This is a genomic window from Anaeroplasma sp. (genome assembly GCF_034179385.1).
Lineage (GTDB): Bacteria > Bacillota_I > Bacilli_A > Acholeplasmatales > Anaeroplasmataceae > Anaeroplasma.
In genome coordinates this window covers 1-42128 of the sequence record NZ_JAXFPY010000019.1, presented here as the reverse complement: position 1 = coordinate 42128, position 42128 = coordinate 1, and the positions used below count along the sequence as shown (strand labels likewise).

Here is a 42128-nt window from a genome sequence, read left to right as displayed (position 1 = left end):
TCTTGGTGCTACTATTCTTGCATTGCTTATGATTAACCCTGATACAAACCAATTACTAGAACAGGCTAATGGTTGGATTGCTGTTATTATTCAGTACATCGTTCGTGTAGGAATGATTATTTCTAACTTTGTAATGGGTATTTATAATGCAAAGACTATCTTTAATGATAACTACTTAAGACCTATTAACAATAGAATACGAATGCTTGATGAGTACAAAATTTATAAGACCGAGAACAAGTGGCAAAGTAAAGCTGACATTGAAAAAGAAATTAATGACCGAGTAAGAGAACGAGTTGAGCCTATTGTTCAAGAATTAGAGAAAATTGAACAAAGACAAAATATACAATGATGGGGTGGATTTATTTCCACCTCTTTTTTTTATTGTTAAAATATTTTAAAATACGAAAAATCGTGCATTTGCATATTGACATATACGAAAAATCGTATATAATATAGATGAAGATAGGGAAAGGAAGTAATAAATTATGAAAGTATTAGCAGTTAAAGAATGGTTTGTTAGAAAAAATGGTTTATGTAATATATATGTTGACTCTGTATTAGAGGTTAGAGAAAAAGCAGTTAAAATCGCTATGGTTGATGGTCAATTCACAAGAACATATTGGTGTCCAAAGTCTTGTTTAGAAATCGTTGCTGATGAATATGCAAACGAGAATGTATATTTAAATGTTGAAGAAGCTACATTAGAAGAAGCAATAGAAATGAATAAGTGTGCTGTTTCTTATGATGAATTAGTAAAGATGAATAGAGAAGAATATAATTTCTATGCAAGATAATATTAGGAGGAAATAAAGATGAAATTAAGAGAGATCCGTACAGCAAAAGGGATGACCTTAACACAGGTTGCTGAATTAACAAACATTCCTTACAGAACATTACAAGACATTGAAAGTGGTAAAATAGAAAAAACCAAGTACGAAAACTTATACTTGGTTGCTGATGCACTAGGTTGTTCAGTTGATGAACTTGTAGCATTACCTGAATATAGAATCGAATCACACATTACCAATAAGGGTAATTCAATATTGTTCATTACAACATCAAGAAGAGAAGCAATAACGACTTATGTTAAGTATTATTTAGAAACAACTCTTGAGAATGAGCAATTTAAGAGAATTACATTATATAAAGAAGATGTAGAGATATGTAGATTCCAATTGGAACAGATAGACAATAAGGTTGTTGAAAAGCATTCATGCAATAAAGAATACATTTCTTATGACCCTATTTATAACTATAAGAACAAGAAGCCATTCTAATATGGCTTTTTCTTTTCCTTTGGGTAAAGAGTTGGGTATTTTTTGCGGTACGTTGTAAAAGGTTTTAAAAGATTTTAAAAGATTTTTATATTTTGGTTTACTAAAAGTTTCCAAAAGTTTCCTAATTTTTACTTATTTTATTCTAAAAATAAAACTTTATAAAAGAATTTAAAAAAATTCGTGTTCGAATCCCTCCGTCGACGCCACGTTGGATTGATGCGACTTTTATATAGTCGCTTTTTCTTTTCTTCGTAAATTTTAAACTTTATTTATTTTTACTATTAGTATATACTTGTATTAAGTAGAAATTATAATGAAGCACTAAAAAAAGCCTAAGTTCCTTAAGGGGAAATTTATTTACCGTTTTGTTCTTTTGCTATAAGAAATAAAAAGGATGTGATATGATGAAAACACTAAAAAGAATTATGCAAGTTCTTGGCTTTTTATTACTTTCCATAGCTTTGCTATATGTAACAATGAGAATCACAGGACATATCGTATTAAAGGATTTTTACGATCATGCTACTAAAGAATTACCGATTCCTGGTTTATTCGATGGATTTACTCCGCAGGGATTAGAACTTGATGAAAAGACAAATACATTTATAATTTCCGGATATACGGAAAAAGAAGGCAGAATCTATTTTGTAGACAAGGATAAAAATGTAAAATGGATTTACGCAAAATCTACTACTGGCGATGTTTGCAAAGATCACTTTGGTGGCGTAACTATTTATAAGGATTATTTATTGCTATCTGGTGGTAATGGTGCGTCAACAGGAAGACAATTCATTTATACATTCAATCTTTTAGAAGCATATAATGCTAAGAATGGAGAATGTATAACTGCAAAGGCAGAATCTGATGTTTATGTTGGTACTGCTTTTATAAATGTAGAAGATGATATATTATACGTTGGTGAATTTAATCATGATGGTCATAAAACATATGATGTTAAAGCAACAACCAATAGAGCTTGGATGCCAGAGGATGCAAAGGCAATTATGTTAAGCTATAATTTAAATAGTGATGGTACAATTGGAAGTGTTCCAACCAAGGCATATTCTATTCCAGATGATGTACAGGGGATGGCATTTACTCCTGATGGTATTGCATTTTCAGAGTCTTATGCGATAAATCCAGCTCAAATTGCTATTTATCAAATTCCTACATCATCTACATCAACCATTAAAATAGATGGGCATGATATTCCATATTATGTATACAACGATGAAGTATTAGTTAAATCCATCAAAGTTTCTCCTATGATTGAAGGAATTGTGTATTCTAATAATTTACTATATACACTAAATGAATCTTCTTCTCATAAATATTTATTTGGCTTATTGTTTAGAGGAAGTTATATTTATAGTTATGATTATATGCATGAATAAACGCCAGTTTTGGCGTTTTTTCATTTTATTTTTTTTACAAAGCACAAAACATAGTTATATTATGGAGAATAAGTGATATAATTATCCATAAGGAGGAAAATCAAAATGAATTTATTAAAAAGAGCATTTGCTGAAGCCTTTGGTACTTGTGTATTAACACTTGTTGCTTGCGGTGTTGCTGTTTTTTCAAACGGTAATTTAGTTGCAACATCCTTAGGTTTTGGTCTAGTTATTGTTGTTATGGCTTATTCCATTGGTAATATTTCAGGATGCCATATCAATCCAGCTGTATCTTTAGCTATGGCTATTCGTAAAGAGATTACATGGAAGGAGTTTGGCGTATATTGCGCTTCTCAATTTATTGGTGCATTTGTTGGTACAATGCTTCTTGCTGCATTCACAAGACAATTTGACGCTTTAGGTGGCAATGAGATTAGTGTAGTATTATATAACCATGAAACATTAGAATTAGATGCATGGAGCTATATGGGAGCATTCTTAATTGAAGTTTTATTAACTTGTATCTTTGTATTTGCAATTATAGGTGTTACAGATAAGAAGTTTGGAAATGGCAAGCTAGGTGGAATTGTTATTGGTTTAGCATTAACACTAGTTCATCTAATTGGTATTGGCTTTACTGGTACATCTGTTAATCCAGCAAGAGGCTTCTCGGCAGCGATTTGTCAGCTATTTGCAGGTGATAATACAACTAGTGCAAGTCAAGTGTGGATTTGGGTATTAGCTCCATTTGCTGGTGGTGCATTAGCTGCAGTTGTATACAGTTTATTCTTTGAAAAGAAGGCTTGTGATGATCAAGCTGAAACTCTAAAGACAGTAGAAACAAAAGAATAAAAGAATGATAAAAATCCGATTTAGGTCGGATTTTTTATCATTTTTACGATATTTTTATTAAAATTTATGTAACTACGTTATAAAAACAACGTGTTCATGTTGACATAAATTGTAAAAATAGGTATAATAAACTCCATAACAATACTTATTAATAGAATGAGCTGATTAAAAGAAGATGCATTTTAAGTTCTTTTTAAAAAAGCATTATTTTTTTTGCACTAATTTTATATGAAAGCGCTATTATATAGTATTAAAACAAAAACGAGGAAGGTGTATTAAAATATGGACAAGACAGTATTGTTTGTTCTACTTGCAGTAATCATTGCAACTCTAATCACAATACTTTATGTATTTGTATTATTTCATAAGGTATCTAGAGTTAAGATTACAAATGCAAAGGTGGATGAAATCCACAAATATATTCATAAAGGAGCAATGACATTCTTAGTAAGAGAATATAAGATTATCATACCATTTATTATTGGTGTAGCAATTTTATTAACTTGCTTAGGCTTCATTCCTGCGCTTCAAGATGCAGAAGCAGTAGGCTGGAAGGCTGCAATTTGCTTCGCTATTGGTGCGGTGTTCTCAGCTACAGCTGGTTGGATTGGTATGTTTGTTGCTACAAAGGCTAATGCGAGAACTGCTGTTCGTGCAAATGATGAAGGATTATCTAGTGCACTTAAGGTTGCATTCTCAGGTGGTGCAGTATTAGGTTTATCCGTTGTAGGATTTGGTCTATTAGGTTTAGCAACTATATTCTTAGCTTCATTTGGTATTGAATATGCTATAAATCCAGGAGCAGAATTAAAAGATTTAGTAAATGCTCCAGTTAGCATTTTAGCTGGTTATTCCTTAGGATGTTCATTAATTGCATTATTCAGCCGTGTTGGTGGTGGTATTTATACAAAGGCTGCTGACGTTGGTGCTGACTTAGTTGGTAAGGTTGAAGAGAATATGCCAGAGGATGACCCAAGAAACCCAGCTACAATCGCTGATAATGTCGGTGATAACGTTGGTGATATCGCAGGTATGGGCTCTGACTTAACAGAATCCTATGTTGGTTCTATTATTTCATGCTTAACTATGGCATTATTAACATTTAATTTTACAGACGCTGTATCTTTAAAGTACGTTTTATTCCCTGTTTTAATTTGCGGAGTTGGTGTACTTTCTGCAGTATTATCTGTATTAATTTTCCGTGCTAGAAAGTGGAATAATCCACATAAGGCATTAAATATTGCAACATATATTGCAACAGGTATTGTATTGCTTGCTACAGTATTCTTAGCAATTTTCTTCGTTGGACTTAATCCTGTGGAAACTCAAGCAGGAAAGTCAATTTCTGGTTGGCAGCTAATTATCGCTGTTGTAGCTGGTTTAGCATCTGGTATTGGTGTTGGCTTCATTGCAGAAATTTATACTTCTTCAGATTATAAGGAAGTTAAGAGAATTGCTGCTGAGTCTCAAACTGGTCATGCAACAAACATCATTGCTGGTTTAGGTTCTGGTATGAAATCTACTGGCTTAACTATTGCTGTTTTAGCAATTGCTATTGCAGTTTCTTATTTCTTTGCTGGATCTTATGGTATCGCACTTGCTGCTGTAGGTATGCTATCTACTGCAGGTATTACAGTTTCTGTTGATGGATATGGTCCAATTTCTGATAATGCAGGTGGTATTGCTCAAATGGCTGAATTACCTGAGGATGTAAGACATATTACGGATCATCTAGATTCTGTTGGTAATACAACTGCTGCCATTGGTAAGGGCTTCTGTATTGGTTCTGCAACGTTAACATCTTTAGCATTTATCGTTTCATTTATTGAGGCTGCGCAGGTTGATATTTCTTTAGCTAACCCTGCAGTACTTGTAGGTATGCTTGTTGGTGCAATGCTTCCATACTTATTCTCAGCACTTACGATTTCATCTGTAGGTAAGGCTGCAAATAAGATGGTAGAAGAGATTCGTGATCAGTTCTCAACACATCCTGGTATTTTAACAGGTGAAGTAGTGCCTGATTATAATCGTTGTATTGATATTTCAACTAAGGCTTCCTTAAGAGAAATGATTCTACCAGGTGTAATTGCTGTAATATCTCCAATTGTTGGTGGTTTAGTATTAGGTGCTGCAGGCTTAGGTGGTATTCTAATTGGTGCATTAGTTTCTGCAATTATGCTTGCTGTATTCATGGCAAACTCTGGTGGTGCTTGGGATAATGCAAAGAAGTTTGTCGAAGAGGGTAACTTTGGTGGTAAGGGCTCTGAAACTCATCATGCTGCAGTAACTGGTGATACTGTTGGTGATCCGTTAAAGGATACTGCAGGCCCAGCTATGGATATTTTAATTAAGCTTATGTCTGTTATTTCCTTAATTTTAATTCCAGTATTAACTGCTCCAGGTATGAAGTCCTTATGGGAATTAATCGTTAGCTGGATTCAAAAGTAATTGAATGAATTAGGATGCGCAAGCATCCTTTTCTTTTTCCTCTGTTGTTTTGAATACTTTAAAATGTTATGATACAAATAGATGATTGAGGAGGATTTTATGAATCAAAAATATGAATTCGTTACTGTGGAAACTTTAAAATTTGTAAAGATTGATAAGGATTTATTCTTAATTGATACTGGCTCTCCTTATAGTTTTTTTAAAAAGAATGAAATAGAAATCGATGGTGTTATTTATAAAAGCTCTGGCTTTAATGAAATTATAAAGGATAGAATGGAAAAGCTATCTCAAATTGCTAAAGATAAGCTTAATGATGATATTTCTGGATTAATCGGCTTAGATGTCATTTTAAAGAATGGCTTAACGATTCGTATCAAGGAAGGTTATGTTTCTTTTTCTTTTGAAGCGATAGAAACAAATTCTTGCTTTGATTACACTGTAAAAACGATCAAAGAGCAAAACTATATTATCTTTAATGATATTGATGTGCTTGGTATGATTAAGGAAGGTTCTCATCCTTTTATATTAGATACGGGCGCGTGCGTGAGCATATTTAGACAAAACATTTGCACTCATGCTCAATATGCTTATAGAAGAGAATATTATTATCCTTCCTTAGGAAGAACGTTATCTGGTGATTTTATGTTCTTTACATTAACCCAAAAGAGTCAATTAAAAGTCGTTGCAGGAGCAAATATGGATAATGACTTAAAGAATCAATTCGATTTCTTGGGTGTAGATGGAGAATTATGCTTCAATGATTTTGAATATGATATATTATCTATAGATATAAAGAATAAACAAATATTATGGAAATAGCTAGCTTAGGCTGGCTTTTTGTTTTTGTAATAATTCATAGAGCTTAATGAAATGAGTGTATTTTTGAAAATGTTATCATTTTGCAGTGCAGGAATCTATCTATTATAATTACCATTAAAGGAGTGGTATTATGCTTGATACATTTATTACCTGCGTCATTCGAGTTGCTGTATCCTTATGCTTTGCAATACCTGGATTTCTTTTATGCAAGACTAAAAGAGTATCTGAAAAGCATTTATCTACGATGTCAACAATTCTAGTATATATTTGCGGACCTTGTATGATTATTTATTCATTTTATAATGCTGCGGTATCTGCAAGCATAAATGATTTAAATAAAGGACAAATGGCATTAGATATGCTATATTTTGCTATCACAACATTTTTATTACAGGCCATATTTATGCTTATCCTATATTTTATATTAAGAAGGAAATATGAGGATGCAAAATATAGATTATTGACCTGCGGGTCTGTTTTAGGTAATGTAGGCTTCTTTGGACTTCCTTTAGTAGTATCCTTAGTGCCTGGAAATCCTTTAATGGCTTGTTATTCTTCTATATACGTTATAACAATGAATTTATTAGTATTTACTGTTGGGGTATTCTGTCTTACAAATGACACAAAATATATGAGCATTAAATCCGCGTTAATGAATCCAACAACCTTTGGATTATTGCTTGCAATTCCTGCATTCATTTTTGGGGATAAAATTGAAAGCTTTACTATAGTTGATGCATTTGCTTCTGGTATTAATTTATTAGGGCAAATGACGACTCCACTTTGTATGCTCATTTTAGGTATTCGTCTTGCGACAGTTTCCTTTAAAGCCTTATGGATTAGACCGTTCATTTATTTAATTTGCTTCTTAAAAATGATAATTTTTCCGGTTGCCTGCTTTTTTGCAGTATACTTCCTACCTTTTCTTACCCCTGACTTTAAAAAGGCAATATTAATCATTTCTGCAGTGCCATGTGCATCGGTAATCTTGAATATGGCAGAGATTCATCATGCCGAAGAAGAACTTGCTGCAAATTGCGTTTTGGTTTCGACAATATTATGCATGGTAACTATTCCAATGGTTACTTTACTTGTAAACATACTTTAAAAATATGCCGATTTCATGGTACAATGGAATCGGCTTATTTTTTGAGGTGCAATATGAACGAAGAAATAAAAAGGTTAGAAGATATGATGCAACAGATGCAATCCTTTATGGATGCACTTGTTAAATATTATAAGAATACATTGACAAGAGAAGTAGTTTTTGCAGGAATGATCATAAAGAAATCCTTAGATATATTAGATTCCTTAGAATATGCTTTGAGGAAATATAATATAACTGTTCAAATATCCTTATTAAGATTATTATGTGATAATTGTCTTGCAATACAATCGGTCATAGAGCTTGGACTTAAGCAGGTTATGGATATGATTCAAAATAACGAGCGTGTAAATAACTATATGGTAAGCGAAGAACAAAACATGAGTGATGGCTATTTGAAAAGATTAGTCGATGAAACTTATCCTGGCTTTGGCAGGGTGTATAAATTTGCATGTGATTCCGTTCATTTTTCAAAGCATGCTATGGCAACTACCTTTTTAAAGGATAAGGATGGCACCATCACACCTCATGTCGATGTAGGAAATAAAGAACTTAAGGATGCCCTAATTGCAAATAATGGTTCTATTATTACTGTTTCAAAGATAATTTTAGATATGCTAAAGAAGGTATGTATACCGAATTGGTAAAATGAGAGGTTGACTCTCATTTTTTCTTTTTACAAGCAGTACATTTTATGAAAATATATGAAAATGCTATGTAAAAATAATGTAAGAAAAGTGAAAAACGATAAAAAACGGTTAAAAATCATAAAAATAGGCCAAAAATCACGCTTTTCGTTATGAAAATGATATGAAAAAGTTTTCATATTTTTGTGAAAATGGTTACATGTTTTCATTCTTGCATAAGGGTATATAATACAGGCTGTAGGAGGGATAAAGATATGAATACACTACTTATGGTTGTATTAGTAGCTTTAGTAATAGCAGTCATTACTTATCTTTCCAACGTATTACCTGACATGGGTGGTAACGAGAAAGGTAAATGTAGTTCTGCTGATTATGAGCTTGCCGATAAGATCGCGCAAAGAAAGAATAACTAATACGAAAAAAAGAATTAAAAAAATTATAAATATAGAAGAACCTAAAAGGAGGGATTAAGATGAACACATTCATTATGTTAGCATTAATTGTATTTGCGACTATTGTTTTAGTATATCTCTTCACTGTCTTATCCGATTATAGAGGATTTGGAGCAGGAAAATGTGATGAAGAGGATTACAACATCGCAGATAAAATTGCAGCAAAGTTAAATAAGTAATTTAAATTAATAATTTATAGCGAAATGAGGAGGAATTCATTATGCAAACAATTTTAACATTCGCATTATTAATTTTAGCAGTACCTGTTATCGTATATTTATATCACGCTTTATCTGACATGAATGGTCTTGGTAAAGGTAAGTGCAACTCTAAGGATTACGAGATTGCAGATAAAATTGCAGAAAAGAAAAATATTTAAAGTGTTTTGAGTGTTTTGTTTTGGAAAAGGGCTAGCAATGTTTTGCTAGTTCTTTTTTTCTGGTAAAATGGAGTAGAGGTTATTGTTATGGTAAATAAGATAATAGAAAGTGATGTTGCCCTTAAGTGGCTAGAAGAAGGAAATAGGGATTATATGGATTCCATTCATAATCATGGGGATATTTCAAAAGAAAAAAGAATATATACCCATCATCATGGTCAAAATCCCTTCGCAGTGATTGTTGCCTGTAGTGATTCAAGGGTAATTCCTGAGGCAATATTTATGAAGGGTATTGGAGATTTATTTGTCATTCGTCAAGCAGGGAATGTATTAGATGATTTTGGACTTGGATCCATTGAATATACAATAGATCACTTAGGCTGTAAGCTCGTTTTGGTTTTAGGACACACAAAGTGTGGGGCAATTCAATCAAGCTTAGAGGGGACATCTGATTCCTTCATAGGTAAAATCATAAATGAAATTAAAAATTCGATTGGAAATGAAAATAATCCAAATATTGCATGTAAGAAAAATGTACTCTCTACGGTACATAAAATTGAGAATCTCATAATAAAGAAGGATGAGAGATATAAGGATGTTTTAATTAAAGGTGGAATTTATCATACAAGCACAGGACATGTTGAAATTTTATAAAAATTCATTTTTTTCTTTGAAATATGAAACAAAAATATAAAAATACGTACTTTATTCATTTTTTGCTTTAATTTCATTAATGACTATGCTATAATAATTCTTATGAAAAAGGGGATAGAAATATCTATTTCTTTATTATTTTTGGAGGAAGAATATGGCTAACGAAGTTAAAAAGGGAAGCGTTGAAGAAAAATGCTTAGAGCGTTTATATCCAAGAAAACTTGCGCTAGATTGGTGGCCTGAGGTTTTCATGGATAAGGGCTGTGTAAAGTTATTTGAGGATTATGCATATAAGCCTGCAAAATATGCAGATAAGATTAGTAAAATGGATGCAGCTAGATTATTGATTGCAGAGTATAATACCGTAGAGGTTGCTAAGAAATATTTAAGGGATCATCCAAAGGCTATTTTTGTTAATTTAGCTTGTGGATTTTCTACTGTATTCCAGCAAATTGATAATGGTCAGTGCCGTGCATATAATGTAGATACACGTGATGTTTTAATCGCAAGAAAGGAAGCCGTTGGTAAGGGAGACCGTGAGCAAGGTATTATTGCGGATATCCTAGAGGATGATTTTTCTTGGTTTGAAAAGATCGAATGGACAAGAGATGATGGTATTTTCTTCTATGCATTAGATTTATTCCATTATATGAAGCGTGAGGATGTTAAGAGAATTGTTGCAAATATTGCAGTAAACTTCCCAGATGGTATGATGGTATTTGATGCTGCATCAAGAGATGGCTTACCTAAAATTTTAAAGACAAGATACGATGAGGATGAGGTTAAGAATAATGCTGGCTTCTATTTCTCAGTAGATGATGATGCACAAATTTCAAAGTGGAGTGTAAGAATTGCAGATATTTGGAGACATCCATTATACACTTATTACACAAAAAAGAAGGCAAACAAGCTTGGCTTAATCAATTTAATGGCAGTTAAGGCATTAGATTCTAAGAATGAAGTACAGTTTGTTGAGTTGACATTTAAACGTCATTAATTTATCATTAAAGGGAGATTTACTCCCTTTTATTTTTCGAGGAGGTATCTATGGATAAAAGAATTATAAAGGATGAGGAAGTATCCTTCATTGAAATTAAAAATGATAAAAATTTAGAGGTGACTCTATGTACTTTTGGTGCTTCATTTTATCGTATTGTATATAAAGGTAAAAACCGTATAATGACACCAATAAATCATAAGGAATTCTATTATAATGAGCAGTATTATGGAAAGCTTGTTGGTAGATTTTCTGGTAGAATCAAGGATGCTACATGTGAAATTGACGGAAGAACTTATGATCTACCAAAGAATTGGAATGGCATGAACTCCTTACATGGTGGACCTAAGGGAATTTCATTTTCCAATTTTGATTATGAAATAAAGGAAGAGGATGAATCTATAGATGTTATCTTCACATTCCTTGAAAAGGAATCCTACCTACCAGGAGATGTTTCCTATAGGATTACATACCATGTCTATAAAAATATAGATAAAATATTACTCGATATGGAAGCATATACTTCCAAAACAACAATAGTAAATTTAACAAATCATGCTTATTTTACATTATCTAGTGGTAAAGAAGTAATTTTAGATGAAATCTTGACCTTAGGCTGTAAATATTATGGAGATTTAGATATGAACCTTATTGCTAAATCCATTTGTGAGGTAAATCCTATAATGGATTTTACAAAGGGACATGAAATTGGTAAATATATAGAGGATCCATATTTACAAAATCACACCTCCTTTGGTTATGATCATTTCTTTGTAAAAACAAAGGAAGAGGATTCATTTGCAGCAAAGCTAAAGAATAAGAAAGAAGGTATAAGCCTTACCATTCATACTTCCTATCCAGCTATCGTAGTTTATACGGATAATTATCCTACCAAGATGGAATATGAGAATTGTAAGCATGAGAAGAAATATCAAGCCATTGCCTTAGAATGCCAATATATCCCTAATGGAATAAATATGGAAAATGTAGATAAGGCATTATTAAAGCCAAAGGAGCAATATAAGGAATATATTTCCTATACATTTGAAGAAATTTAAACAGAAGTCAGGCTTATGCTCTGACTTTTTCTATGCAATAAAAAAGTTAAGTATTTTTTACATTTTTTTGTAATAAATAAATCATTTTGTGCTACAATTATTTATAAATAGAGAAGGAAAAGGTGAGTTTTATGAATTATGTACTATATAATCCTCTTGCAAGTGCAGGTAAGGGAAAGGAAAATTTTGAGCAAGCAAAGTCTCTTATCGATAAGGAATTTCAAGAATATACCTCCGTTAATCTTGAAGAATATAAGCCTGAGGAATTCTTTCCAAGCTTAAAGAGTGAGGATAAGGTTTTAGTTTTAGGTGGAGATGGTACCCTAAATGTTTTCGTGAATAATATTAAAAATTATAATGTAGATTGTGATTTATATTATTATAAAGGTGGGAATGGCAATGACTTTTTGGAGGATGTAAAGGAAACACCTGACCAAAAGCTTGTTTATTTAAACCCTTATTTTAAAAGATTACCTAAAATTACGGTTAATGGTATGACAAGATATTACGTTAATGGAATTGGCTATGGTATTGATGGAATGGTTTGCGAGGTGGCAGATAAAATGAAGGCAGAGGGCAAAACGGATATCAATTATGCAAGCCTATCCATTAAGCTATTGCTTCACGGATATAAGTGCCCTATGGCTACTGCAGTAGTTGATGGAAAGGAATATCAATTTAAAAAGGTATGGCTATGCTCTGCCATGAATGGAAGATATTATGGTGGTGGAATGAAGATTGCACCAGGCCAAGATAGACTTGGGGATACACTATCCTTAAGCGTTATTCATAACGCAGGTAAATTACGTACCTTATTGATTTTCCCTAAGATTTTTAAGGGCGAGCATGTGAAGAATAAGAAAATGTCTACCATTCTTACAGGAAAGAAGATTACAGTAACCTTCACACATCCAATGGCACTCCAAATTGACGGTGAAACTGTAACCAATGTAACTACATATACCGTAGAAGCATAAGGAGCTAGATAGCTCCTTTTTTTTTATGCATTTTAAAAGTTACAACCTTTATCAGCGGAAATTACTTTTGTAATTAACAATGCATTTTCAAAATGTCAACTAAATTTGACATATTTAGACATTAGTAATATAATTACTACGATGGGTTAATGCTTTAGGAGTTAGTATTATGAAAAAAAAGATAATTATTACAATAATTATATTATTAACAACAGTTCTCTTAGGCGTAGGAGGTTATTTTATTTTTGCCTTAAATCAAGGCCCTGCGACCATTGAGGATTCCGAAGCAGATTTTGAATCGACACTACTTGAGGCACCAAAGGATGGCACAAACCCAAGTGAGCATTCCGTTGAGGAAAATGTTGCATATGCTCTTTGGACTATTGCCCATACGAATGAATTTTATTCATTAACTACAGGTACTGCTCAAGCATCCATTGCAAACCAGCAGATTTATAATAAAAGAGTTGTTCATGATGGTAAGGCTATGGTTACAATGATTTCATCAGGCCTTATATCTACAGCAAAACAAAAATATTATATGAAGGATAAGGTTTTATTAAGAGATGCTACAAGCATCAGTGGTGATACAGCAACATGGATTACCTCTGAGCCTGAATGTGTTTCCTACAAAACACTTATCCAACGTTATGGATGGCTTCCCTTCCAAGCCACAGGCTATATCATTTGTAGTGATACCTATATCCATAAGGAAGAAATGAAAATGGTGGATAACCAAGATGGTACCTATACTCTATATTTTGATTTGGATCCTGATGGAAATAAGGCACCCTTCTGGTATAGAAGAGAAGTATTAACCAATGCGAATTCTTCCATTGTACCAGAATTTTCATATATTCATTATGAGATGAAAATCAATTCCAATTGGCAAATTGTTTCTGCAGATGTTCAAGAAACCTATAAGGTAAAATCTATGGGTGTTGAGGCAATTACTAAGACGAATTGTCATGAGGAATATTTCTATGAAAATGTAGCCTTTGATGAAGAACCATATAATTATTTTGAATCCTATGCATATTTATCTGTATTAGATGACGAAGAAAATCCAATGGAAAATACAGCGGATCCGATGAGTATAATCGTTGAATCCTTACAAAATAGTGACAAATCCAATAAGACCTTGGAATTGGATATAGCAGGGGATGGTTTTAAGAAAAATGGTCTTGTCGCATTAAATATATCGGATTTGACTAAGGTCAAGTTATATGCTGATTTTGGTGATTTATACGTAGAATATACAGATAGTATTTATATATCGATAGGCGGAATAAAGGTAAAGACGAATGTTAAAGAATTAATGAATATTATCTCTCAAATTACAGATGAGCTCCCAAAGTCTGATTCAGATGGTTCATCCTTAGATGTCAATAAGATTTTGGCGGATTTATCAAAATCCACTTTAGTTCTCGATGGAGAAAATGTATCTATCGATACTAATTTAGATATCCTTGGAATAAAGCTTTCTATTCATTTTGATATTAAGCGTGTAGAGGATACCTATGCTTTAAAGAGTGCATATGCTAATGTAGATTTATTTGGTACAAAAGTAGAGCTTTCTATTAAAGAATCGAATAAAAAGATTTCTCCTAAGTCACATAATGATTTTATGGATTTAGCAAATCTAGAATTTATCGCTTGTGATATTGCATCTATTATTAAGAATAAGAATGTAGATTTCAATTTCATGTTAGAATACCAGGATATTAAAGGTACAGCATTAGGAAATATATCCTTTGAAGATGGCATCCATGTAGATATGAATGTAGAGGTTTCCTATAAAAACAAATCTATTTCAATGGATCTATATTATTTTAATGACGTCATTTATCTATCTATGATGAATGCTAAGGTAAAGATTACAACCAAGGATTTATTGAGATTCGTTCAAAAATATACAAACCAAACCATAGATTTTTCTAATGATTTTGATATGGCGAGTCTATTAAAGACAATCTTTACAATCGATTATGATTCCTTACTTAAAGAATTAGTTATTGAAGAGGATTCTTTAGATATCGCTATATCGTTAAAGCAATTTATAGATAGCATAAATGAAATAAAGCTTTCTGTTCAGGATTCCAATAAAGGATTTGATGGAAGTATATCTATAAATGATATAAAGGCATCCTTTAGCTTAGGTGATTTAGGCTATAATGTAAGAGAAATACAGGATAGTGAATATAATTATTTAGTTTATATAGAAGGCTTCATAGATGATATCTTAGTTATTTGTAAGAATAAAAAGCTAAAGGTTTCCTTAGATATGGTATACCAGAATTTATCTATTCATGCAGATGGTAATTTAGATTTTAACGAAAAGCTAAAGGCCAATATGGCTATAGATTTCGATTATAAGAATAAGAATATTCATATAGATTTATATTATCTAGAGGATATTCTATACTTCGATTTAGAAGATATTCATTTAAAGATATCTAAGGATGATTTATCTAAGATGATAGGATTGTTTATGGATTCTGATATGTCCTTAGATAGCTTCCTTCAAATGGATTTTGAAAGTATAATCGATAGCTTAAGAATTACAGAAGAACAATTTGAGCTTGATTTGAATTTGAATGGAATTCTTGATAGCCTATCTAAGGTTCAAATCATTTTGAAGGATTCCTTAGATGGCTTAGATTTAGGCATATCCATTAAGGATTTATTTGATATTTCCCTTTTGGTAAATGATTCCTATAAGGATTTTGAATTGAAAGAGGAGGAATATCAGGATTTAGGTATGCTTTATGATTTTGCAAGATACCTTAAGGATATAATGAATAATGAAAGTATTTTACTTCATTTAGAATTTAATCATGAGATTTTAAATGTTCAAGGTGATCTTCAATTCTCCTTCAAGGAGGAAATCGCATTAACATCCACGATTTCTGCAAGTTTTAAAGATTTAAACATTTCATTTAATGTATCCTATTTTGATCATGAAAAGGCCTTATTCATTGATTTATATAACAATCATATTTCAATTCCTGTATCCTTATTCATAAAAGATGCTACAAACATTACTATAAAGGATATTTTAGATATTCTATTTGATTATGATTTCATTTCTATGATTCAAGCGATGGTAATACATTCGAATTCATTTGAAATGAATATGAATTTATCCAATATAGATATATTAAATTCATTCTTTAATGATTTATCTCAGGTGGATTTAAGTATTTCACTAGAAAATGGTAAGATAAATCTTACATCGAATACCTTTGGTATCTCTTCAAGTATTACATATTCCATGGATAAGGTGATAAAGAGAGAAGAATCCTATATCGATTTAAGCGATATGGTATCTAGCGTATCTGAACTTATTTCATGGATTAGTAAGGAATCCTTCAGGATTTCTTTAGATGGAAGTGTTCATATTTCATCTATAAAGATGGATTTAAATGGTTATATAGATTTATTATTGAGTGACAATCAATATGACCTATCGGGTTATTTCCATATTGAGGTTTCTTCTACACTTCATGATATCTATTTCAAATATCATATGGGTATACTTTATCTATATTATGGAGATGTTATCTTTGGTATAGATATGAATCAACCTGTAGAATTCCTAAAGGATGTATTGAATGCCTTAGAAATAGAAATGCCAAAGCTAACCCAAGATAAGCTCGATTCTATCTTAAATCATTTAAATATTAAGTCTAATGGATTTGATCTTGATTTATCTAGCTTAATGGATGTGATTACTAAGATTACATTCATCTTTACCTACAATAAGGATTTCGATAGTTTTAATCTAAATGTTGATTCTACAGAATTGGATATTGATGGAACTATAGAAAAAATTGATTCCTATTCGATTACATTACCAGAATCTTATTTGAATAATGAAGATATTATATCTTTAGCAAAGATGGTAAGAAGAATTCTTAATTTAATCAAGAATAAAGCATTCAACGTCCATTTCGATTTAGATACAATCGATAATGGTAGTAAGCATTTAAATGTTTTAGGTGACCTATCGATATTCTTAGATATTCCTGAAGGTGAAAAGCTAAGCTTAGATTACATTTCCTTAGGTCTAAATTTAGCCATCACAGAATATGATCCTAATGGTGGTATTAAGGTTATCCATAGAGTAGAATTAACATTCATTGATGATATGCTTTATATCATTTATGGAAATAATGAATCCAATCTTGAAAGTAAGATTAAATTCAATTTAGATAAGAATTCCTTATTATCTACTTTAGCATCCATTACAAGTGTATTCGGTATTCCACTGGATTTCTTAAAGGATTATGTAGATGCCAGCTTAGAAAATGTTGATTTCTCTCAATTGACAGATTTATTTAAGAAGGATAATAAAATTATAGACGTATCTAAGGCTCTTAAGGCTTTAGAGATTTATGAGGATTCGATTCATTTCGCTTTAAGCTCAAATATAATAAGTGAAAATATTCCAGAGTCCAATTGGATAGAATTCGATTTAATCTCGAATGATACAACTCCATTAAGTTTATCGATTCATGGCTTATATACAGATTATGTATCTAATCAGGAATATACGAAAATGGATGTAAATGAGGTTATGGTATCCTTAGATCCAGATCAAATTTTAGCACCTTCATCCTTAAAGGGATATTATGACATCTCAGATTTAGATGAGCTAGTGAATGGCTTATTGATTACAGGTGCGAATAAGGATTATGCGATTGCATCTACCATTACCTTAGGGCTTCCTGTTATTGCAGATATCAATGTTCCAATCGATGCAAGAATAAGAGTGCTTGAGGATGGAAGCCCACTCGTTTATCTTCATATCGATTTAACGAATATAACCGCTGCAGCAAAGCTTATTGGTTTATCAAAGAAGAATGTATATTTCTATTATCAGGATGGATATGTATATATCTATAGATTAGAGAATGATGGTACAAGCTATAAGCTTAAGATTACAAAGGAAGAATTCTTTGATGATATTATCTATTATCTATTAGATTTCTCCTTAGGTATGCCAAAGAGTATTTTAGACAAAATTAATTCATCCTCTTCAAACGAAGATTATGTTGTTGATGCAGGTACAGTAATGAATAGCTATTCCTATTCGAATCATAGATTTGATATATCCTTAAATATGAAATCCCTAACAGGCAATTCCAATTTAGGTAATTTATCCTTAGGATTATTATTAAAGAATATTGCAGTATATAAGAAGGATGATTTAACCGTTCAAACAGCTTATGCACTAACAGAAATCGTTGATTTTAACTTCGATTTGGTTTCTGTAATAAATCTATCCACAAGCTCCCTAAAGCTTACAAATTTAGAGGATATTGATGGTTATACATGGTTTAAGAATATTGAAATGGAGGATGTAGTAAGCTTTATTTCCTCCTATAGCTATGGTACGGATTTAATTTATAAGAATGATTCCTATTATGGTAAGAGAAGCCATACGATTACCTTCATCTTAAATCATGGAGAAAACCAATATTTTACAGGTCAGTATGGTACTGCCATTCTATTCCCCGAGCTTGAGGTAGTAGAGGATTCTTCAAAATATTATCTATTTAAGGGCTGGTATAAGGATAAATACCTACATGAACCTTATTTAGAAACTAGTGTTGGAGATTCTAATATTACTCTTTACGCAAAGTGGGAAGAGGTAAGCTATTATAATTTGAATGTTCATTCCATTAGTGGAGATAAGAATTATTCTTTATATAATGGAGAGGATTTATCCAAATATTTAAATGAAAAGGTTTATACAGATGCCTTAGGCAATTCTTATATATTCAAGGGCTATAGCCTAAGCTTAGATGGAGATTTCATCGATATATCCTCTATGCCAAATCACGATTTAGATTTATATGCAAAATGGGAAATCATTTCCTATAAGGTATATATTGATGATTCTTATTATATGGATTTATCGAGTAGTACAAGCTTAAGCTTAACTCAGGATTATTACTTGAAGGCGAATGACATTTATTTCTGTTTTGAATCTACATATTTAACTTATGATGTATTAGCTATCTTATACAATGAATATGTAACCTTCTTGGATGGTGTTGGCTATATTTATTTATATAGCGATCTATCTAGCCTAGAGGATTATTATAAGGTTACCTTAGATTATGATTATCATAAATTTAAGGATAAGCTTTATAAGGCTATAGTATTACCAAAGCATATGGATTTTTCTTCTAGCTTATTACCAAATAGTATTTATAATCATATGAAAATTAATTATTGGTATAACGAGGAAGTAGAATATCATTATGGTAATATTCATGAAATTCTTCACGAGGATATTACCTTATCTGCATATTATGCAACCTATGATTATCTATCGTTTGGATATGATCAATCGAGTGGTGAGGAATTGTTAAGCGTAACAGGCTTCAGCTATCAAGAATCTACAAGTATAAGGGTAATATTACCTAAATATGTATATATTCATAATTCCTATCAGATTTTAAGATCATTATTAATTAATGTCGATGGTGATAATAATAAATATTCTTGTTTCACAGGTAAGGAAAATATTTCATCGATTATATTTAATGAAGGCTTTAGAATTATTGGAGATAATGCATTTAAGAATTGTAAAAATCTTACAAGTGTATATTTTAGTAGTACAGTAGAAGCGGTTGCATCCGATGCCTTCTATATGAATTCTAAGAATGAGGCAAAGAATATAAGGTTCTATTTCGATACTTCATCTAAAGTAAATAAAGACAAGTGGCTAGCCTATAAGGGTACGTTTGGTACGAAGTATTATTATGGTGAGTCGAATGGCTTAGGTGAAAATCTAACGACCGCATTTAATACCTATAGTGGTAGAATCTCTGATATTGTAAGAACTATGATTTAAGGAACTGGATATCCATTTGGATATCCGTTCCTTTTTTAAAAATTTGTGGTATACTACCTAATAAGTTTTGAGGTGATGATATGAAGCATAATCCATTAGATATCATTTCAGGTATCGTATCCGTATTTATTGGAATTTTAATTGCCTTTACATTTATTATGATTTATTGTTTTTCCGATTTTTCAAATCATGGGGATGTCGTCCTTTGGATTTTTCGTATTCTTTATTTAGGAATATTCCCAGGATTTGGTCTATTCTTCATTGTAAGAGGGGTAATTTATTTCTTTAAGAAGGATAAAATAGAAGAAAATGAAGAAAATGAGTGAAATAAATAAGAATTTAATGGTATAATTAACTATTAAAGAGGTGAAGCACATGAATTATGATTTAATGCTTGAATTTGTTAAAGAAAAATTAGAAGTGACAGATGGTATTGCCTCTAAGAATCCGCTTCATAATTTTAGAAATAGATATTACCATTCGAAAAGGGTATATGAATGGTGCAAAAGAATTCATACAGATTTGGAATGTGATTTAGAAGTATTATATACTGCAGCGATTTTTCATGATGTAGGAAGGGGTAGTCTAAAAGAAAATCATGCCCATGTTGGTGCTTTAATCTTTAAGGAATATGCAAAAAATCATAATTTCAGCGAGGAATTTACGAATAGGGTTTATGATTTAATTGAACATCATTCCGATAAAAATCAAATTAAGGATAAGAATTCCTCAAACGAGCTTGTCCTACTTTTAGAGGCGGACCTATTAGATGAGGAAGGTGCCTTAGGTATTGTTTGGGATTTAATGGCCTTAGGGAAAATGGAAAATAAGGATTATTATGATGCCATGGAGGCCTTAAAGCATGCGAAGCATATTTTAAAGCAGGATTATATGGTAACACCCCTTGCTAAGGAAATATGGGAGCATAAAAAGGAATTAGTAAGAGTATTTATCGATGATTTAGCAAAGGATTTATTTTTGGAGGAATAGCATGGATTATTTTGAATGTATTCAAAAAAGATTCTCTTGTAGAAGCTTTAAGGAAGAGAAGGTTTCAAAGGAGATATTAGAGGGTGTGCTACAGGCAGGTCTTTTAGCCCCAACGGCATGTAATTATCAGCCCGAGAGGATTGTTGTTGTAGAGGATCCATCTATAATAGAAAGATTAAAGGAGGCTACAAGATATACCTTTAATGCAAAGACGATATTGATTGTTTGTCATGATAAAAATGAATCCTGGCATAGGGGAAATGATGGAGTAGACCATGGTATAGTAGATAGTACGATTGTGGCAACACAAATGGTTTTAGCTCTTACAAGCTTAGGGCTTGCCTCTTGTTATGTATGCTCATTTAAGGAGAAGCTAGCAAGAGAAATTTTAGGGCTTAGTGATCATTTACATATCGATATTATGCTTCCGATTGGATATCCAAAAGAGGTTTTACCTCATAATAAGAGAAAAGATTTAGACAGTATTGTAATTTATAAATAGAGGTTTTTATGAATATAAATATTATAGGTGCAGGCTTAGCTGGTGTTGAGGCTACATGGTATTTAGCAAAAAAAGGGTATGATATTACCCTTTTTGAAATGAGACCAAAGAAGATGACTCCTGCACATAAAACAGAAAAATTTGCAGAGCTTGTATGCTCAAATTCCTTAAAAAGTGATTCCTTAGAGAATGCTTGTGGAATCTTAAAGAAAGAAATGGAAATGCTAGATTCTATTGTGATGAAATGTGCAAGATTGCATCCTGTAGATGCGGGAGGTGCACTAGCCGTAGATAGAGAAGGATACTCAGAAGAGGTAACATGCCGAATTAAGGCATTACCTAATGTAAAAATTGTCCATGAGGAGGTAGCTAAAATAGATACATCCATTCCTACTATTATCGCAACAGGCCCACTCACTAGTGGAGCGTTATGTGATGAAATTAAGAAATTGTTTGGACTAGATGATTTTTATTTTTATGATGCCCAAGCTCCAATTATTTATGCAGATTCTATCAATTATGATAAAGCATATTTAAAAAGTAGATATGATAAGGGTGTTGCATCCTATTATAATTGTCCTATGACAAAGGAAGAATTTGATAAGTTTTATCATGCCTTAATTACTGCGGAATGCGTAGAGGAGAAGGATTTTGAAATTAAAGTATTTGAAGGATGTATGCCAGTAGAAATTATGGCCAAAAGAGGACCTCAAACCCTAACCTTTGGTCCAATGAAGCCTGTAGGATTAAGAACTCCAGATGGGGTAAGCCCTTATGCGGTAGTACAGCTTAGACAAGATGATGCGGCCAAGACCATGTATAACATCGTAGGATTCCAAACGCATTTAAAATTTGGCGAACAAAAAAGAGTATTCCAAATGATTCCAGGGCTTGAAAATTGTAGGTTTGCAAAATATGGTAGAATGCATAGGAATACATATATTAATGCACCTAAGATATTAAATCCTACCTTCCAAACGAAGAAATACCCAAATATATTCTTTGCAGGACAGGTTTCAGGAGTTGAGGGGTATGTAGAATCCGCAGCATCCGGCATATATGCAGCAATTAATATGGACCGCTATTTGAAAGGAAAGGAATTACATATATTCCCAAATACTACAGCACTAGGGTCCTTATCCTTATATATAACAAATGCGAGCGAGAAGGATTTTCAGCCGATGAGTGCGAATTTTGGAATTATGGCGGATTTAGATTTTCCTCATAAGAAAAATGAAAGAAAGGCATTATATGGCAAAAGAGCCATAGAAGTAATGGAAAAGGAGATTAAAAGTTTAAATGACTGATGAAGAGGCTATAGCTGAATTTTTAAATTACATAGCTCATGTTAAGAATTATAGCGAAAATACAGTTTTGGGGTACCAAAAGGACATTTTAGAGTTTAAGGATTTCCTAAAGAGTGAAAAAATGGCTCCAAACCTTTTTCGTCTTCGCCCAATTATACCTAAAAATTATGTAACCTATCTTTCGAATTCGAATCTCGCATCTACATCCATTCATAGAAAGATATCCTCCTTAAATAGCTTCTATACTTATTTTTATAAGCAGGAATTAATTAAAGATAATTATTTTAAGGAAGTAGAAACACCTAAGATTGGTAAAAGATTATTAAAGAAAATTACCGATGAAGAGGTTATTATGCTGTTTGAAGCCTGCGATTTAGAGAATAAGCTAGGATTCAGAAATTATTGCATATTGGGCTGTCTATATGGCTGTGGACTTCGTGTATCTGAATTATGCAATATGGAAATAAAGGATATCGATTATGCAAAAAGGACGATAAGAATTCATGGTAAGGGCTCTAAGGATAGAGATGTCATTATGTATGAGGGCTTAGATGAGGCCTTAAGGCATTATATTTCAACATTCCGTGTGGAATTATTATATAATACGAAGGATTTAGAAAATCGTTATGTATTCTTAAATAAAAATGGAACTAAGCTTTCTAGAGTTGGTGTAAGAAAGATTTTAGAGGGGCTTGTAGAAAAAGCGGGAGAGCATTTTCATATATCTCCCCATATGCTAAGGCATTCCTTCGCAACAGCGCTTTTAAAGAATGGAGCGGATTTAAGAAGCGTTCAGGAGCTTTTGGGTCATGAGTCCTTATCGACAACATCGATTTATGCTCATGTCGATTACAACATGATGATGAAGGAGTATCAATTGTCTCATCCAAGAGCAAAAAGAATCGATGTTGAAGAGAAGAAAAAGTGATATGTTGGATTTTTCTTGTAATTCAAACCCAACTTTGATATAATGCTAATGTTCGAAAAGAAAAGGAGCAATGATTATGAAGACTAAGTTCATTTCTTTAGGTGTAGCTTGCTTATCCTTCTTAGCTTTAACATCTTGTATGACGAGAACTAATGTGGATTATTCAACAGTACGCCAAATTACAAAAATTGATACAGAAGTATCTACTGCATTAAATTTATTTTATGATGAAAAACAAGAGGATGAAACTGCATCAAAGTTAGATGAAGATACAAAAAATAATACGTATTATGATTTGTTTGTAGCAAAGGATGCTAACGCAAGCCTTTTTGCTTATGAATATGATCTTACAACCTATTTCAATTCTTTTAATGGCGAAAGAAACAATACGGTAACAATAAATACATTATCCTTTGGGATCCAGAATTCTGATGCGATTTATGATGAGGAAAAGACTCAAATTTTAACGCAAGCATATGACCAAGAAAAGGGTATTGGAAAAAAGCTTAATGTAGAATTTACAATCACAACATCCAAGGATTATTCTAGAACGATTTCTACTAAGCCAGCATATAAAGTATTTAAGGATGGTGAGGATGTATCCTTATCTATCGTTTATATGCCTGTTTATGTAATTCATTATGTATCGAATCAGCCTGTTTTAAAAAATTATGTATTCTTACCAATTTATGCAACCTTCGTTACAGAAACTGGTAAAGAGGTAAAAGAGGATGGTACACTAGCTTTAAATACATTAGGTACAATAAAAGTTGTAGATTTAGATAAGTACTTTGGAGAAGCAGCAAATACACTAGAAGCATCGAAAGAACCAACAGTTCCAAGTACACCAGTTGAACCAGAAGAAGAAAATAATTCTGGATTATCTGCAGGAGCTATTGTTGGTATTGTATTAGGATCTGTCTTTGGCGCATTACTTATTTTATATTTCCTAGTTGGATTTACTTTATATAAGAATGGCACATTAAATGGCAAGTTCTTCAAGGCAATTTATGCTTGGATTAAGCGTCCAAAAGATAATAGAAAAAGATAATTATATATTTATATATAAGGGCATGGTTTGAAATTTATTCCATGCCTTTTTATATTTTTAAAAAAATGGTTGAAATTGTACTTTATCTATGGTAATATGTTAAAGGCACAAAATACACATGCTTTATGAGAAGGCCATCGTGTGCATGTAAAACTGTTGGGGGCTTTCGTTGATTAAAGCAGAGGACAAAAACAAAAATAAAATGGAGGAATTAAAAAATGTCTGAATCAGTAGTTTCAATGAAACAGTTATTAGAGTCTGGCGTACATTTCGGTCACGCTACTCGCCGTTGGAATCCAAAGATGAAGAAGTATATCTTCACTGCAAGAAATGGAATCTATATTATCGATTTGCAGAAGACTGCAGATCAAATTGAAAAGGCTTATGCCGCTTTATTAGAGATTGCCAAGAATGAAGGTAAGGTTTTATTCGTAGGTACTAAGAAGCAGGCTCAAGAGGCTGTAAAGGAAGAGTCCGCAAGATGCGGTATGTACTATGTTAACCAAAGATGGTTAGGTGGTACTTTAACAAACTTCAAGACAATTAAGAAGAGAATTACTAAGCTTGAAAGCTTAACTAAGTTATTAGAGGATACTGAGGCTACAGCTAAGCTTCCTAAGAAGGAAGTTATTAAGCTCGTTGCTGAAAAGGATAAGCTTGAGAAGTTCTTAGGTGGTATTAAGGAAATGAAGAAGCTTCCTGATGCTTTATTCATTGTTGATCCTCGCAAGGAGCACAATGCAATTTTAGAAGCTCGTAAGCTAAACATTCCAGTATTTGGTATCGTTGATACAAACTGCGATCCTGATGATGTTGATTATGTAATCCCAGCAAACGATGATGCTATTCGTGCTGTTAAGTTAGTTGCATGGGTTATGGCTAATGCTGTAATCGAAGGTAACGGTGGTACAGTTGAAAAGTTCGATGATGCTGCAGAGGAAATCAACCAGGCTGAGGAAATTTCTAAGGAAGCTCCTAAGGCTGAAAAGGCTCCAAAGGAAGCTAAGGCTCCTGCTAAGAAGGCAGCTGCAAAGCGTCCTGCAGTAAAGAAGGCTCAACCTAAGAAGGAAGAGTCCGCTGAAGCTAAGGCTGAATAATTTAAAATAAATTACGGAGGATATTGAAATGGCAAATATTACTGCTGCTATGGTAAAGGAATTACGTGAGAAGACTGATGCAGGTATGATGGACTGCAAGAAGGCTTTAGTAGCTACAGATGGCGATTTTGAAAAAGCTGTTGTATGGTTACGTGAAAAGGGTCTTGCAAAGGCTGCTAAGAAGGCAGGCGTTGTTGCTGCAGAGGGCTTATGTAATTATGTGGTTTCTGGTAACAAGGTTGTTTTATTTGAGTTAAACTCTCAAACTGACTTCGTTGCACAGAACGTAAAGTTCAAAGCATTATTAGAGAATGTTGGTAACATTATCGTTAATTCTAACGCAACAAATACAGAAGAGGCTTTAGCAATTGATGTTGATGGCAAGACTTTAGAGACTGTTATTATGGAATCTTCTGGTACAATTGGTGAAAAGATTTCTTTACGTCGTGTTCAGGTTTTAACAAAGAGTGATGCACAGGTATTTGGTACATACAAGCATATGGGTGGTAGAATCGTTACAGTTGCAATCTTAAACGGTTCTGATGAGGCTGTAGCTAAGGATGTAGCTATGCATGTTGCTGCACTTTCACCTAAGTATGTATCTAAGGATGATATTCCTCAAGATGTTGTAGCTAAGGAAAAGGAAGTTATTTTAGCTGCTGCATTAAATGAGAATGCATCTAGTGCTAAACCAAAGCCTGAAAAGATTATTGAAGAAAGAATCGTACCAGGTCGTTTAGAAAAGAATTTAAAAGAAATTTGTTTATTATCTCAGGCATTCGTTAAGAACCCTGACCTTACTGTTGAGCAGTATGTTAAGGGCGCTAAGTCTGAAGTAGTAACATTCGTGCGTCTAGAAGTAGGCGAGGGCATCGAAAAGGTTGAGACTGATTTCGCTGCTGAAGTTGCTGCACAGGCTGCTGCTGCAAAGTAATAACGCTCAAAAAAGGGAGAACAATGTTTGAATTTGCTCTCCCTTTTTTTGAAAAATAGGAGGATAAGTTATGTATAAACGTGTTTTATTAAAGCTTTCTGGTGAAGCATTAAAGGGAGAAACATCCTATGGAATTGATCCTAAGACCGTAAATGAGATCGCTGAACAAATCAAGGACGCAAAGGATTTAGGCGTTGAAATTGGTATTGTTGTAGGCGGAGGAAATATCTGGAGAGGAAAGACTGCAGAGGGCTTAGGTATGGATAGAGCTCAGGCAGATTACATGGGTATGCTTGCAACAATAATGAATGGGCTTGCCGTTCAGGATGCCCTAGAGCAGCATGGAGTTCCAACTCGTGTTATGACTGCTGTAGATTGCGATAAGGTTGCAGAGCCTTACATCAGAAGAAGAGCAATTCGCCATTTAGAAAAGGGGAGAGTTGTCATTTTCGTTGGTGGACTTGGTTCTCCATATTTTTCAACGGATACAGCATGTGTTTTACGTGCAACAGAAATTGAAGCAGAGGTTGTATTAATGGCTAAGAATCATACCGAGGGTGTATATGATTCTGATCCAAGATTAAATCCAAATGCAAAGCTATTTACTGAAATTACATTCTCAGAGATTTTAGAGAAGAATCTTCAGGTTATGGATTCAACTGCAGCATCCTTATGTAAGGATAATAAAAAGCCTTTAATCGTATTTAATATGAGTCAAAGAGGTAATATTGTTAAAGCAGTTGAAGGTAAAAAAATAGGTACACTAGTTAAAGTAGAATAGAGGAGGAGAAACTTGTGGAAGAAGAATTAGAAATGACCCTTTTAGAGGGCGAAGAAAAAATGGATAAGGCTATCGCTGCATATGAGCGTGAGTTATCCACTGTACGTACTGGTAGAGCTGCTCCAAGCCTATTAGATACTGTTTATTTTGAATATTATGGAGCAAAAACACAAATCAAGAATGCAGCATCCATCACTGTACCTGAATCCAATCAGCTTTTAATTAAGCCATATGATAAGTCTAGTGTTAAGGATATTGAAAAGGCAATTCTTGCATCACCTTTAGGATTAACTCCACAAAGTGATGGTACACAGATTCGTCTTATCTTACCAAAGATGACTGAGGAGAGAAGACGTGAGCTTGTTAAGTATGTTTCAAAGCTTGAGGAAACTGCTAAGGTAGCTATTAGAAATGCAAGAAGAGATTTAAATGACGATATTAAAAAGCTTGGCTTACCTGAGGATACTGAGGCTAATGCACTTGAGGAAGCACAAACACTTACAGATAAGAAAATTCAAGTTATTGTTGAATTAACAGAACGTAAGAGCAAGGACTTAATGACAATTTAACAAACGAAATCCAGCATTTTGGAAAATTATGGTGTTTTCCTTATATGCTGGATTTTTATTTTTTATAATGCTATAATACAATAGATTAAGTATTGTATATTAATATACAATAAAAATAAACCTATTTGTGAGGTGAATCCTATGAAAAAAAGAGTTATCACAGGTTTAATTCTTGCAACAATCCTGATTCCTTGTTTACTCGTTCCTGCCTGCTTGCCGGTTTTGGAATTCGTTGTAGTACTTTTGATAATTGTTGCTGAATTTGAATTATTAAATATGTATGATAGGGATAAAAAGATACCCCTTTGGTTAAAGATCGTAACAACACTTTTAACCTTAGGTTTATCGTTTTCCATTTTCTCTTTTATGTCTATGCAAGAAATTACAACCATCAACGCACAAGGAGAGGCTGTAAGAGTACATCTATTTGATCCAAATACTTCCCTAATTTTAAGAGGATTGAAGAAACTACATTTTCATTTAATGTTTACTCCTGTTACTGCATTGCTCATTAGCTTTATCATTCTTATGTCCTCTATGATTTTCCTTCATGATTTTGAGGTTAAGGATGCAGGTAGATTGTATTTATCTATTATTTATGTCGGTGTATGTAGCGCTGCATTTATGACACTTCGATTCTTTGGAGTAAGATTCGTCGTTTACTTATTATTAATTACAACCGCAACGGATATCTTTGCACTTGTCTTTGGTCTTGCCTTCGGTAGAAGTGGTAAGCATAAGCTTGCCCCTAAAATTTCCCCAAAGAAGTCTTGGGAGGGTGCGATTGGCGGAACCGCTGTTGCTATTGTATTAGGCTTTTGCTTTTCTTATTTATATGAATATATTTCTGGTTTGTTCCCAGCAATTTCAGGTGGACAGATGGAATTCTTCCAAGGTGTGTTTAACTATAATACATTTACTCAAGTAGGAAAGGTATTCGTTTGTTTAACATTAACTCTATTATTATCGATTACATCTCAGGTTGGAGATTTAGTTGCATCGAAATTGAAGCGTGCATATGACATAAAGGATTATTCCCAGGTATTCCCAGGCCATGGTGGAGTGCTTGATCGCTTTGATTCTGTATTCTTTTCATCAGCAATGTTTTTAGGATTCATTATCTTTGAGATTAACTTTATTGATGTATTATTGGCAGGTGCTGGTTTCTAATGAGATATTTATATATTGCAGGAGCTTGTGGGTCTATTGGTACACAAACTCTAGATATTGTAAGAGAAAATAAAAATGAATTTAAAGTCATTGGAATGAGTGTTGGAAAGAATAAGGAGCTAGCGATTAAACTCATTGAAGAGTTTAAACCTGAAATCGTATGTTTCCGTGAAGGATATGCCTACGATTTATCCTATAATCCAAAGATTGTATTTGGAGATAGTGGATTATTAGAGCTTGCTTCCTATTCCAAATATCCTGATGAGGTATTTGTTAATGCTTTAGTTGGTATGAGTGGTCTTATGCCTACGATTTATGCAATCAAGGCTTTAAAAACGATTTGCCTTGCCAATAAGGAAACCTTAGTTGCAGGTGGAGATATTGTAAGAGAATATGCTAAGGAATATAAGGTTAGCTTAGTCCCAATTGATTCAGAGCATTCTGCGATTTTAGAATGCCTACAAGGAGAAAATAAGGATGAGGTTAAAAGATTGATTATTACAGCTTCTGGTGGTTCTTTTCGAAATAAAACTAAAGAAGAGCTAAGGGATGTAACGAAAGCGGATGCTTTAAAGCACCCCAATTGGTCTATGGGAGCTAAGATTACGATTGATTCTGCCACTATGATGAATAAAGGCTTTGAGGTTATTGAAGCACATCATTTATTCGATATTCCTTATGAAAAAATTGATACTATCCTACATCCTGAATCTATCGTTCATTCTATGGTGGAATATGAGGATGGTGTAATTAAAGCATCCCTTGGTACTATAGATATGCATATTCCTATTTCCTATGCCCTAAGATATCCTAAGCATAAGGTATTAGAATCTAAGCCTTTAAATCTTATTGGCTTAAAGCTTGAATTTAAGGAATTATCTATAGATCGATACCCTTGCTTAGGCTTTGCATATTATGCTGCAAAAAGAGGCGGAGTATATCCTGCGGTTTTAAATGCTGCAAACGAGGCTGCTGTTCAATTATTTTTAGATGATAAGATTTCATTTTTAACCATTGAAGATATTATTGAAAAAGAAATTAAGGATGATAAATATGAGAATATTCCATATACTCTTGAGAATGTTGTATCCTTGAGTCATTCTTTAATTAATGAAATCTTATTAAAGTATGGAGGTGATTAATCTCATGTTTTTAGAATTAAGTGGATTTCCTCTTATTTTATTAGCGATTATTGCATTTATTGTTATTCTAGGCTTAATTATTTGTCTTCATGAAGCAGGACATTTCTATATGGCTAAGAAATTTGATGTCTTATGTCATGATTATTCCATTGGTATGGGACCTGCAATCTATAAGAAAAAGGGCAAGGAAACAACCTTCTGTGTTCGTGCAATTCCTATTGGTGGATTTGTTTCTATGGCAGGGGAGGAAGCAACGGATGATTTTACTAAGGTTGGTACAAAGGTTGGCCTAAACCTAGAGGATGATATCGTTCAAGAGATTATCTTAGATGATGCGAAGGAATGCATGGTTAGAGGAGAAATCAATGATAAGGATTTAGATGGCAAGGATGGTAAGGATTTATATATCACATTAATGGATGATATGGGTGAGACACATTATTATCAAGTAAGTGAGACCGCAACCTATGTGTTTGAAAAGAATGAAACCTTACAATTAGCACCATACCATAGAACCTTTGATGCAAAAAAGATTTGGCAAAGATTATTAATTCTATTTGCCGGACCTTTTATGAACTTTGTTTTGGCTTTTGTATTATACTTGATTATTGCCTTTGCAACTGGTGTTCCAAATTATGATTCCAATCGTGTAGGTACAGTATCAAGTGGATATCCTGCAGCAAGTTTTTTAGCTCCCCAAGATCAAATTACCTCTGTAAATGGGGTAAGTACCAATTCTTGGTGGGATTTCCAGCGAGAAATGGATAAGCTTTATGATAATTATGGTACAACCGTAAATATCACTTATTCTCATAATAATGAGGAGCATACGGCAACAATGGAAACCTATACCTCTATTGTTTCCATTGGTCTTACCAATTTTGGTGCTAAGGATTTTACCTTAGTAAAGGTTCCAGAAACTGAGGTTTTTGGCTTAGAGGTTGGAAAATCTACATTATCTAATGGAAAGAATTCTATTCGATATAAAGCAGAAGAGGGCACATTATCCCAAGGAGACTATATCACTAAGATTTCTATTGATGGGACAATTTATGCAATTGAATCCTGGAGCCAAATTATAAAATTGTTTAAGGAAATGAATGTTACTACATCCGTCGATGTAAGATTTGAATATTATGATTTAAAAGAGGATAACACCTATTCCTTAGTAAAGTTAGAGGATTGTAAATCTATTGAGCCTTATACAGATGAGTTATTATCCAATCAAAGAATTGAAAAAATTGCACAATACATTGGTGTTGCACCAGAATATCATTTTTCCTTCTTTGAATGTATTGGAGTGGCAGCTAAAGGCTTCTGGAATGATTTTACATTAATCTTTAGAACCTTAGGAATTCTAATTGCCCCTTCTAGTGTAAGACAGGTTGGTGTATCGGATTTATCCAGTGTTGTTGGTATATTCGATATGGTTAAGCAATATATTGGTGCTGGCTTTATCCCACTTTTATCCTTGACTGCATTATTATCTGTAAATATTGGTGTAATGAATTTACTTCCAATTCCTGCGCTCGATGGTGGAAGAATTGTATTCCTCATTATTGAGGGGATTACAGGTAAAAAAGTACCAAAGAAGGTTGAATCTATTATTAACCTTGTATTTATGGGATTGTTGTTAATATTATTCGTATTTATCACCTATAATGATATTTTACGTTTAATTCATTAATTTGTAGGAGCTGTATATTTTATGAGTGAGTTTGTAAAAACAAAAAAAGAATTCAATAAAAAGCCTTTTAATGGCAATAAGGACATTAAAGAAGGTAGCGAATTCATTTTAGATATTAAAAGATTAGGCATTAACGGAGAAGGAATAGGATTTTATAATCGTCTTGCTGTATTTGTTGATGGTGCAATCCCAGGGGAGGGACATAATGTTTCCATTACAAAACTTGAGGGTAAGATGGCCTATGCTAAGAGTATAGAAATAAAGACCAAAAGTGAATATAGAAAAGAGCCTTTATGTCCTTATTATCTATCTTGTGGTGGGTGTAATGTTATGCACATCGATTATAATGAAATGCTAAAATATAAAAGAGAAATTCTAATTGAGGCATTAAATAGATATACCACCATTAATCCTAAATCTTTTGAGATTAAGCAAACAATTCCATGTGATTATCCTTTAGGATATAGAAATAAAGCTCAATTAAATATAAAGAAATCTTTAGGTCATTCTCAGGTTTCTATGATTAAAGCGAATTCGAATATCTTAGTTCCAATTGATAAATGCTTAGTACAAAAGGATTTAATTAACACCATCAATGAAAAGGTATTAAAATGTATTGATGAATTCAATATTGATCCTTTTATTCGTAAAACAGGACTTGGTATTTTAAGATATCTAGTTGTTCGCGTAACAAAGGATGATAAAGCCTTAGTTTGCTTTGTGTGCAAGAAGAAGGATCGAGTGATAAAGGAATTAGCGAATAAGGTTTTAGAAATAAAAGAAGTAATTAGTGTATACGAAAACATCAATCCACAGGATAAATCTATTGATGTTTTTGGCACAGAAACGAATCATTTAGCCGGTGATGAATATATTATTGAAACTCTAGGAAAAATTAAATATAGAATTTATCCTACGACATTCTTCCAACTAAATTCTTATCAAGCAGAAAAGCTTTATGATACAATCCTAAAACAAGCAAAGCTTTCCTTCAAGGAAAGAGTATTAGATGCTTATTCGGGCGTTGGTACAATTGGATTATATTTGGCTCATAACGCAAAGGAAGTCATTGGTATAGAATATAATAAGGATTCCATTCGAGCTGCAAACGAAAATGCAAAACTAAACAAAATTACGAATGCAAGATTTATCCAAGGGGATGCCTCTGAATTATTACCTAAGATGGTTAGAGAAAATGAGGTATTTGATTGTTTAGTTGCAGATCCACCAAGAACAGGCTTAGGGGACAAGTTTATTACTTCCATATTAGAAAGTGGAGTAAAAAGATTCATATATGTTTCTTGTAATCCTGCAACACTAGCGAAGGATTTAGAAAAATTAAAGGAAGCATATCAAATCAATTCTATTACTCCTATAGATATGTTCCCACAAACTGCACATGTTGAAAGTGTTACTCTTTTAGTCAAACGATAATGTGAAAAAACAAGTCCACTGAATAAATCCTGAAGTATCATAAAAATATGTTAGTATAAATGTGAGTACTATGAAAAAGAATTAAAGAAGATAGATAAGGTATTACTCATCTAGTAAAACCTGCCTTCATTAGGGCAAAACCTATAGGGTGAGTAAAAGTAAAACCTATAGATCCCCTCACTTTAAGCGAATTGTAGATAGAGACTATACTGCGGCAACCCATATTTTAAATTATGGCATAGCCCATAATTAAAAAAAAATAGTATGGTAGGATACCGGAATTTACGCTCATGGAGTCCATGTAAGAGGCCAATTGGTAAAGAGTACTATGAAGTGAGAATTTTATGATTTAAATCGTGAATGTCCAATTACAAAGCGGAATTTATAGTGTTAATTTTGAAATCGAAAGAAAGGATAAATCAATTATTTTATAAATTTGATTGGTACTATTAATATGATATATGCATTTGAAAAGAGTGAACTAAGCTTTATTTTTACCACAAATGATTTCATACTTGATCAAAAAATCCAAGATGAATCATTGGAATGTTATTTAGCAAATAAATATGAGTATTTATATCAATTGGCATTTATTAAAGAAGAAAATATTAAAGAAAAAAGCGCAAAATATTTATATAACATTTCTTTAACCTTCAAAGAAAAAATATTAAACAGTCCCGAAATTGAATTTTTAAGGGAAAATATAGAACCCACGTATTCTTGCGATGAAATAAGGAAATTACTGGACTATATCCCATTTGTTGTTGGATATGAACGAATAAATGAAGAATGGATTATCCATTTATTAAATGAATTAAAGGAAGTATTTTCATCTGAAATAAAGGAATATAAAGGTACTGTAAATAGCTATTTATTTGAAAAGGATAAAACGGTAAAAATTCCTGAAAAAATATATTTTCATTTGGTGGAGAATAAAGAGGATCCAGAATATCCATTTGCGTTTTTAGCAACATATGTGACGAATATAAATGGTAAAATAAAACACAAACCACTTAGTTATTCATTGCATGAATATAGAAACGATACAAAGAGGGCATTAACTTTATTAAGTACATTAAATAAAGCGAAAGAGGTGTCAAAATTTGTTAATGATTTAATGTGTAATGACCATAATGATATCATGCACCCGATAAAATTGAGGGCAGATGAAGCATATCTATTTTTAACTGAGGTAAAAAAACTAGAAGAAGTTGGTATTTACTCAAGAATTCCAAATTGGTGGCGGAATCGTACTAGAAGTAATATTAAAATGTCCGTTAAGATTGGTGAAAAGGAAAATAGCATTTTGGGATTTGATTCCTTATTGTCCTTAAATCCATATTTATCTATTGATGGGGTAAAGCTAACCAAAAAAGAGATTAAAGAGATTCTTGAATTATCCAATGGATTGGCATTGATTAAAGGAAAATGGGTTGAAATTGATCATGAAAAACTAGAACAATTATTACATAAACTGGATGAAAATGATACAAATATTTCATTTCTGAATGCGCTTAGAATGTCGATGGAAGAAAATGAAGATGATATGGATTCTACTTATGTATCACAGGGTAAATGGATGAAAAATTTACTTGATGAATTAAAGAATGCGAATAAAATACAAAATGAAATTGTTCCTTCCACTCTAAACGCAACATTAAGACCATACCAGGAAAAAGGATATTCATGGCTTAGACTTTTAGATAGATTATCTATTGGTGGGTGTATAGCGGATGATATGGGTTTAGGTAAAACAATACAGGTTTTGACATTTTTGGAATCGAAAAGAATTGAAAATAATAAGAATCATAATCTATTGGTTGTTCCAGCATCCTTGCTTGGAAATTGGGAAAATGAAATATTGCGTTTTACGCCTTTATTAGATTATAAAATTGTACACAATAATGTATTGCCTGACCATATTCCCTTTTTAATGATTACTACATATTCGATGCTATCAAGGATTAAGGGATTAAATGAAATAAAATTTGACATCGTCATTTTAGATGAAGCTCAAGCTATCAAAAACCCAAACACGAAGCAAACAAAATTATCTAAATCATTGAATGCCAGAGTTAAGTTTAGCATGACGGGTACACCAATTGAAAATGATTTATCTAATTTGTGGTCGATTTTTGATTATCAGGATAAAGGCTTACTTGGAAGTGAAAGAGAATTTAAAAAATTTTGTAGTGATATCGATTCAAAACCATATAAATACCAGAAATTAAAAAACATGATAGCTCCATTTCTATTAAGAAGGGTTAAGACAGATAAAAGCATTATTAAAGATTTACCTGAGAAGATCGAAAAAATAGATTATGTCGATTTATCGAAAAAGCAGGTTGTACACTACAATGAAATATTAAAGGATTTAGAAAATAAATTGTTAGATTCGGATGGAATTCAGCGAAAAGGCCTTATACTATCTTCAATTTTAAAATTAAAACAAATTTGTAATCACCCCAATCAATATTTAGGCTTATGCAATGATTATTTTGAAATGGAAGATAGCGGTAAATTTGTTATGCTAAAAGAGATTTGCGAAGCAATTTATCAAAAAAGAGAAAGGGTATTAGTATTCACCCAATTTAAAGAAATAATAGAACCATTAAATCGTTTTTTATTTGAGGTTTTTAAAACTAAGGGATTGGTATTACATGGGTCAATCCATGTAAATAAAAGAAAAGAAATTGTAGAACAATTCCAAAGTGATGAATATATCCCATATATGATTATTTCGATTAAAGCTGGTGGTACTGGCTTAAATTTAACAAAAGCAAATCATGTAATTCATTTCGATAGGTGGTGGAATCCAGCGGTTGAAAATCAAGCAACAGATAGAGCTTTTAGAATAGGTCAAAAGAGAAATGTGGTTGTTCATAAATTCATTTGTAGAAAGACAGTTGAAGAAAAAATAGATGAATTAATCAATTCAAAATTGAAGTTAGTATCCGATGTAATTGGGGATACATCAGAAAAATGGATTACAGAAATGAATAATGAAGAAATTATGAACCTACTTAAGTTGGAGGGATAAAAATGGGATATAGCTATTATGATTATTCTTATACAACTATGGATGATTTAAAAAGATTAGCCAAAAAATCGACCGAAAGATTAACAAAAAAGGGGTTAATTCTTGAGCCTGTTCATTTAGTTGGTAATAAGATTGCAAAAAATTGGTGGGGTATTTCATGGATCGACAATCTTGAAAAGTATTCGGATTATAGTAATCGATTACCAAGAGGGAAAAAGTATCTTAAATCCGATTGTATACTTGATTTAAAGATAAAAAAAGGTAGAATAGATGCAATCGTTCAAGGCTCATCATCTAAGCCTTATGAAGTATGTGTCCATATCAAAGTTTTAAATAAAGAAAAAATAGAAGACATAGTTCAATTATGCGAAAATAAAATTGAAAGTATAGAAGACCTAATTAATGGGAAATTTCCGGATACATTAAAAGAGGTTTTTATTGGCAAAAACGGATTATTTCCAAGCCCCAATGAAATTGAATTTGATTGTTCTTGCCCCGATTATGCATCACTTTGTAAGCATGTTGCGAGTGTATTATATGCCATAGGCGCTAAATTTGATACGGATCCTAGATTATTTTTTGAATTAAGAGGAATAGATGTGAATCAATTCATAAAAAAAGCTGTTGATAATTCGATCGAAAAATTATTGGTTGAAAAGAAAAAAAGTGAAAGAGTAATTGCCGAAGAAGATATGGATAGATTATTTGGAATTTAATTGTAGAATAATGAATCATACCTTTTTCATTTTCATAAACTATTTTACTAAGAGAAAATCTTTACACTTGAATTCTTTATTGTAAAGGTATATACTATAGCGGTAATTGAATAAGATAGTTCGTAATCCATCCTATCTTTAAATAAAACTAGGGAACAAAAGAGTGTTTTTTAGTTGCACTCTTTTTATTTTTTGTGAGGAGTGATCGTATGAATCCCTTAAAAAAGTTGAAAATATGGTTTATTGATACACTGGAATGGTTCTTTGATTTTCATGATTGGAAGATGCTACTTAGAAGCATTCCTGGCGTAGTTACAATGCTATTTATAATGGCGACAATCACTATGAATTTAGCTGCAAATAAAATTGTTTGGAGTGGAATATATATTCATGACACTCCATTTGTGTCCATTACAGGAGGAATATTCCTTTCGTGGGCAGTTTTCTTAGTAATGGATATTGTAACAAAGACATATGGCACAAAGGCTGCAATTAAGCTAACGGTTTTAGGTGCTTTAGTGAATGCTATTGCGGTTATATTTTTAGCACTTATTGCTTTATTTCCGGCAAAATATCCATTTGAAGGTGCAAGTAATATTTTTGATACATTATTTGGCTTTGAGGCTAATGCTGCCCCACAGCCATGGCAAATATTAATATCATCTACAATTGCATATATTATCTCAGGTATTATAAATGCGATTATTAATGGTCTATTCGGTAAAATCTTTAAGAAGAATCCAGATGGTAAGCTTGCTTTTTATTGCAGAAGCTATGTGAGTACTATATTTGGTCAGTTTGTTGATAATTTTATTTTTGGCGCTTTAGCCTTCGCGGTTTTTGCAAAATTTTATACTTTCCCAACATTAATTGGCATTGCGCTTTTAGGTGCATTAATCGAACTATTCTTTGAGGTGTTCTTTAGTCCAATTGGATATAGAATCTGTAAAAAATGGCAATCCGAAGGAGTAGGAAAGGATTATTTTGACTATTGTAAGGAAATGGAATTACGTAAGGAACCATCAAGATTTGAGTTTAATAAAGAGGAAAATCTATGAGTGAAATAAAATTAGAATATTTGTCTGCACTTGAAATAGGTGAATTAGTGAACTCGAGGGTAGTCACACCAACAGAGGTGCTAAAGTATTTTGAAAAAAGAATAAAGGAAAGAAATAAATCCATTAACGCATTTACCTATACAAGATTTGATTTAGCCTATATAGAAGCAAAAAAAATTAGAAGAAAGATTAGAACAAGGGGAAAACTTAGGTATTTTTGCGGGTGTTCCCTTTGGTTTAAAGGACTTCTTGCCAAGCAAAAAGGGCTGGATGCATTCCTATGGTGGAGTTAAATGCTTAGTAAGCATGGATGAATATGATAGCTTATTTTGTGAAGTGATGGAACAAGAGGGTGGTATTGCCGTTGGTAAAACGAATGCCCCATCCTATGGCTTTAGTGGAACGACAGACAATAAGATGTATGGCGCAACATCTACTCCATTTAATACGTTATATAATGCTGGTGGATCCTCTGGTGGTAGTGCAGCTGCAGTAGCGGATGGCTTACTACCTATTGCAGAGGGAGGAGATGCTGGAGGGTCTATTCGAGTGCCTGCTTCTTGCTGTAATTTGGTGGGATTTAAGGCGGGCTTTGGTTCTATTCCATTATTGAGTAGACCGGATGCATATTCCGCATCCCATCCCTATTGTGTTGGTGGTGGATTAGTCAAAACAGTAAGTGATGCGATTGCCTTATATAAGCTTATGGCAAGGGTAGAGCCTAAGGATCCATATAACAATATGGTATTAAGACAAAATGAAGATATCGATGACTATATAAATAGTAATCAAGCCCTAAGAATTGCCTTTACCTATGATTTTGATTTATTTCAAGTAGATGAAGAAGTAAAAAAGATCGTTTATGATGCGGCAAAGCGCTTTATAGATAAGGGCTATATCGTTGAAGAGGTTCACTTTAATTTTAAGCATACAGCAAATGAATTTTCCTCTCTTTGGTGCAAGGGAATTACAATTGATTGTGCCTTAGAAATCAATCATCAAAAGGAAAAGGGAATGGATTATTTTAAAGATCATTTAGAGGATTTCCCAGAGGATTTCATTTATTATAAGAATGTTTGTGATCGCTTGGGGATTGAGGATTTATATGAGTTCAATTTAGCTAAAACGGATATTTTAGATAATTTTGAGGATGTATTTAAGAAATATGATTTAATTCTTTCACCAGTTACCTCATGTCTTCCTGTGAAAAATAATCCAAAGGGCTTTACAAAGGGACCAGAAGAAATCAATGGTAAAAGGGTGGATTCTCTAATTGGCTGGTGCCAAACGTATTTGGTTAATTTTGTAAGCTATCCAGCGATTTCTATTCCTGCAGGATTGGCATCTTTAAATTTACCTGTAGGTATGCAAATTATTGGTAAGCGATTTGAAGAAAAAATGGTCTTAAAGGCAGCTAAGGATTTTGAAGAAATTAAGCCTTGGAGAGATAATTATTCAATTTCCTTCAATAGAAAGATAAAATAAGTAGTAGAGAATGGAATTGCTCCCTTTAAAAGCATGAAAACACTTTTAATATTTAATTTTGATGATACAAAGTATTTAATACTTTTTATCTTTGAAATTAAGTGATATAATACATTTGGTTAAAAAATACATTTATTAAAGGAGAAATAAGATGAAGAGTTTATCACCACTTCAAAAGGCAAGATACCAATACACTCCAAAGCTACCTGGAATGTTAAGAAATGGTATTGCTGATATTTGTGTTAAGGAAGGCCTACCTACTCAATCTGTTCAAGATCAAGAGAAGATTAAGGCATTATTCCCTAATACTTATGGCGAAAAGGAAATTACATTCGAAAAGGGCAAGAATACATCTTTAGCTAAAAAGCAAGTTGTAGGTGTAATTCTATCTGGTGGACAGGCACCTGGTGGACACAATGTAATTTGTGGTTTATATGATGCACTTAAGGCTACAGATAAGAATAATGTTCTTTTAGGATTTAAGAATGGTCCTTCTGGACTTTTAGATGATGATTATATTGAATTCACTGATGAATATATAAACGAATACAGAAATACTGGTGGATTTGATATTATTGGTTCTGGTAGAACTAAGCTTGAAACTAAGGAGCAATTTAAGGTTGCAGCTGAAGTTGCAAAGAAGCATGGTATTACTGCAATTGTAATCATTGGTGGAGATGACTCCAATACAAATGCTGCAGTATTGGCTGAATATTTTGCAGCTAATCATACTGGCGTACAGGTTATTGGTTGTCCTAAGACTATCGATGGAGACTTAAAGAATGAGGATATTGAATGCTCCTTCGGCTTCGATACAGCTACTAAGACTTATTCTGAGGTTATCGGTAATATTGAAAGAGATGCGAACTCTGCAAAGAAGTATTGGCATTTCGTTAAGGTAATGGGCCGTAGTGCTTCTCACGTTACACTTGAGTGTGCTCTTGAGACTCAGCCTAATATCTGCTTAATTTCAGAAGAGGTTGCTGCAAAGAAGATGAGCTTATCTCAAATTGCAGATTATATTGCTGATTCTGTTGAGGCTCGTAGCCAAAAGGGTATGAACTTCGGTGTTGCAATCATTCCTGAAGGTGTTGTTGAATTTGTTCCTGAATTCTCAGTATTAATTGCTGAAATTAATGAATTACTTGCTGGGGCTAAGGCTGATCTGTTCAATGCTTTAGCAACTTGGAAGGAAAAGTATGAATTTATTAAGAAGGGCTTAACTGCTGCTTCCTTTGCTGTATTTGAAATTTTACCTGAGGCTATTCAGCAGCAATTATTCTTAGAGCGTGACCCTCATGGTAACGTACAGGTTTCCTTAATTGAATCTGAAAAGCTATTCAGTGCTTTAGTTAAGGCTAAACTTGCTGAAAGAAAGAAGGCTGGAACTTACAAGGGTAAGTTCAATGCATTACATCATTTCTTCGGTTATGAAGGAAGATGTGCATTCCCATCCAACTTTGATGCGGATTATTGCTATTCCCTAGGCTACAATGCATTCATGCTAATTCAGTATGGCTTTAATGGTTACCTATCTAAGGTATCTAATCTATCTAAGCCAGCTGAGGAATGGGTTGCAGGTGGTATGCCTATTACAAAGATGATGAATATGGAAAGACGTCACGGTGAAGACAAGCCAGTTATTAAGAAGGCTTTAGTTGAGCTTGATGGTGCTCCATTCAAATATTTCGAAGCTCATAGAGCACAGTGGGCTGTTGAAACTGCATATACTTATCCAGGTGCTATTCAGTATTTTGGACCAAGTGAGGTATGCGATCGTACAACAGTTACTCTTGCTTTAGAGAAGGGCATGTTAAAGTAATACAAGATGATGCATAGGCTATGGCTTATGCATTTTTCTTTTTTTTCAAACCCCCTTATGATATAATCAAAAGTGTTCAGTTGCAATTTAGGTGATTCTATGGAAGAAAAAGAAAAGAAGCCATCCTGGCTTGAAAAAATAGATCAAAAAGCTCTAGATAAGGGAAAAACAGTTAAGACATTATGGCAGATTCTAAAATTTACCATTATTTGTACGTTTACTACAGGAATTCAGCTTTTATTAGTAAATTTGTTGTTGTTATGGATGAAGAATTGGGATGCTCCACTTCCAAGCTTTTTAGAAATTATTTTTGATCCTAGTGTTGTAGGAGAAGGAAATGATAATTGGGGTTATGTATTACCTTTCTTCTTATCGAATGCTATATCGAATACGATTGCATATTTCTTAAATAAGAAGAAAACCTTCCGTTCGGATGCACCATTGTGGCATTTTTATGTTTATATAGGTGTCATTGTTTTCCTTGT

38 protein-coding genes are annotated in these 42128 nt (G+C 32.8%); all 38 read left to right on the top strand.

Translation table 11 applies throughout. The features are described from left to right. On the top strand, positions 1 to 352 hold a 352-nt coding region (locus SPJ17_RS01385), incomplete at its 5' end, for a hypothetical protein (RefSeq protein ID WP_321092019.1). Positions 353 to 488: 136 nt separating this feature from the next. Further along, positions 489 to 797 (top strand): hypothetical protein, encoded by a 309-nt coding sequence (locus SPJ17_RS01380; RefSeq protein ID WP_321092017.1) that lies wholly within the window; start codon positions 489 to 491, stop codon positions 795 to 797. 18 nt (positions 798 to 815) lie between these two features. After that, positions 816 to 1280 (top strand): helix-turn-helix transcriptional regulator, encoded by a 465-nt coding sequence (locus tag SPJ17_RS01375; RefSeq protein ID WP_321092014.1) that lies wholly within the window; start codon positions 816 to 818, stop codon positions 1278 to 1280. A 401-nt stretch (positions 1281 to 1681) separates the two neighbouring features. Beyond that, positions 1682 to 2674 (top strand): hypothetical protein, encoded by a 993-nt coding sequence (locus SPJ17_RS01370; protein ID WP_321092012.1) that lies wholly within the window; start codon positions 1682 to 1684, stop codon positions 2672 to 2674. 105 nt (positions 2675 to 2779) lie between these two features. Beyond that, positions 2780 to 3526 carry an aquaporin gene (locus tag SPJ17_RS01365; protein ID WP_321092010.1) on the top strand — a complete coding sequence of 249 codons (747 nt, stop codon included), beginning with the start codon at positions 2780 to 2782 and terminating at the stop codon, positions 3524 to 3526. Between the two features lie 282 nt (positions 3527 to 3808). Continuing rightward, entirely contained in the window at positions 3809 to 5974 is a 2166-nt protein-coding gene (locus SPJ17_RS01360; protein ID WP_321092007.1) for a sodium-translocating pyrophosphatase, read from the top strand. Between the two features lie 99 nt (positions 5975 to 6073). Continuing rightward, positions 6074 to 6793, top strand: coding sequence for a hypothetical protein (locus SPJ17_RS01355; protein WP_321092005.1), 720 nt, complete (start codon positions 6074 to 6076; stop codon positions 6791 to 6793). A 130-nt stretch (positions 6794 to 6923) separates the two neighbouring features. Further along, positions 6924 to 7901 (top strand): AEC family transporter, encoded by a 978-nt coding sequence (locus SPJ17_RS01350; protein WP_321092003.1) that lies wholly within the window; start codon positions 6924 to 6926, stop codon positions 7899 to 7901. A gap of 53 nt (positions 7902 to 7954) precedes the next feature. Then, complete coding sequence (locus SPJ17_RS01345) at positions 7955 to 8545, top strand: hypothetical protein (RefSeq protein ID WP_321092001.1); 591 nt, start codon at positions 7955 to 7957, stop codon at positions 8543 to 8545. A 254-nt stretch (positions 8546 to 8799) separates the two neighbouring features. Beyond that, positions 8800 to 8958 (top strand): hypothetical protein, encoded by a 159-nt coding sequence (locus SPJ17_RS01340; RefSeq protein ID WP_321091999.1) that lies wholly within the window; start codon positions 8800 to 8802, stop codon positions 8956 to 8958. Between the two features lie 59 nt (positions 8959 to 9017). After that, positions 9018 to 9176 carry a hypothetical protein gene (locus SPJ17_RS01335; protein ID WP_321091997.1) on the top strand — a complete coding sequence of 53 codons (159 nt, stop codon included), beginning with the start codon at positions 9018 to 9020 and terminating at the stop codon, positions 9174 to 9176. Positions 9177 to 9217: 41 nt separating this feature from the next. Then, on the top strand, positions 9218 to 9376 hold the full coding sequence (locus tag SPJ17_RS01330) for a hypothetical protein (RefSeq protein WP_321091996.1): 159 nt from the start codon (positions 9218 to 9220) through the stop codon (positions 9374 to 9376). An 87-nt stretch (positions 9377 to 9463) separates the two neighbouring features. Beyond that, positions 9464 to 10030: a carbonic anhydrase gene (locus SPJ17_RS01325; RefSeq protein ID WP_321091994.1), complete on the top strand. Its 567-nt coding sequence runs from the start codon at positions 9464 to 9466 to the stop codon at positions 10028 to 10030. Positions 10031 to 10184: 154 nt separating this feature from the next. Next, a complete protein-coding gene (locus SPJ17_RS01320; RefSeq protein ID WP_321091993.1) occupies positions 10185 to 11027 on the top strand; it encodes a hypothetical protein in 843 nt (280 codons plus the stop codon). 50 nt (positions 11028 to 11077) lie between these two features. Further along, positions 11078 to 12085, top strand: coding sequence for a hypothetical protein (locus tag SPJ17_RS01315; protein ID WP_321091992.1), 1008 nt, complete (start codon positions 11078 to 11080; stop codon positions 12083 to 12085). A gap of 131 nt (positions 12086 to 12216) precedes the next feature. Then, a complete protein-coding gene (locus SPJ17_RS01310) occupies positions 12217 to 13062 on the top strand; it encodes a diacylglycerol kinase family protein (protein WP_321091991.1) in 846 nt (281 codons plus the stop codon). Positions 13063 to 13231: 169 nt separating this feature from the next. Continuing rightward, the gene (locus tag SPJ17_RS01305; protein ID WP_321091990.1) at positions 13232 to 19930 is read left to right on the top strand and encodes an InlB B-repeat-containing protein; all 6699 of its coding nucleotides are present in this window, start codon (positions 13232 to 13234) and stop codon (positions 19928 to 19930) included. Between the two features lie 80 nt (positions 19931 to 20010). Next, positions 20011 to 20256, top strand: coding sequence for a hypothetical protein (locus SPJ17_RS01300; protein WP_321091988.1), 246 nt, complete (start codon positions 20011 to 20013; stop codon positions 20254 to 20256). 49 nt (positions 20257 to 20305) lie between these two features. Then, positions 20306 to 20920, top strand: coding sequence for an HD domain-containing protein (locus SPJ17_RS01295; protein WP_321091986.1), 615 nt, complete (start codon positions 20306 to 20308; stop codon positions 20918 to 20920). Position 20921: 1 nt separating this feature from the next. After that, positions 20922 to 21422 carry a nitroreductase family protein gene (locus SPJ17_RS01290; protein ID WP_321091984.1) on the top strand — a complete coding sequence of 167 codons (501 nt, stop codon included), beginning with the start codon at positions 20922 to 20924 and terminating at the stop codon, positions 21420 to 21422. A gap of 8 nt (positions 21423 to 21430) precedes the next feature. Beyond that, complete coding sequence (gene trmFO, locus SPJ17_RS01285) at positions 21431 to 22729, top strand: methylenetetrahydrofolate--tRNA-(uracil(54)-C(5))-methyltransferase (FADH(2)-oxidizing) TrmFO (RefSeq protein ID WP_321091981.1); 1299 nt, start codon at positions 21431 to 21433, stop codon at positions 22727 to 22729. After that, positions 22722 to 23657, top strand: a complete 936-nt coding sequence (xerA, locus tag SPJ17_RS01280) for a site-specific tyrosine recombinase/integron integrase (RefSeq protein ID WP_321091979.1) — start codon at positions 22722 to 22724, stop codon at positions 23655 to 23657. Before trmFO ends, xerA begins: the two co-directional genes overlap by 8 nt. A 76-nt stretch (positions 23658 to 23733) precedes the next feature. Then, a complete protein-coding gene (locus tag SPJ17_RS01275) occupies positions 23734 to 24708 on the top strand; it encodes a hypothetical protein (RefSeq protein WP_321091977.1) in 975 nt (324 codons plus the stop codon). Positions 24709 to 24926: 218 nt separating this feature from the next. Continuing rightward, positions 24927 to 25805 carry a 30S ribosomal protein S2 gene (rpsB, locus tag SPJ17_RS01270; protein ID WP_321091975.1) on the top strand — a complete coding sequence of 293 codons (879 nt, stop codon included), beginning with the start codon at positions 24927 to 24929 and terminating at the stop codon, positions 25803 to 25805. A gap of 28 nt (positions 25806 to 25833) precedes the next feature. Further along, on the top strand, positions 25834 to 26739 hold the full coding sequence (gene tsf, locus SPJ17_RS01265; RefSeq protein WP_321091973.1) for a translation elongation factor Ts: 906 nt from the start codon (positions 25834 to 25836) through the stop codon (positions 26737 to 26739). 70 nt (positions 26740 to 26809) lie between these two features. Then, positions 26810 to 27520: a UMP kinase gene (gene pyrH / locus SPJ17_RS01260; protein WP_321091972.1), complete on the top strand. Its 711-nt coding sequence runs from the start codon at positions 26810 to 26812 to the stop codon at positions 27518 to 27520. 14 nt (positions 27521 to 27534) lie between these two features. Next, positions 27535 to 28089 carry a ribosome recycling factor gene (frr, locus tag SPJ17_RS01255; RefSeq protein ID WP_321091970.1) on the top strand — a complete coding sequence of 185 codons (555 nt, stop codon included), beginning with the start codon at positions 27535 to 27537 and terminating at the stop codon, positions 28087 to 28089. Between the two features lie 141 nt (positions 28090 to 28230). Beyond that, positions 28231 to 29259 (top strand): phosphatidate cytidylyltransferase, encoded by a 1029-nt coding sequence (locus SPJ17_RS01250; RefSeq protein ID WP_321091969.1) that lies wholly within the window; start codon positions 28231 to 28233, stop codon positions 29257 to 29259. Beyond that, positions 29259 to 30401, top strand: coding sequence for a 1-deoxy-D-xylulose-5-phosphate reductoisomerase (dxr, locus tag SPJ17_RS01245; protein ID WP_321091967.1), 1143 nt, complete (start codon positions 29259 to 29261; stop codon positions 30399 to 30401). The genes SPJ17_RS01250 and dxr overlap by 1 nt, the downstream gene beginning before the upstream one ends. Positions 30402 to 30405: 4 nt before the next feature. After that, positions 30406 to 32088: an RIP metalloprotease RseP gene (gene rseP, locus SPJ17_RS01240; RefSeq protein WP_321091965.1), complete on the top strand. Its 1683-nt coding sequence runs from the start codon at positions 30406 to 30408 to the stop codon at positions 32086 to 32088. A gap of 21 nt (positions 32089 to 32109) precedes the next feature. Continuing rightward, positions 32110 to 33522, top strand: a complete 1413-nt coding sequence (gene rlmD, locus SPJ17_RS01235; protein WP_321091963.1) for a 23S rRNA (uracil(1939)-C(5))-methyltransferase RlmD — start codon at positions 32110 to 32112, stop codon at positions 33520 to 33522. 454 nt (positions 33523 to 33976) lie between these two features. Next, positions 33977 to 36562: a DEAD/DEAH box helicase gene (locus SPJ17_RS01230; RefSeq protein WP_321091962.1), complete on the top strand. Its 2586-nt coding sequence runs from the start codon at positions 33977 to 33979 to the stop codon at positions 36560 to 36562. A gap of 2 nt (positions 36563 to 36564) precedes the next feature. Beyond that, a complete protein-coding gene (locus SPJ17_RS01225) occupies positions 36565 to 37278 on the top strand; it encodes an SWIM zinc finger family protein (protein WP_321091960.1) in 714 nt (237 codons plus the stop codon). A 209-nt stretch (positions 37279 to 37487) separates the two neighbouring features. Beyond that, positions 37488 to 38336, top strand: coding sequence for a queuosine precursor transporter (locus SPJ17_RS01220; RefSeq protein ID WP_321091958.1), 849 nt, complete (start codon positions 37488 to 37490; stop codon positions 38334 to 38336). Beyond that, a complete protein-coding gene (locus SPJ17_RS01215; protein ID WP_321091956.1) occupies positions 38333 to 38629 on the top strand; it encodes a hypothetical protein in 297 nt (98 codons plus the stop codon). The genes SPJ17_RS01220 and SPJ17_RS01215 overlap by 4 nt, the downstream gene beginning before the upstream one ends. Continuing rightward, complete coding sequence (locus SPJ17_RS01210) at positions 38550 to 39821, top strand: amidase (protein ID WP_321092022.1); 1272 nt, start codon at positions 38550 to 38552, stop codon at positions 39819 to 39821. Before SPJ17_RS01215 ends, SPJ17_RS01210 begins: the two co-directional genes overlap by 80 nt. Before the next feature lie 151 nt (positions 39822 to 39972). Next, positions 39973 to 41643, top strand: a complete 1671-nt coding sequence (locus SPJ17_RS01205; RefSeq protein ID WP_321091954.1) for a diphosphate--fructose-6-phosphate 1-phosphotransferase — start codon at positions 39973 to 39975, stop codon at positions 41641 to 41643. 99 nt (positions 41644 to 41742) lie between these two features. Continuing rightward, positions 41743 to 42128: hypothetical protein (locus SPJ17_RS01200; protein ID WP_321091952.1), on the top strand; the 386-nt coding region annotated here is incomplete at its 3' end.

Bases quoted from the DNA above. Each gene is read 5' to 3' on its own strand.
- SPJ17_RS01380 (WP_321092017.1), top strand. From the start codon at position 489: ATGAAAGTATTAGCAGTTAAAGAATGGTTTGTTAGAAAAAATGGTTTA.
- SPJ17_RS01375 (WP_321092014.1), top strand. From the start codon at position 816: ATGAAATTAAGAGAGATCCGTACAGCAAAAGGGATGACCTTAACACAG.
- SPJ17_RS01370 (WP_321092012.1), top strand. From the start codon at position 1,682: ATGATGAAAACACTAAAAAGAATTATGCAAGTTCTTGGCTTTTTATTA.
- SPJ17_RS01365 (WP_321092010.1), top strand. From the start codon at position 2,780: ATGAATTTATTAAAAAGAGCATTTGCTGAAGCCTTTGGTACTTGTGTA.
- SPJ17_RS01360 (WP_321092007.1), top strand. From the start codon at position 3,809: ATGGACAAGACAGTATTGTTTGTTCTACTTGCAGTAATCATTGCAACT.
- SPJ17_RS01355 (WP_321092005.1), top strand. From the start codon at position 6,074: ATGAATCAAAAATATGAATTCGTTACTGTGGAAACTTTAAAATTTGTA.
- SPJ17_RS01350 (WP_321092003.1), top strand. From the start codon at position 6,924: ATGCTTGATACATTTATTACCTGCGTCATTCGAGTTGCTGTATCCTTA.
- SPJ17_RS01345 (WP_321092001.1), top strand. From the start codon at position 7,955: ATGAACGAAGAAATAAAAAGGTTAGAAGATATGATGCAACAGATGCAA.
- SPJ17_RS01340 (WP_321091999.1), top strand. From the start codon at position 8,800: ATGAATACACTACTTATGGTTGTATTAGTAGCTTTAGTAATAGCAGTC.
- SPJ17_RS01335 (WP_321091997.1), top strand. From the start codon at position 9,018: ATGAACACATTCATTATGTTAGCATTAATTGTATTTGCGACTATTGTT.
- SPJ17_RS01330 (WP_321091996.1), top strand. From the start codon at position 9,218: ATGCAAACAATTTTAACATTCGCATTATTAATTTTAGCAGTACCTGTT.
- SPJ17_RS01325 (WP_321091994.1), top strand. From the start codon at position 9,464: ATGGTAAATAAGATAATAGAAAGTGATGTTGCCCTTAAGTGGCTAGAA.
- SPJ17_RS01320 (WP_321091993.1), top strand. From the start codon at position 10,185: ATGGCTAACGAAGTTAAAAAGGGAAGCGTTGAAGAAAAATGCTTAGAG.
- SPJ17_RS01315 (WP_321091992.1), top strand. From the start codon at position 11,078: ATGGATAAAAGAATTATAAAGGATGAGGAAGTATCCTTCATTGAAATT.
- SPJ17_RS01310 (WP_321091991.1), top strand. From the start codon at position 12,217: ATGAATTATGTACTATATAATCCTCTTGCAAGTGCAGGTAAGGGAAAG.
- SPJ17_RS01305 (WP_321091990.1), top strand. From the start codon at position 13,232: ATGAAAAAAAAGATAATTATTACAATAATTATATTATTAACAACAGTT.
- SPJ17_RS01300 (WP_321091988.1), top strand. From the start codon at position 20,011: ATGAAGCATAATCCATTAGATATCATTTCAGGTATCGTATCCGTATTT.
- SPJ17_RS01295 (WP_321091986.1), top strand. From the start codon at position 20,306: ATGAATTATGATTTAATGCTTGAATTTGTTAAAGAAAAATTAGAAGTG.
- SPJ17_RS01290 (WP_321091984.1), top strand. From the start codon at position 20,922: ATGGATTATTTTGAATGTATTCAAAAAAGATTCTCTTGTAGAAGCTTT.
- trmFO (WP_321091981.1), top strand. From the start codon at position 21,431: ATGAATATAAATATTATAGGTGCAGGCTTAGCTGGTGTTGAGGCTACA.
- xerA (WP_321091979.1), top strand. From the start codon at position 22,722: ATGACTGATGAAGAGGCTATAGCTGAATTTTTAAATTACATAGCTCAT.
- SPJ17_RS01275 (WP_321091977.1), top strand. From the start codon at position 23,734: ATGAAGACTAAGTTCATTTCTTTAGGTGTAGCTTGCTTATCCTTCTTA.
- rpsB (WP_321091975.1), top strand. From the start codon at position 24,927: ATGTCTGAATCAGTAGTTTCAATGAAACAGTTATTAGAGTCTGGCGTA.
- tsf (WP_321091973.1), top strand. From the start codon at position 25,834: ATGGCAAATATTACTGCTGCTATGGTAAAGGAATTACGTGAGAAGACT.
- pyrH (WP_321091972.1), top strand. From the start codon at position 26,810: ATGTATAAACGTGTTTTATTAAAGCTTTCTGGTGAAGCATTAAAGGGA.
- SPJ17_RS01250 (WP_321091969.1), top strand. From the start codon at position 28,231: ATGAAAAAAAGAGTTATCACAGGTTTAATTCTTGCAACAATCCTGATT.
- dxr (WP_321091967.1), top strand. From the start codon at position 29,259: ATGAGATATTTATATATTGCAGGAGCTTGTGGGTCTATTGGTACACAA.
- rseP (WP_321091965.1), top strand. From the start codon at position 30,406: ATGTTTTTAGAATTAAGTGGATTTCCTCTTATTTTATTAGCGATTATT.
- rlmD (WP_321091963.1), top strand. From the start codon at position 32,110: ATGAGTGAGTTTGTAAAAACAAAAAAAGAATTCAATAAAAAGCCTTTT.
- SPJ17_RS01230 (WP_321091962.1), top strand. From the start codon at position 33,977: ATGATATATGCATTTGAAAAGAGTGAACTAAGCTTTATTTTTACCACA.
- SPJ17_RS01225 (WP_321091960.1), top strand. From the start codon at position 36,565: ATGGGATATAGCTATTATGATTATTCTTATACAACTATGGATGATTTA.
- SPJ17_RS01220 (WP_321091958.1), top strand. From the start codon at position 37,488: ATGAATCCCTTAAAAAAGTTGAAAATATGGTTTATTGATACACTGGAA.
- SPJ17_RS01215 (WP_321091956.1), top strand. From the start codon at position 38,333: ATGAGTGAAATAAAATTAGAATATTTGTCTGCACTTGAAATAGGTGAA.
- SPJ17_RS01205 (WP_321091954.1), top strand. From the start codon at position 39,973: ATGAAGAGTTTATCACCACTTCAAAAGGCAAGATACCAATACACTCCA.